At 73.5% G+C, this 43,080-nt stretch carries 16 protein-coding genes; 3 read left to right on the top strand and 13 right to left on the bottom strand.

Annotation, left to right across the window (positions count from 1 at the left end; genetic code table 11):
- Window positions 1–286: 286 nt before the first annotated feature.
- The 13 genes from ACFVX9_RS34725 to eccD all read right to left on the bottom strand — a co-directional run bounded on the left by ACFVX9_RS34725 (window position 287) and on the right by eccD (window position 32,281).
- Window positions 287–1,597, bottom strand: a complete 1,311-nt coding sequence (locus tag ACFVX9_RS34725) for a S8 family serine peptidase (protein WP_380369969.1) — start codon at window positions 1,595–1,597, stop codon at window positions 287–289.
- On the bottom strand, window positions 1,594–5,031 hold the full coding sequence (locus ACFVX9_RS34720) for a right-handed parallel beta-helix repeat-containing protein (RefSeq protein ID WP_380369972.1): 3,438 nt from the start codon (window positions 5,029–5,031) through the stop codon (window positions 1,594–1,596). The genes ACFVX9_RS34725 and ACFVX9_RS34720 overlap by 4 nt, the downstream gene beginning before the upstream one ends.
- A gap of 64 nt (window positions 5,032–5,095) precedes the next feature.
- Window positions 5,096–5,581: a hypothetical protein gene (locus ACFVX9_RS34715; protein ID WP_107452977.1), complete on the bottom strand. Its 486-nt coding sequence runs from the start codon at window positions 5,579–5,581 to the stop codon at window positions 5,096–5,098.
- A 126-nt stretch (window positions 5,582–5,707) separates the two neighbouring features.
- Complete coding sequence (locus tag ACFVX9_RS34710; protein WP_387985713.1) at window positions 5,708–6,490, bottom strand: hypothetical protein; 783 nt, start codon at window positions 6,488–6,490, stop codon at window positions 5,708–5,710.
- 207 nt (window positions 6,491–6,697) lie between these two features.
- Window positions 6,698–24,682 carry a hypothetical protein gene (locus ACFVX9_RS34705; RefSeq protein ID WP_387985710.1) on the bottom strand — a complete coding sequence of 5,995 codons (17,985 nt, stop codon included), beginning with the start codon at window positions 24,680–24,682 and terminating at the stop codon, window positions 6,698–6,700.
- Between the two features lie 82 nt (window positions 24,683–24,764).
- Entirely contained in the window at window positions 24,765–25,067 is a 303-nt protein-coding gene (locus ACFVX9_RS34700; RefSeq protein ID WP_380342655.1) for a hypothetical protein, read from the bottom strand.
- The gene (locus ACFVX9_RS34695) at window positions 25,060–25,524 is read right to left on the bottom strand and encodes a YbaB/EbfC family nucleoid-associated protein (protein WP_380342658.1); all 465 of its coding nucleotides are present in this window, start codon (window positions 25,522–25,524) and stop codon (window positions 25,060–25,062) included. Before ACFVX9_RS34695 ends, ACFVX9_RS34700 begins: the two co-directional genes overlap by 8 nt.
- Window positions 25,525–25,562: 38 nt before the next feature.
- The gene (locus ACFVX9_RS34690; RefSeq protein ID WP_387985706.1) at window positions 25,563–27,890 is read right to left on the bottom strand and encodes a hypothetical protein; all 2,328 of its coding nucleotides are present in this window, start codon (window positions 27,888–27,890) and stop codon (window positions 25,563–25,565) included.
- A 63-nt stretch (window positions 27,891–27,953) separates the two neighbouring features.
- The gene (locus tag ACFVX9_RS34685; protein ID WP_387985703.1) at window positions 27,954–28,373 is read right to left on the bottom strand and encodes a hypothetical protein; all 420 of its coding nucleotides are present in this window, start codon (window positions 28,371–28,373) and stop codon (window positions 27,954–27,956) included.
- A 123-nt stretch (window positions 28,374–28,496) separates the two neighbouring features.
- Complete coding sequence (locus tag ACFVX9_RS34680) at window positions 28,497–28,781, bottom strand: hypothetical protein (protein WP_063350546.1); 285 nt, start codon at window positions 28,779–28,781, stop codon at window positions 28,497–28,499.
- Window positions 28,782–28,854: 73 nt separating this feature from the next.
- Window positions 28,855–29,199, bottom strand: a complete 345-nt coding sequence (locus ACFVX9_RS34675) for a hypothetical protein (RefSeq protein WP_159398565.1) — start codon at window positions 29,197–29,199, stop codon at window positions 28,855–28,857.
- Between the two features lie 105 nt (window positions 29,200–29,304).
- Window positions 29,305–30,756, bottom strand: a complete 1,452-nt coding sequence (eccB, locus tag ACFVX9_RS34670; RefSeq protein ID WP_380342664.1) for a type VII secretion protein EccB — start codon at window positions 30,754–30,756, stop codon at window positions 29,305–29,307.
- Between the two features lie 133 nt (window positions 30,757–30,889).
- Entirely contained in the window at window positions 30,890–32,281 is a 1,392-nt protein-coding gene (gene eccD, locus ACFVX9_RS34665) for a type VII secretion integral membrane protein EccD (RefSeq protein ID WP_387985699.1), read from the bottom strand.
- Between the two features lie 326 nt (window positions 32,282–32,607).
- Between eccD and eccCa the strand changes: the two genes are divergently transcribed.
- From eccCa to ACFVX9_RS34650, 3 genes are all read left to right on the top strand, one after another.
- Entirely contained in the window at window positions 32,608–36,591 is a 3,984-nt protein-coding gene (gene eccCa / locus ACFVX9_RS34660; RefSeq protein ID WP_380369993.1) for a type VII secretion protein EccCa, read from the top strand.
- Between the two features lie 106 nt (window positions 36,592–36,697).
- A complete protein-coding gene (locus ACFVX9_RS34655) occupies window positions 36,698–39,475 on the top strand; it encodes a hypothetical protein (RefSeq protein ID WP_387985696.1) in 2,778 nt (925 codons plus the stop codon).
- A 299-nt stretch (window positions 39,476–39,774) separates the two neighbouring features.
- On the top strand, window positions 39,775–42,894 hold the full coding sequence (locus ACFVX9_RS34650; protein ID WP_387985693.1) for a phosphocholine-specific phospholipase C: 3,120 nt from the start codon (window positions 39,775–39,777) through the stop codon (window positions 42,892–42,894).
- The last annotated feature ends 186 nt before the right edge of the window (window positions 42,895–43,080 follow it).

Here is a 43,080-nt window from a genome sequence, read left to right as displayed (position 1 = left end):
TGGACGCCCCTGCGAGCATTCCAGTTATGTCCCGGTGAGGGGACGCTTCGCCGGCACGCCCAGCCGGGCGCCCAACACCGCGCGCTGATCCGCCGCGAATTGTCAGACACGCCCAAGCCCGGATCGAGCAGCCCGGCGCCTGCACGGCACGGGCGGCACCGCCGCCCGGTGGCGGGCAGCGTCCACCACCGGCCGGACAGGGCCTGAACGCCCCGCCCGTGTCGGTGGCACGGGCGGCCCCGCACCGCCCTGCCGGCCCAGGGCGCGGAGGGCTCCCGTCGGCCCGTCAGACCGACCAGCGGCCAGGGCGCCAGGCCCGGCGGCGGCCCGTCGCGCAGACCACGGCGGTGCCGACGACCAGGGTGACGCCGGCGATGATCCCGCCGGCGATCAGGGTGGCCTGCCGGGCGGCGGGGTCGGGGGGCGGGGACTGGACCAGGGACACCGCCAGGGCGGGCCCGGGGGTGGCCGGGGGCCCGTCCTGGAGGGGGGCGCTGAGGGCGGCCAGGGGGTCGACGGTCCCGTACCCGAGGTGCGGGTCGGGCAGGGCGGTGCCGGGGTGGTAGGCGGTGGCCCGGAGCCGGTCGGCGAGCCGGGCCGGGGTGAGGTCGGGCCGGTAGGCGAGGGCGAGGGCGGCGGTGCCGGCCGCCAGGGCGGTGGCGAAGCTGGGCCCGGCGGCGGTGAAGTAGCCCTTGCCGCCGGGGCCGACGCTCAGCACGGCGTCGCCCGGGGCGACCAGGTCGACCCGGACCGCGTCCGCCGCACCGCTGGGCGGGGCGCCGTTGGGCGCCAGGTCGGAGACCGCCAGGACGCCCGGGAGGGCGGCCGGGAAGGCCGCGACGGGGGGCGAGTTCGGGGAGGACTGGGAGCCGCCGCCGCCGTCGGGGGCGGCCGGAGCGATCACCAGGGCGCCCTTGCCGCCGGCGTAGCGGACGGCGTCGCCGAGTTCGGCCTCGCCCGTCGACAGCGCCAGGCCGACGGCGATGATCCGGGCGCCGCCGTCGGCCGCGTCCCGGATGCCCTTGGCCAGCAGGGCCGGGGTGGTGTTCCCCACGTCGTCGGTGACGGCCACGCCGAGGATCCGCGCCTCGGGGGCGAGACCGGCGAAGCCGATCCCGTCCTGGCGCCGGGCGGCGATCAGCCCGGCGAGGAAGGTGCCGTGGCCGACGCAGTCGCGGGTGGAGTCGCCGGGGCCGTACTCACGCGGCCCCGGCGTGAGGCGGCCCTCCAGGACCCCGGACGCCGGGTCGACCCCGGAGCCGACCACGGCGACGGTCACGCCGGCGCCGCGGCTGAGCTGCCAGGCGGCCTCGGGCCGCAGGTAGGTCTGCGCCCACGGGGTCCGGTCGGTGCCCTTGTCGGAGGGTTTGACGCAGCCGTCCGGCCGTCCGGCACCCCGGTTCTGGCCGATGACGGGCAGCGCGGCCGGATCGGCCGCGCCTGAGGTGGCGGCCGTGCCCGAGGTGGCGGCCGGCGTCGGGGCGGAGGTCGCGGCGGGCCTCGGGGCGGCCCAGGCGGGGGCGGCCGGGACCAGCAGGGCGCCGCAGCAGAGCGCGGCCGCGGCGGCCCGGGCCGGGCGGCCCGGTGCGCCGGTCACACCGCGCTCCCCTGCGGCAGCCCGGGGATGTCCTGGGGCAGCAGCAGGCTGAGCTCGGACAGGTCGCCGACGTCGAGCCGGGCGAGCCGCCCCGCCTGGCGGGTGACCATCGCCTCCAGCGTCTGCCGGGCGAAGCGGCCGTTGCCGAAGTTGCGGTCCCGGGGGACGGCCGCGCACAGCTCGCCGAGGAGGGCCAGGGTCTCCGGTGCGCAGACGTAGCCGGCCTCCTCCGCCTGGCGGCGCACGATGGTGACGAGTTCGTCCGCGCTGTAGTGGTCGAAGGCGATCTGCTGGGGGAACCGGGAGGCCAGACCGGGGTTGGAGCTCAGGAAGCCCTGCATCTCCTCCTGGTAGCCGGCCACGATCACCACGACCTCGTCGCGGTGGTCCTCCATCAGCTTCATCAGGGTGTCCACCGCCTCCTGGCCGAAGTCGCCGCTCGCGGCGCCGCCGCGCGGGGTGAGGGTGTAGGCCTCGTCGATGAACAGCACGCCGCCCCGGGCGCGTTCGAAGGCGTCCCGGGTGAGCTGGGCGGTGTGCCCGATGTAGCGGCCGACCAGGTCGGCCCGGGCGGTCTCGACCAGCTGGCCGCGCGGCAGCACGCCGAGTTCGGCGAGCAGCGCCCCGTAGAGCCGGGCGATGGTGGTCTTGCCGGTGCCGGGCGGGCCGGCGAAGACCAGGTGGTGGCTGATCCGGGCGGTGGGCAGGCCGGCCTCCTCCCGGCGGCGGGCCTGGGTGATCAGGTTGACCAGGTTCTCGACCTGCTCCTTGGCGGCGGTGAGGCCGACCATGGCGCGCAGCTGGTCGAGCAGGTCGCTGCCGCCTTCGGCGCCCGGTCCGCCGGCCGCGGCCGCGCGGGCCGCGTCGGAGTGCTCCTCGCCGAGGTCCTCGGGCAGCAGTCGGGCGAGGTCGGCGTCGGTGATGTCGGCCAGCTCGGCCAGCCGGGAGGCCTGACGGTCCACCATCTCCTCGAACACCTTGCGGGCGGCGCGGCCGTTGCCGAAGTCGGCGCCCTTGGGCATCCGCGTGAAGTGTGTGCCGAGCACCTCCCGGGTGGCGTCGGCGAGTTCGTAGCCGTGCCCGACCGCGGCCCGCTCGACGATGGTGACCAGTTCCTCCGCCGAGTAGTTGCGGAAGTCCACGGTGCGGCTGAACCGGGAGGCGAGGCCGGGGTTGGAGCCGAGGAAGGAGCGCATCTCGTCCGAGTACCCGGCGACGATCACCACCACGTCGTCGCGGTGGTCCTCCATCAGCTTGACCAGGGTGTCGATGGCCTCGCGGCCGAAGTCCGGCCCGGTGCCGCCGCCGGATCCGGCGGACAGCGTGTACGCCTCGTCGATGAACAGCACGCCGCCGAGCGCCGACTGGAACACCTCGGTGGTCTTGATCGCCGTACCACCGACGATGGACGCCACCAGGTCGGCCCGGGCGACCTCGGTGAGGTGGCCGCTGCGCAGCACGCCGAGTTCGGCGAGGATCGCCCCGTAGAGGCGGGCGACGGTGGTCTTGCCGGTGCCGGGCGGGCCCGCGAAGATCAGGTGCCGGCCCATCGGCAGGGCCGGCATCCCGGCCTGTTCGCGGCGCCGGGCCAGCTTGTTGAGGTTGACCAGGGTGGCGACCTGCTCCTTGACCCCCTCCAGGCCGACCAGCGCCTGGAGGGCCGCCTGCGGACCCTCGGGCTCGGGCGGCGGCAGGTCGTCGGCCGGGCGCTCGGCCTCGGCCTCGGCGCCGTCGGCCTCGGGCACGCCGACCGGGCGGGCGGCGGCCGGGTGGTCGTCGGCGCCGGCGGTCGCGGTGCCGTGGCTGTCGGCCCGCCCGTTGTCCCGGCTGGTCAGGTTCTCCACCGAGAGCCGCTCGCTGGGCCTGGTCTGGCACAGGCCCGAGCCGCGGTTGCCGGTGACGGTGCAGCCGGTGATCCGGATCGGTTCCTCGGACTCGGCGCGCAGCCCGTCCCGGGTGTTGCCCACCAGCTCGCAGCCGGTCAGGGCGGCCCGGCTGCCGGCGGCCAGCAGCACGCCGTGCCGGCGGTTGCCGTGCACCCGGGAACGGGCCATGGTCAGCTCGCCGCCGTCCTCGACCACGATCCCGTCGCCGGTGCACTCGGCCACGTCGCAGTCGCGGAGCGAGGCGACGCCGCCCGGACCGACCTCGATCCCCGGGGTCCCTGCGGTCTTGGCCGTCCCCGGCGCGCCGGTCGCGGCGGTACCGCGGACCGTGGTGCCACCGACCTGGGTGTTGCCGCCGTCGGCCACCAGCAGCGCGGCCCGGCCGGTCGCACCCAGCACGCAGGACTCCAGCCGCCCGCGGCCCTCCCGCAGCACCTCGACGCCGTGGCCGCGCACGTCGGCGATGTCCAGTCGGCGCAGCAGCGGGTTGGCACCGTCCCGCACGCTCACCCCGGCGCCTCCCGCGCCGCGCACCTCCAGCCGGTCGAACTCGGCGGCGCTCTCGCCGACCAGTTCCACCCCCGCCTCGCCGCTGTCGCCGACCGCCGTCCGGGTCAGCGACGGGCTGGAGGACTCGTCCACCACGATCCCGGCCGCCTCCGCGCCGGCCACCTCGCACTCCTCGAAGGTGCCCCGGGAGCGGCCGGTGACGTGGATGCCGTGGCCCTTCGTGCGCATCGTGCGGCAGCGCCGCACCACCGGGTCGGTGCCGCCGGTGAGGACCAGGCCGTGGCCCCGGGTGGCGCTGACCGTGCAGTCCTCCAGCAGCACCTGGGCGGTCGAACTCAGGTAGATGCCGATCGAGGCGTCCCGGACGGTGGTGCGCAGCACCCTGGTCGTGCTGTTCTCCTCCAGCGCGATGCCGGGCTTGTCGGTGGCGGAGATCTCGCAGTCCTCGATCGAGCCGCGGCCCTCGCCGTTGGCGCACACCCCGTTGCCCCGGGCGTCGCGCAGCACGCAGCCCCGGATCACGGGGTTGGCCCGCTCGCCGATCACCACGGCGGAGCTGCCGAGGTGCTCGACCACGCAGTCCTCGATCACGCTGGAGCCGGTGGAGGTCTCCACGATGCCGGCCCCGGCCGGGTTGACGACCCGGCAGCCGCGCATCGCCAGGGCGCCCTGCTGACGGGTGAGCACGGCCGTCCAGGAGTTGCCCGCCACCTCGCAGTCCTCCAGGGCGGCCTGGCCGCGCGGGACGTCGACGGTGGGCAGCTCCTCGTCCTGGCCCTGGAGCACCAGCCCGGTCAGCTGGACGGCCTCGGCCACCACCTGCACCACCGCGCCCCGCCGCGGCGAGATCCGGACGCTGCCCCGGGCCTCCTCGGCGGTGATGGTCACCATCTTGGTGATCACCAGGTTCTCCTCGTAGCGGCCCGGGCGGACGCTGATCACCGTGCCGCTGCGGGCCGCCTCCAGCGCGGCGCCGATCGTGCGGTAGCCACCGCCGTCGCGCTGCTCCGCACTGACCGTCAGCACATGGCGGGTCATGGTGCGTTCTCCTCCGTCGTTCTTGGCTGTCGTGCCGGTGCTGCCGTACGTCGGTGCAGCGGGGTCACCCGGTGCAGTTGGCCCGGATCGCGGACGCGGCGTGGTGGGCGAAGGTCTGCTTGTCGCTGCCCTGCCAGTCCTGGCCGCGGTCGTGCAGCGTCACGGCGAGCTTGCCGCCGTTGAGCTGGAAGGGGCCGACCGTGACCCACTGGCCCCGGTTGCCGACCTGGTTGACGTTGAACGAGCCCGACCCCGAACCGCTCTGCACCGTGTAGAGGGACGACGTTCCGCCGACCGCCTTGACGTCCCCGCTGTTCGGCACGTACACCGCCAGCTTGCAGGTGCCGGTGGTGACCGACCCCGTGGAGAACGTCCAGACCACCGAGTTGTCGTGGTCCTTGTTGGCGTCACCCGACATCGGCATCGAGTAGTAGCCGCCGTTGCAGCCGTCCCCCGAGTAGCCGCCGGAGTTGTTCCGCCAGCCCTCCTGGCCCTTGTCGTACCAGCCGCGCGCCTGCGCGCCCCCGCCGCTGCACCCCGGGCCCGCCACCGCGGCGAAGCTCGGCGCCGGCGGCGGGGCCGGCTGCGCGGGCTTGGCCGGGGGCTGGGCGGGCGCGGACGGCGCCGGCTGCTGGGCGGCGGCGGGCGGCGGCCGGGGCTGGTTCTGCGTCTGGGGCTAGGTCTGCGGGGCTCCGCCCCCGCCCCCCGCCTCGGTGCCACCGCCACCACCGCCACCGCCGCCACCGCCCTGGTTGGCCGGTGCACCGCCGCCCGCGTTCTTGCCCGCGTCCGGCTTCCCGCTGGTCGACGGCGCACCGCCGCCCGCCGGGACCCGACCCGCGAACGGTACGGCCTGGCCGCCGCCCTGGTCCGGCACGGCACCGCCGGCCGCGGCGGCCGCCCCACCGGCCGCCGCCGCGCCGGCGTCACCGGGCGGCGGGCCCTCGACCGGCTGAGCGACCTGCACGGGCTGCTCGCCCACCGGGTTCCCCGGAGCGTCGGCACCCGGGACGAACCCGTTACCGCCGTCCTGCTGCGTGTACCCGGCCGGCGGCGGACCGTCCGCACCGGACGGACCGGGGTCGTCCCCGCCGAACTTCGCGATGCCCAGCGGCACCCCGACCAGTACCAGGCCCGCGATCACGGCCGCGGCCACCATCGGCCGCGAGATCCGGCGCGGCCCGACGCCCTCCTCCTCGGCCGGGGACGGGCCGGGGACGGCGGTCACACCGGCGGGCGCCTCGGCGGCCGCGGCAGCAGCGCCCGTGGCAGGCTTCGCGGCCTCGACGGCGGGCACGGCGCCGGCGGCGGGCACCGCCGCGGGCTCGACCTCGGCAGGCTCCGCCTTCGCGGGCTCGGCCTTGGCGGGCTCCGCCTTCGCGGACGCGGCGCTCGCGGACGCAGTGCTCGCGGACGATGCCGGGCGGGCCTCCAACTCCTCGGGCACGACCCATGCCACAGCGGGTAGCTGGATCCCGCCGCCCTCCGCCCCTTCCGTCCGACTCCCCCGGCCGCTCCGGTCCTTGCCCACCCTGGCCCCCTGGCCCTCGATGACGATGCTCGGCAGGGACGGCCGCCGGTCGGCCCCGGTCGAGGCGGCCGAACGGCACGTCCACCCGTCTTGACGGACGCGAGGTGCCCGGAGGTTCAGCTGCGGACGAACTCGTCAGCCGTTCGGCTTCCGGTCCTTGCTCTGGCCACGGCCTTTTCGGGGGCCTCCCCGGCCCCGGCCGTGCCCGGACCCCTGGTTGCTCCCGCCGGCCGGGGTCGACCCGGATCCGCCGGTGGGCTGCGGGGGCGTGGTCGTTTGCGGGGCAGTGCTCGGCTGCGGGGCGGTGGAGGTTTGCGGAGTGGTGGTGGTTGGCGGAGTGGTGGTGGACTGCCCGGAGGCCGTCCCCTTGGTGTCCTTCGGGGCCGAGCTCGACGACTCGTCGGCGTCCTCGAATTCGGAACCCGTATCGGTGTCGGCGGCGGGGTCGGAGTCGGAGATGTACGGCTCGTCATGACTGCCCATTCCGGGCGAGAAGCCCTGGGGGGCGACGATCACACCGTCGACGAAGTCGAGCTTCGCCGTGCCGCCCTTGATGGGCACATCGGTCCCGGTGATCTTCGCCGTCAGGTCGGCCATCGCCTCCTTGTGCTGCGTGATGCAGTTCGGTGCCGCCCAGCCGCCGAAGATCTTTCCGTGGGTACCACCCGTCACCACGACGAAGCCGAGGTCCTTCGCGATGTGCTTGTTGAAGATGGCATGGCCCCAGTGGCACGCCATGCAGTCGCGCTTCCTGCCACCGATCGGCCACGGCGTGAGCCCCAGCTGGTCGGCCCTTCCCTTGCCCTTCTCCTCGGCCGTCGGCCCACTCCCGCGGCTGGGCGCGTCGCCGTCCGAGTCCTCGCTGTCAGAGTCCTCGCCGTCCGTCTTCTCGTCGTCCGTCTTCTCGGCGTCGGAGTCCTCGCCGTCCTTCGCCTCGCCGTCCTTCTTCTGCCCCTCCTCCGTCGCGTCGTCCTTCGCCTCGGCTTCCTGCGTCCCCTCGCTCGCCGCCTTCGCCTTCTCGGCCTCCTCCGTCTCCTTCTTCTTGGCCTCTTCCGCCGCCTTCGCCTCTTCCGCCGCCTTCGCCGCCTTCGCGGCCTCGAACTTCGCCCGCATCCGCGTCTCGACCTCGTTCAGGAGGTCCATCTCACCGTGGAGGCATCCCGTGCCCTTGTCCCTCTCGTTGGGGTGCCACACGATCTTGTTCGGGTTCTTCAGCGCCTCGCGGACCGCATCGAATCCTCCACCGTGGTCGTCGAAGCCCAGGAAGTCCTTGTCCCGGTACTTCCCGTCCCGAATCTCGCGGAGCTTCCCCAGGTCGTGGTTCCTGCCGTCCTGGCCCTCCGGCGTGTCGAGGCTCCTCAGACGGTTGGTCGCATCCGCCCTCTTGCGCGCGTCCATTCCGGAGTTACCCGCGACATGGACCGCGCCGTCAATGACGGTCAGGGCGAGGTGCGGCGTGCCGATGACCTTGAAATTCTCGCCACTGCCGTACCGGTCGACGTCCATCATGACTCGCGCCATCCGGTCCAGGGAGCGGCCGAAGGCTCCGCGCAGCGAGTCGGTCTCCTGTCCCAGGGGTGCGTCAAGGCTGGGCGCGCGCAGGTCGAGAGGCTGCTCGGAGCCGGCTTCGCCGGGCGTTCCCTTGACGATGTAGAGCTGCCCGTCCCTTTCGACCACGCGCGCGATCTGGCTGCCCGACTGCGAGGTCGAGCGGGGCCCCCTGTTCCCTCCCGTCGCCACGGTTCCACGCCCACGACCGGCCCCGGGCACCGCAGCAGCATCGGCGCTAGCCGCACGAGCACGCCCACGACCAGCCCCGGGCGGCACAGCATCGGTGTTGGTCCCACGACCACGCCCACGACCAGCCCCGGGCGGCACCGCATCGGTATTGGTCCCACGACCACGCCCACGACCAGCCCCGGGCGGCACCGCAGCAGCATCGGTGTTGGCCCCACGACCACGCCCGGCCTGGGTTCCGCCGCCGGAGCCGTTCCCGCCCCCCGCTCCGTTGTTCGGCCCCCGCGACTTCGGCGGGGCCGCAGCAGCCGAACTGCTGCCGGCTCCGGCGGGGTTGAGGATCTGCTGGATCAGGTCGGCCGCGGACGGCGGCTGCGGCGGTGCGGGCGGCTCAAGGTCCTCGACGTCCCCCTCGCCGTCGACGGCGTGCAGGAACTCGCGGAAACCCTCCAGCATCCCGTTGTCCGCGCGGGTCGCGTGGACCGGGTTGACCGGGCCTGCCTGGGCGGTGTCCGGCTCCTCTCCGAAGAGCCGCTCCAGGATCGGCAGCAGTTCGGGCTGGTGCTCGCGCACCCACCCGGCACCGTTGTTGCGGGGCAGACGGGTGTCCGGGTCGTTGCCGCGGTTGGTCCCGAGGTACACGTTGGCCAGCTGGGCGAAGAACTCCCGCTCGTCCGAGGACGAGTAGTTGCCGACCAGGTTGCCCTTCTCGTCGTACACCGAGCCGTCGGGCCAGGCCGCGGTCGACCTGGTGTCGAACAGTTGGCTCAGGGTGTCGGCCATGTGGCTGCCCAGGAACACGTCCCGTACGAGTTCGCGCTCCTCGTCGGTCAGGCTGAACTCGTGCAGGGCGTGGGCGAGTTCGTGGGTGGTGGAGGAGTAACCGTCCGCAAGGCCCGACACCTCGCCGGTGTCGGTGTCGGTGTCGGTGTCCTCACCGATGCTGGTCTCCTCGCCGAGCAGGTTCTCCTCGGTCACCGCGATGCGCTCGCGCTCGGCCGCGCCACGGACGGTCTCCCAACGGCGGCCGCCCTCGCCGACGGTGGTGCCGGCCAGGTGGTGGAAGCCCTCGACCTCGGTCATCGCGACGTCGCGCGGCACGACCACCACGCGTACCTCCCGCAGCAGCAGGCCGGCGGCGACCTCCGGATTCTGGAGGACCAGCTCCAGCTCGGCGTGCGCCTTCTGCCGCGCCGATACCGGCCGGTGAACCCGGTGGTCGACATCCACCAGCAAGCGGGCGGCCACCGTCGCGAACTCCGCCGAGGACAGCCCGTCCCGCAGAGGCCCGACGAAGTCGGTGTCCGCCGCGAGGGAGCGACGGGTCTCGGGCGAGAGGGAGTCCAGGGTCAGGAGGCGGTCGTGCGGACTCAGCTCCAGGATGTCGGACGCCCTCGGCGGCCCGGCGGGCGGAGGCGGCGGAGGCGGCGTGGGCAGCGTGGGCGCGACCGGCTCCACGTGCTCAGACTCAGGCGCAGGCGCAGGCACCGGCACCGGCACCGGCACCGGAGCAGGCACCTGCTCCTGCTCGTGCTCCACACGCGGCGGAGGCGGCGGAGGCAGCGTGGGCACAACCGGCTCCACGTGCTCAGCCGCAGGCACCTGCTCCACGCGCGGCGGAGCGGTATCGGGTACTGGTACGGGTTGCACGCTCCAAGGGCCGGGGCCGAAATCGGCGCCGCCGGTGTAGAGGTCCGTCGCGCCGATCTCGATGACCCGGTTGACCTCGGCCTCGTCGTCCGTGGGGCTGACGCCGAAGCTCAGCAGCACCGGTACGCCGTTCTCGTCCGTCCGGCCGGTGGCGACGGCCACGTGGTTGCCCTGACCGTAGACCACGATGTCGCCCTCGCGGGGCAGCGGGGTGTCGTGGGCGGTCGAGTCGTAGCTGGTCCTGGTGTGCGGGAGCAGGCGGGAGATCAGGTTCTTCGTCCACTGCGGTCCGTCCAGACCGCTCGCGTACGTGTCGTGGATCCACTCCCAGGAGACCAGTCCCTGAGAGTGCGCGGTGAGCAGGACGGACTCCCAGCAGTTGAGCGTGCTGCCGGCCGCGAGCGGCGGCGGCTGGTCCGCCGGGCCGTCCAGTGCCCAGGTGGCGAAGTCCGTCTTCTCCAGGTCGAGCGCACCCGAGGCGCGCCATTCCAGGACGACCCCACGCCGGGCCAGGTCGCGCATGGCGTCCGCGACTTGGCGGCCGCCGTCCGGAACGGGCAGGTCGAACCGGCCGCCGAGGTGGTCGGCGCGCAGCGCGAGCAGGCCGTCGAGGAAGGCCTGCGGCGGCGGGCCCGCGGCGGCTCCGGAGGCGTGGGCTCCGGCGAGGGCGGCGAGCGCGGCGTCGTCGAGCAGCCCGAGCTCGTGCAGTCGGCGACCCGCCGCCAGCACGTCGTCCGGACGGTTCACCGCGCCGGGGCCGATGCTGTCGGTGAGTTCCAGGCCGAGCGTGCGGGCCTGCTCGGGCGACAGCGCCGAGCCCAGGTGCCCGGTCACCGCCCGCACCAGCGGCTCGACGGCCGCCTCGGGTACCGGGCTCTTCAACGGCGGCGCGTTGCGCAGCCTGACCCGGCGCTCCTCGATCTTTCGGAGCAGCGGCTCGGCCTGCTGCCGTACGGCCTCGGCGTCCACCGGCTCCAGGGCGCCCAGTTCCTCCAGCCGACGGGTCAACTGCAGGACGTCCGAGGGGGCGTTGTTGTGCCGGCCCTCGGCGCCGACGAAGGCTCCCGAGGCCATCCGCAAGCCCGTCCGGTTTCCGGGCACACCCCGGTTGGCCTGCGCCAGCAGGAACTGGGGCGGCTGCGGGGCGGGTTGTTCCTGCTGGTGCTGCGGCTCGGTGTCGGTGTCCTTCGGCGGTTCCGGGGCCTCGGGCTGCTTGGGCTGCTCCTCGGCCCGGTTCTCCAGCTCGGACTGCTCCTCGGCCTTGTCGTTCTGCTCGGACTGCTCCTCGGCCTTGTCGTTCTGCTCGGACTGCTCCTCGGCCCGGTTCTCCTGGTGGATCTCCGGCTCGGGCTCCTTGGGCTGTTCCTTGGGCTCTTCCGCGTCCTGTTCCTTGGGCTCTTCCTTGTCCTGCCCGGTGGGCTTCGGGGCGGGCGGCTTCAGCTGTCCGGAGGCGCCACCGAGCAGTTCGGCGACCTGCCCCGCGATGTCGTTCGACGCCGGGGCGGCAGGCTTCGGCTCCGCAGGCTTCGGCTCCTCGGGCTTCGGCTCCTCGGGCTTCGGCTCCTCGGGCTTGGGCTCCGCAGGCTTCGGCTCCTCCTCCGTGTCCGGCCGGAGGCTGTACGGGTCGGACGGCCGTCGGCCCGTGCGCCAGTTCTCCTTGGTGAAGTAGGTGTCGTCCGGCCCGGTGTACTCCCGCGTGATCGACTTCTTCGGGATGCCCACCACGACCGGGACGTCACCGGTCACCGTCCGCGGCCGCCACGACCAGGGGCCGGAGCGGTGCCCGAAGGAGATCGTGAACTTCACGTGTCCCTGGAAGCGCACCAGCGGCTCGGGGAACTTGGAGTTGGCCACGGCCCTTTCGGCGAGGGTGCGTTCACCGCCGGTGCGGCGGCCCGCGCCGCCGCCGAAGGTGATCCCGGCCATGATCTTGCCCTTGACCTTGGAGAACTCGACGCCGAGCTGGCCCATCAGCTGGGTCATCCGGGAGGACAGCGCCCGCTCGGTGAAGCGGGTCGCCAGTTCGGCGGACTGGGCGATCTCCGACTTCTTCTCCTCACGCCCCTGGCCGAGGCCGACCAGTTCGGCCTTGACCGTGACGCTGACCGTGTCGAGGACGCCCAGCCGGAGGGTCTTGACCCGCTCCCCTCCCGCCGTCAGGTCCGGGAGGGCGTCGATCAGGGGGCCCCGGTCGAACATCCGCCTGAGCTTGCGCATGGCGGCCGAGTTCTCGTTCAGCCGGAACTCGTTCCGGCCCAGGGTGGTGAGCAGGTTGCGCAGCGAGCCGACGTCGGGCAGGTCGACGACCAGGTCCTCGGAGCGGAGGCCCTCCCAGACCTCCCTGGGCGGCACGGGGTGGGTGATCTCGTTGGTTCCACGCTTCGGCTTGGCCGTCTCCCGACCGGGGCGCGGGGCCTGGTAGGAGGCCTCCTCCCGGGTGGTGACCGGCTGCGTGTCGGAGGTCTCCAGCAGGACCTCGAAACCCACCTCGACGGCGACGGTGGCCTGCCGGCGACCCCGCCCCCGCGTCGTCGGCGCGGCGGGCGTGCTCGGGCCGCCGGCGCCGTGCGGGGTGGCCGGGGCGGCGTTCTCCGCGTTGCCGTCCTTGGGAGCCTCCTCCTTCAGGGGCTCCTTTCCGGCCTCCTTCGCGGCCTCCTTCGCCGCCTCCTGGTCCCGCCAGGAGCGGGCCGACTCCTGGATCCGCCGGCCCTGCCGATCGAGTTCGTCTCCGAACGGCTTGGGCAGGGGCGCACCCTCAGGCAGCTTCTCGGTCTCGCGACGGAGCGCCTCCTGGCGAAGGCGCTCGGTCCGCGCCTCCTCGGGGAGCGTGCCGCGGACGGGCCGCGCCGACCCCTTGCGGCGCATCTCGACCTGGATCATCGCGGCGCCCTCGAAGACGCTGCCGGCGACCTTGGTCTTGGTCGCCACACCGGTCCGGCCGACGCCGTCGTGCTCCGCGGTCCGTTCCTGGCCCCGGACGTGGCTCAGAGTGCCGCCGGCCACGACGGCGACGGGCACCGCCCCGAGCGGGTCGGTGGTGCCCACCACCCGCGCGGTGAAGGTCTCGTCGGTGCCCCGGTTCTGGCCGGCCGTCCCGTCGGGGCCGCCGTGGGCGACGCCGCTGCTGCCGCCGGTCGCGAACTCGGTCTCGACCGTGTCGGCGGTGTGCCGCATCTCCCGGACCCCGGCCCAGCGGAGCACCACCGTGCCGCCGGGCACCTTCACGAAGAGCTCCTGGCCGGCCATCAGCGCCCGCAGCCGGGACTGCAGCGCTCCCGGCAGCAGGGCAGGCGCCAACCTCCGCCGGACCCGCCCCCAGCTCGCGCCGTACACCTCCCGTCCGCGGCCGTCGAGCTGGTCCAGCAACGAGGTACGGACGACCTGGCCGGCGCCCGTCGGCTGGGCGCCGACGGGGGGCTTCGGCGTCCCGTCCTCCTGGCCGGCCGCGCCGCCCTTGGGTTCCGGGGCCCAGACCCGCAGCACCACGTCGGAGCCGCTCAGCACGCCGGAGGAGACGATCCGCTCCGGCACCGAACGGAAGGTGCCGGGGGCCGGGGCGACGCCGGTCTTCGGGTCGATGGGCAGTTCACGGACCGGGAACACGAAGTCCGCCGCGGTGACGGCGCTCGTCCCGCCCGAGGCGTGGGCGAGATTCCGCCGGTCCGACCGGTCGAGCAGCGCCTTCGGCAGCGTCGACTTCGCCACGATCTCGATGTCGAAGGCCACGTCACCGGTGAACCGGGCCGCGCGCTCGACCGTCTTCTCCTTCTCGGACCGGCCGGTCACGGCGTCCCGCGTCGCGCCCACCGTCTCCTGCACGGCGGACGACTGGCCGAGCGTCACCGCGACGTACGGGAACTTCCCCTCGATCGCCGCCGCCACGCTGACTCCGCTGCGCACGTCGCGAAGCGCCCCGGTGGACGACACCGTCTCACCGCCGCGCTCGAACTCGCACTTCTCGATCAGTTCCTGGTAATCCCGCATGGTCACCTTGGCCCGGGCGACCCGGACCTCGACGGTGAACCCTTGATGCGACACCGAGACGCTCAGGCTGCCTCCGGTGGTGAGGGCCGACAGCCGGGGGCGCAGCGCCGTCTCGTCGAGGCGGGGGGCGAGGGCGGCCTCGACCCAGGCCCAGTGACGGCCGAACAGCGGCTTCAGCTTGGCGCCCACGGCGTCGAGGACGGCCCGCGCGTCCTGCAGTCCCAGCACGGGGTCGGACGGTCCGAGTTCGCCGGTCCGGGACACCCGGGACGGCGGCTGCACGCTGGGCGTCCGGTCCGGCGCGAGGATCGGCTTGGGGGCCTTCGGGAGGAGCGGGATGTTCTCGACGCCCGGCGTCTCCTCGACGACCGGGGCCTCCTCCACCTGCGCGGCCTCGTCGGCGTGCTGGACCTCCTGGCGGTCGAACACCAGGCGGGCCGGGCGAAGACCCTCGCCCTCCGGCGTGCGGTGCGGTGCGGTCAGGGACTGCGGGACGGCCAACAGCGTCCGGACCAGGGCCCGTTCGGGCGCGGTCGAGCCGTCCCCGCCGTTCTCGACGACCTTGAGGTCGAGCTCGACGGTGGCCAGGTAGACGACCATCTTCTCGGCGAACTTCGCGTTGGCGGTACCGCTGACGGAGTCCGCCGCCCGGTCGCCGCTGCGCCACCGGGTGGTACGGCCGGCTCCGCCGGAGGCCGCCATGACGGTGTTGGGGGCCCTGAACTCGGGCCCGCCCTGGAACTGGCCGCCCGCCGCGTGGAAGGAGTTCTCCCGGACGCCGCCGGCATCCGCCCACTCGTTCACGACGTTCAGCTCGGCGTCCTTCTCGAACTCCCGAACGTACTCCAGCTTCTGGACCTTGGCTCCGGCCAGCACCAGGGCGTCCCGCTCGCCGGTCCTGACCAGCAGCGGCGACTGGAGGTCGATGCCGTGGGTCATCCCCGTCAGCAGGGCCCCGAGCCGCTCGCTGCGGAAGGCCCCGCGCACCAACGGGCCGAGCTCGTTCCAGCCCTGAGCACCGAAGGTGCGGCGCCCCAGCGTCTCCAGGACCTCCCTGAGCGGCCCGACGGGCTCGGTGGTGCTCCCGGGAACGTGCGGGACGACATCGAGCACGACCGTGCCCGGCGGCAGTCCGGTCTTGCCCTTCGCCGGGTCGGAACCCCACAGCTCGGGCTTGGGCTCCCGCGCGGGGGAGCCGGGGTCCAGCTCCGGCCCCTGGAGCGGTCCGGGTTCGGCGTCGGGACGGAACGTGCTTTCCGTGCCGCCTGCTTGGCATTCCGCGGTGTCGAAGAGCACCCGGAAGGCCAGCCGTGTCGTCGCCCGCTCCGGGGAGACGACTCCCTCCGGGTCCCAGTGCGTCAGGGCGAGTTCGGCGGTGCCGTCGAAGAGCGTGCCCTTGATCTTGGCCTTGAGGGCGGTTCCGGTCCGCTGGGAGCTCTGACCGATGATGTTCCGGTCGCTGCCGCGCTGCCCGTTCACGCCCCCCGTACCGGCGCCCCCGAGGAAGTCCTTTCCGCCGCTCGACTGCTTGGCCGAGATGGCCAGTGCCAACGCCCGGGCCTTGGCGTCGGACTCGGTGACGGCGCTGGTGACGTCGGTGCCGGTGTTGAACTCGCCCGCATCGGTGTTGCGCAGGTACGTCAGGTCCAGCACCTTCGCCGACACCAGGATGCTGCCCCGGCCGTCGGACAGCGGGATCTCCAACGGCTCGCCGGCCGTCATCGACCTCAGCTGGGTCTGCAGGCTGGGCAGGTCCAGCTGGGCGAGGATCTCGGCCCGCACCGAACTCCAGGCGTCGCCGAACCTCTGCCGCCCGAAGGCCTCCAGCCCGGAGGGCTCGCCGGCCGCTCCGAACAGCGCCGTGTCACCCGCGGCGGCGTTCCCGCGCCCGTGCAGCGTGTCGACGTTCTTGACCACGTCCATCCCGCCCAGCGCCGCCGTCCGCAGCACCCGGGGCGGCGGGGCGTGGCGGATCTCGTCGGGCGCAGACCCGACGGAAGCAGCCTCGGCGGCCGGCGTGACGATCCGCACCGGCAACGGGACCCGCACCGGCTCCGGACGCTGCTCCGCGCCGGTCCGCCCGGTGTTCACCACCAGGGTCCGGGAGAACGGCGGCAGGAGCGTCCGCACGCCCGGGACCCCGGAGAAGTCGAGGTCCAGCCGGACCGTCGCGTCCACCCACAGCACCGGCTCGGCGGTCTTCCTGCGGTGGGTCATCCGGCCGGTCGCGGTGACCGTCACCGCCTTGCTCCGGTCCATCATCGCGCTCACCGGCCCGGACAACCCGGTGTTCGACGCCGGCTTGCCGCTCACCACCAGACCCCCGCCCCACCGGGACCGGCTCTCACGCAGGGTGCCCGCTCCGGCGGACGAGTCGCCGCCGTCCTCGAACTCGAACTTCTCCGTCCGATGCTTCGTGACGGGAGTCTCCAGCGTGGCGCTGATCCGCAGCGTCCCGGAGCCGCCACCGAGGTCCAGGGGCACCAGCAGATCGTCGCCCCGGGTCATCCGCGACAGGTTGGGCTCCAGCATCCCGACGTCGAGCTGCTCGGCGAGCCGCTGCCGGATCTCCTCCCGCCGGCTCGCCGAGACACTTGCGGGCAGCTGTCCGAGTACGGCCGCCACGACCTGGTCGTCCTCCCCGTCGACCAGCACCACCCGGTCGCCCGCGCTGATCCGGCCCTGCTCCGTCATCCGGCCCGGCGGGGCGGGCAGGGGCGGCGCCTTGGGCGGCTCCGGTGCCTTGGGCAGGTCCTCCTGCTTGGGCGGCTCCTGCTGCTGCGGCAGGTCCTCCTGCTTGGGCAGTTCCTGCTGCTGCGGCAGCTGCTGTTCCTTCGGCTGCTCCTGCTCCTTGGGCAGCTCCTGCTCCTTGGGAGGCTCCTGCTGCTGCGGCAGTTCCTCCTGCTGCGGCTCCTTCTGCCCCTCGTGATCCTGCTTCGGCGTAGGTGCAGGCGTAGGCGTAGGCGTCCGCTCAGGCTCCTTCAGCGGCGGCGGAGTCGGCTTGGTCTGCGACTCGGTGACCACAGGCACGTCGGCCGGACGCGGCGTGGTGGGCCGAGGGGTCGTCGGCTGCATCGCGCTGTAGTGGGTGACGCGAATGTCCTCCTCGTTCGAGCGGAGGATGTGGACGATCCGCTCCGACCCCTCGTTCAACAGACGGGGCACGGAGGCCTCGTCGTACACCCTCAGCTGGATGCCGAAGGCGTGGGCGGCCACCACCGCGATCTCGTCGTAGAACGGGGTGCTCCACAGCACCCGGTTGCGCACCGCCATGTCCACGAATCGGCTGAGCGGCAGATCGGTCAGGTCGGACAGCGTCAGGTGCCGGGGGTCCCTGTCCCCCGCCTGCACCCACACCAGCTCCCTGAGTGCCGGCATCCGGTCGAGCACGCGGTCCCAGGTCGCCGTCCGCTGCGGCCCGTCCTCGCCCAACACCGCGAGGAGGTGCTCCAGCACGTCTCCTCTGCTCAGTCCCAGGTTCTCCGCGCCGGCGATCGCCGTCAACTGCTCACGGTTGAAACCGTCATCGGAGAGCAGGAACCGAAGGGGACTCATCCCCAGGGCGTCGAGGTCCGTCCGCTGCCTGGTGCCTTCCTGCCCCCGGAACCACTGCGAGACGGCCGCGCGTGCGCCCCTGACGTCCAGGTGCCCGTGGCCCCAGGAGTCCAGTTGCCGGGGCGCGCTGGCCAGGATCGACGTGAACAGGCAGTTGCCGTCGCCCGGGACCCGCAGGACGTCGAAGTGCGACCCGTCGCCCACCGACCTCTGCCCCGTCACCGGCCACTCCCGCGTGGCGGGCGTCGGCGGGGCCGCCGGCGGGACGCCGCCCTGCCCGGTCTCGCCGAGTGCCCCGAGGCGCCTGTCCTTCGACTTCGCCGTGTCGTCCTTCTTCTTCTTTTTCGGGTCCACCGGCTTCGCCGGCGGGTGCGAACCCTGCTCGGTGTCCGGTTCCGTACCCGGCACGAACTTGACCCAACGGCCTCGGGTGCCGTGCTCGTCACTGAGGAGGCCGAGCGGGGCGTAGCGCTGACCGGCGGCCACGTTGACCGAGGTCGTGGCCGCCCAGACGACCCTGCCGGTGGCGTTGGCGAACTGCTGCGCCACCACCTGGCCGTTGTCCCCGCGGGCACCCGCCTGGCAGGCGAACAGCACGATCTGGGCGTCGGCGGGCATGCGCCGGAAACTGGGCCGCCTGCGGATGACCTGGCCGAACGCGTCGCCCGAGAGGTGGACCTTCCTGGTCCCGTCCGTCTGCTTCGACAGCGTGGGCAGGAGCGTCGCGAGGTGCGTGGCGTGCGTCATGGCCGCGTAGATCGGGGCCGCGACGTTCCAGGGGACGAGGCCGATCGTGCTGAGGTCGGGGTTGTCCGAGGCCCCGGCGGCCTCAATGTCGTCCTGGTCGTAGAAGTCGGACGGCAGGTACTCGAAGTGCGGGTTGGTCGGATCGAACCCGTCCCGCACCTTCTCCCAGTTCCGGGTGAGCGAGTCGTCCCGGAAGAGCCGGCCTCCCGACTGCCCGCCGAGCGGGAACAGGATGGGCTGGCTGTCGAGGTCCGTCGCGTCGATCGGGTAGGTCGAGTTCGAGTCGACCAAGCGGCCGTTGTCCTTGTGGACCTTCCTGACCTGGACGGTGTGGGAACCCTGCTCCTCCACGAGGGCCGGGTCCGGCGGAACCTCCTTGATCCAGAACCCCCGCTCCACCTTCGCGCCCGGCTTGTCCGCCAGTGCGGAGCGCAGTCTGCCCTTCACCCTGATGACACCGCCGGACATCGAGGTCGCCACGGAGTTGGTCCACACGGTCCGCCCCGTCGCCTTGGCCAGAGCACGGGGGAACGCCAGGTCCGCCCCCAGGCTCGCAGGGCCGACGAGCACCAGCGGGGTTTCCGGGGTGATGCGGTCGAGCGGCAGGTCGGACGCCACGCCCTCGGCGAGCTTCTCGGGGTCGAGGTCGTCGAGCTTCTTGGGCATCAGCACCAGGAACGGTTCGGGCCCGGTGACGTCGGTCAGGCTGTAGTGCTTGCTCGTCTCCGGCGCATCGGCGCCGGGCTCGGTCCCAGGCTGTGGGACGGGTTCGGGGCCGCCGTCGGACGCCTTCTTGGGATCGTTCCAGTAGTAGACGTTGCGCGCGGTCTCCAGCAGCTCCGGCGGCGGCTCCGACCAGCTTTCTCCCCGTACCTCCAGCGCGACCACGGCTCCACCGGGCGTGGTCACCAGACGGGTCCGGTACTCCTCTTCGCGCGGCTCCTGCCCCTGCGGCACGGGTTCGACCTGGTCGGGGGCCGCGACGGGCTCCTCGTGCGGTGCGTCCACCGGCGGTGCGTCCACCGGCGGTGCGTCCGCCGCCAGCCGCTCCCGCAGGGCGGCCCGGAGGGCGGCCCCGGTCAGCGCCGGGTCGACCAGCACGGCCGTGTCCACCAGCCTCCGCAGGTGCTCCGGCACCGGGCGCTGCCGGTCGGGCAGCGCGTGCAGTTCGTGGGCCATGCCGCCCAGCCAGCCGCCGGTCAGGAAGGGCACCCGCATCCGGTACTCGTCACGGGCGAGACGCTCCAGGCGCCGCAACGCCCGGACCCTTTCGAACTCGCGGGTGACCCCACCGGGGGGCGCGTCCGGGTGGAAGAGGTCGTCGTGCAGCTTGAGCAACGCCCCCGCGGCCAGCTTCTCCCGCGAGGACGGCGCGGACGCCGAGGACACCTCGCCGGGCGGTACGGTCGTCGACCCGCCCGGTTCGTTGGCGAGTTCCCTGGCGGCGTGGTCCAGCGCCTCCCGGTCGACGGTGCCACCGGCGCCGTCGATACCTCGGGTCACGACGGACGCCGGCTGAGCGGCCTTCTTCGCGGACTTGGCGGTCTTGGGGGCGAGAGCGGTGTCGTCGCCGCCGAGTCGGTTCCGGTCGGACGCCGGCTCGATGTGCTCCGCCTTGGCCCCGGGTCCGCGCTCCCCCGATCCTCCCGGGAACTCGGGCATCAGGTCATGACGCCGCAACGACTCGACGTTGACGCCCAGTTCGGATGCCAGCCGATGCCAGGGGTCGGCCACCCCGTTGGAACGGTGTTCGGCGAGCAGCCTCCGCGCCTCGGCCAGGGAGACATCGCCGTGCACACCGCCGCCGCCACCCGACTTGTCCCGCAGGTCGGCCAACTGCTGCTGCCACTCGGCCTCCTCGGCGGCATCCCGGCGCGCCTGCCGCTCGGTTTCCCGCTGATCCTCCTCGGCCCGCAGACGCTGCCGCTCGGTCTCCCGCTGCTGCTCGCGGACCTCCTCCTCGGCGCGCAGCCGCTCCCGCTCCTTGAGGGCCTGCCGGTCGGCCTCGGCGCGGACGGCCGCGTCGGCCGCCCGCTGCTTCCGGCGCTCGGCCAGCTTCGTCTCCGCCTCCGCGGCCTCCTGTGCGCGCCGCGCGGCCTCCTGCTGGAAGGCCGGATCGTTCTTCTGCTCCTCCCGGCGCTGCTCGGCGGCGTCGCGGCGCTGGTCCCGCTGGCCGGACTCGGTGGCGCGCCCATCGCGGGTGGCGTCCTGGCCGCCCAGCTTCTCTCCCGAGCCGGGGAACTTCTCCGCCGGGGGCTTGCCCTCCGGCCCCGTCGTGCCCGAATCCTTCAGGTCGCCGAACCCGTGGATCCCGGACTTCGGAGCCGGCTGCTGCTGCTCACCACCGTCCGAGCCCTGCTTCTCCTCCTCCTTCGGCGGCGCCGCCGGCGGGTGCTCCTCCTGCGGGCCCGCCACGGTCTCGTCCGTCAGCAGGTGCCCCTCGCCGGGGAACTTCTCCGCCGGAGCCTTCTCCTTGCCCGGATCCTTCACATCACCAAGCCCGTGAACGCCCGTCTTCCGGACCGGAGGCACCGTCCCAGTACCACCGCCCGAACCCTCAACCACCCCATCCTTCGGCGGCACCGACGGCGGACCAGCAGCCGTCCGCCCCTGACCGGGGAACTTCTCCGCCGGAGCCTTACCCTTCCCCGAATCCTTCACATCACCAAGCCCGTGAACCCCGGACTTCCGATCCGGGCGCAGCTGCTCGCCACCACCCGAACCCTCAACCACCCCATCCTTCGGCGGCACCGACGGCGGACCAGCAGCCGTCCGCCCCTGACCGGGGAACTTCTCCGCCGGAGCCTTACCCTTCCCCGAATCCTTCAGGTCACCGAGCCCATGAACCCCGGACTTCCGATCCGGAGACTGCTTCTCGCCACCACCCGAACCCTCCGCCCCGTCCTTCGGCGGCACCGGCGGAGCATCATCCGTCAGCAAGTGCCCCTGACCGGGGAACTTCTCCGCCGGAGCCTTACCCTTCCCCGAATCCTTCAGGTCACCGAACCCGTGAACCCCGGACTTCCGATCCGGACCTTGCTGCTCGCCACCACCCGGGCCCTCGGAGTCGGCGGGGGCCGGCTCCACCTGGGTCTGACTGCCCTCGGACCGTCCTCGGTCCTGCACTCCGCTGCCGGCGGGGCCGGGCCCGCCCTCGGGCCGCCCGTCCGAGCCGGAGTGCGGCGCGACGGCACCGGAGCCGTCGCTCTCCTTCTTGGCGTTCAGATCGTCGATCGTGCGGAATTTGAGCTCCCGTGTCGAACGCGGCCTCTTGGCGTCGGCCAGAGCCTTGGCCTCCTCACGCTCCACGAAGGACGGATCCGCCAGCGCCTTCGCCTTGCGATCCGCCTCGCCCTGCTCACGCAGCTGCCGGTGCAACTCGGCCTGCGTCAAGTACGCGGGATCGGGCAGCGGCTCCTTCTCACCGTCGCCACCAGGCTCCTTGGGCGCCTCCTCATCCACCTTCGGCGGACCAGACGCCTCCTTCGCCTTACGAGCAGCCTCAGCAGCCGCCGCACGATCCTTCTCACCCTGCTCACGCAGCTGCCGGAACGCCTCAGCCTGCGACGAATACCCGGGGTCAGGTAGCGGCTCCTTCTCGCCATCACCCGGCTTCTTGGCCCCGTCACCGTCCGCCTGCGACGTATCCGACCCCTCCCTCGCCTGACGAGCCTTCTCAGCCTGCGCACGCAGCTCCCGCTGCAACTCACCCTGCGCACGCAGATCCCGGTGTATCTCACCCTGCGCCGTGTACATCGGGTCAGGCCTCGACTCCTCCTCACCGTCGCCACCCGGCTTCTTGGCCCCGTCACCGTCCGCCTGCGACGTATCCGACCCCTCCCTCGCCTGACGAGCCTTCTCAGCCTGCGCACGCAGCTCCCGCTGCAACTCACCCTGCGCACGCAGATCCCGGTGTATCTCACCCTGCGCCGTGTACATCGGGTCAGGCCGCGACTCCTCCTCACCGTCGCCACCCGGCTTCTTGGGCGCCTCCTCGTCCACCCGCGGCGGACCGGACGCCTCCTTCGCCTTACGAGCAGCCTCAGCAGCCGCCGCACGGTCCTTCTCGCCCTGAAGGCGTTGTTCCCGGAGGTGTTCGCGCTGGAGTTCGTACTCGGACTTGGGGGTGTCCTTGCGAGGGCCGTTCGGGTCGGGGTCCTTACTGCCTTCCGGCCCGCCCTCGGTCTTGGGAGGCCGTCCGTCGCCCTCCTTGGACGGCTTCGGGTCGGGCTTGTGGTCGGGCTTGGGGTCAGGGTTCGGGTCCCGCTTGGGGTCCGTCGTGCGGTCGGGGTTGTGGTCGGGCTTGTGGTCGGGGTTCGGAGGGTCGGGCGTGTGGTCGGGCTTGGGGTCCGGCTTCGGGTCCGGCTTCGGGTCCGGCTTCGGGTCCGGCTTCGGGTCCGGCTTCGGGTCCGGCTTCGGGTCCGGCTTCGGTGCAGGCCGCGGATCCGGCTTCGGGTCGCCGCCGCCCGCCGTCGCCGTGGTGCCACCCGTCTGCTTGCCCTGGTCGCCCCCGGACTCGGTGGGGCGGCGGGTGGCGGGGTCCGGCGTGGTCCGGCCACCGTTGCCGGTCTGCGAGCCGGGCTTGGAGGTCTTGTCCCCGCCCGGCGTCTCCGTGCCGACCGACGGCTTCGGGCCCGTCGCCTTGCCGCTCTCGGTGCCGGCCGCGTTCGACCCGCCGTCCGTCTTCGACCCGCCCTCGGTGCTGGGCCCGCCGTCGGTGCGGTGCGAACCGGACGGCGGGGTGAGCGAGGTGGTGCGGCCGCCGCCCTCGGTGCTGGTCAGGTGCGGGCCGCCCTCGGTCGGGGCGGGGAGGCGCTCGCCGAGCCTGGGCACCGGGAACGGCGCGGCGTGGCCGGACAGGTTGGTGGCCACGGACAGCAGGGTGAGGGGGTGGAGCGGGTGGAAGTACTTGCTGCCGTCGTGGGGGATGTCGGCGTGCTGGAGGTCCCGGACGAAGTTGACGTACTTGGTCATCAGGGGCGAGGTGAGGCCGTGCATCAGGTGGCGCGCGCCGCCCATGAGGAAGCCGCTGAGGAAGCTCGCGCCGCTGGCCGAGAACTCGTGGTTCGGCTCGAAGATCAGGTTGTAGAAGCCCTCGGTCAGGTACTGGTTGAGACCGTTCTTGACCTGCTCGCCGAGCACGTGGCCGAGCACGAACATCGTGTTCATCTTGCCGACGCGGCCGGCGAGTTCGGGAAGCTTCTCGGCCAGGAGCTTGAGTTCTCCGGTGGCGACCTTGGAGTTGTTCGCGATCTCGCGCAGGGCGGCGGCCAGGCCCGCGCGGGCTTCCCCCGACTTGGCCCACTTCTGGGCGAACTCCTTGCCGAACGCTGTTCCCAGCTCGCGGGCGAGGTCCTTGCCGAGGGCGGGGCCGAGGTGCTTCTCGAAGGACTTCGCCATGTTCTCCGCGAACTGGGCCCCGGCCTTGGCGCCGGTCTTGCCGCCGGCCGCGAAGCCCTTGGAGAGGAAGGCGGAGTTCTCCCGCAGGAGCTTTTCGAGGCTGTTGGCGAACTTGTTCGCCGCCTCGTCCCCGATCGCCCGGCCGGCGCCGGCCCCGGCTTCCTTCGCCCCGGCCTTCCCGAGCCCCTTGGCCCCGGCGTTGCCGAGCTCCTTGGCCCCGACATTGCCGAGCTCCTTGGCGCCGAGGTTCGCGAACTCCTTGGTCCCGCCCTTGGCGATCCCGGCGGCCAGGTTCTTCAGCGAGGCGCTCAGTTCCTTCGAGACGAAGAGCTTCCCGAACATCTTGCCGAAGAGCTTGCCCAGGCCCATGCCCAGCAGGTGCAGCGGGCCGGCGATGATGCCGCTGATCGCGCCGAAGATCGCGGCCTGCTTGGTCAGGTCCTTGTCCCACTCGTGCCGGTTGCCCTGCCCGAACTGGATGCCCTGGATGATCCCGTCCATCACCAGGCCGCCCACCACACCGAAGAAGGTGTGCATCAGGATCACCTGGAGGAGCTTCTTCAGCAGGTTGATGATGATCGTCTTGACGACCTGCTTGACGGGCTCGACCGCGAGGAGCGAGGTGCCGGCGGTGAACGGGGACCAGAAGATGGCCAGCGCGATCTCGATCAGCAGCTGGACGATCTGGCCGATGATCATCCACTTCGTGTACTCGACGGTGTTCGCGACCTTGCCCGCGAACTCGCTGAGCTGCTTGCAGAGTTCGGTCGCCGTGGCGATGTAGTTGGTGCCCTCCTTCCCCTGGCCGACGAACCGCCCCATGTCCTGTTCGAAGGCCTCGGCGGTCTGCCCCTCGAACTGCTGCCGGCACTTGGCCACCAGGTCCACGATGTAGGCCTCGAGCTGCGGCAGTTCCTCGGAGAGCGTCTTGTACTCGTCCCGGACGTCTCGCAGCAATCCCTCGTTGGACTCCGGCCACGGCATCCCGGTGAGGATGTGGAAGAAGGTCGCCACGCCGGGCGAGACCTGGATCGAGGAGTGGGCCATGGCGGGGAGCCTCCGGCTGCGAAGCCTGCTGGTGCTGTGCGGTGCGGGTGGGGAACGGGCGCCGTCCGGCGCTATCGGCGGGTCACTTCACCAACCCGGCATTGTGCTCGTCGGTCGAGTCGAACAGGTCGGCCACGTTCATGCCGTTCTTCGCGACGCGCGCCAGCTTGTCCCTGATGCCGCCGACCAGTTCGAGCAGATTGGTGGTCGGCTCGTCCACCTTCTCGTGGTACTGCTTGCCGATCTCGTCGGATCCGGCCGCCGTGCGGTTCACCTTGTTGACGTGGTCGATCTGGCCGTAGACCTTGTCGACCAGCTCGGACATCTTGTCGAAGTCGCCGAACGCCGCCTTCAGGTCCTCAAGTTTCACCAACTGCTTAGCCATTGAACTCCTCCTGCTTGTGGGTCTTGGTCTGGTCGGCTCCCGGCCGCATCGCGGTGAGCGGCTCCAGCAGCGCGTCCAGGTCCAGGCCTCCCAGCATCGACAGCAGGGGGTCCTCCTCCTGGTCGCCGGTGACCGCCAGGCGCAGCGACTCGCCGACCCCGTCGAAGGCGCGCATCGACCGGGTGATCTGCTCGCCCATCCGGGCCTTGGCCTCGTTCAACACGTCCTTGAGGACGGCGGCCAGGTGCGCGGGGGCCATCTCCTGGTAGGCGGTGGTGTGGAAGGTCAGCGCGAGCACCTCGCCCTGCGCGCCCACCTTCACGGTGAGCATCCGGTCCTTGGTCGTCACCGAGGCCGTCGCCGCCTGCAGTTGCCGGGTCATCTCGGCCATCTTGACCTGCTGCTCCTCCAGGGCGGCCATCGCCTGGGCGAGCTGCTCCTCGAACGAGAACGTCATCTCCGTGTTCCTTTCCACTCCCGTGACGCGGCGCCGACTCAGCGGCCGATCACTCCGCTGACCGCACCGGTGTCGGTGCCCCAGACCTCTTCGTCCTCGGCCAGCCAGGTGGTCCGCTGCCGGCCCTTCTCGCCCTGGCCGCCGCCCATTCCGCCGCCCATCGGCGGGACCATGGGCATCCCGCCGCCGCTGGTGTTCACCGAGCGGCCCCGCATCGCGGCGGCCTCCTCGGCGGCGAGCGCGGAGGCCTTCTGGCTCATCGTGGCCTTCTCGGCGGCGGCTGCTCCGGCGCCGGCGACCTTGGCCGCGGGCGGCGGTCCGCCGTTCTCCGCCACCCGGGGGCCGACTCCGCTGCTGGTGTTGAGGATCCGGGGGGCCTGGCCGCCGCCGGAGGTGCCGAGGCCCTCGTACGTTCCCCCACCGGCGCCGCTGAACATCCCCGGGTAGGTGCCGACCGCGCCGAAGCCGTCGTTCTGGTCGAGGCTGCTGCCCCCCGACCCCAGGTTCAGGGTCCAGGGCGTGCCCCCACCGGTGGACGGCGGGCGCGCACCGCTGATGTCGCCCCAGGTGATGGTTCCGCCACCACCACTGCCGCTGCCACTGCCACTGCCACTGCCACTGCCGCCCACCGAGGCCCAGGCGTGCTGGAGGTCGCGCGAGCGCTGGATGTAGTCGGAGATCGGCTTCTTCTGGGGGTCCAGCAGGGTGCCGTCGTCGGCGATCGAGGAGCCCTTCTCGACCACGATCGGGTTGCCGTTGGCGTCCAGGATCTCCTTGCCGTTGGGATCGACCACCGTGCCGTCCTCGCGGATGGTCGATCCCTTCGGCACCTTGGCGTTGGGGCCGTACACGCCTCCGCCGGTGCCGGCCGGCACGTTGGCGCCGGGGGGCACCACGATCGGCTTGCCGTCCTTGCCCAGCACCTCCTTGCCGGAGGAGTCGTAGACCTTGCCGCCCGAGATGTAGCCGCCGGGCGGCAGGAGGATCGGCTTCTTGTCCTTGTCCAGGAGCACGTTGCCGTCCTTGTCGCGGATCGGCGTCCCGGCGCCGAGGCCGCCACCGTTCCCGCCGGCGCCGTCACCGCCGATGATCGGCGGCGGGGGGATGTGGGTGTTCTTGTCCCCCTTGCCGCCGCCCCCGCTACCGCCGCTGCCGCCGGCGCCGTCGCCACCGATGATCGGCGGCGGGGGGATGTGGTTGTTCTTGTCCCCGCCGGCCCCGCCGTCCCCCCCGCCGGCTCCCCCGCTGCCGTCGCCGAGACCGGGCGGTGGAGGTGCGTCGGGGTTCTTGGGGTTGTTGGGGTCGTTGGGGTCCGGCATCTCCTTCGGCGGAAGCGTGATGCCGACCGGCATGAGGTCGAACCCGAGCTTGGTGATCAGCGGGTCGTACGCGCTCCCCAGTGCCGCCATCGCGTCGTCACCGGGCTTGTCCAGGTAGTCGGCGACCTTCTTCAGCCACCTCTCCTTGGCCTTCTGGTCGAGAGCGGCGTAGAAGGCGTCGTTGCGGGGGTCGCCCAGCGAGGAGGTGTCGTACTTCCAGGTGCTCTCCGCGGTCCAGTACATGGGGGCCTTGTGCATCTCCTCCCACAGGACCTCCTGGATGCACTGGTACGGGAACCCGGTGCTGTACCAGACCGATTGCGCCGTCCTGACCGCCTTGATGACGACGCCGATTCCGTACGCCGCGTACTCCAGCGAGGGCCCGTAGTTGGCCCCGACCAACTGGTTGCGCAGGTCGTCGAGTTCGACGGCGAACCGTTCGAGGAGCTTCTTGAACTCGCCCGCCGCGTCGCCCTCCCAGCTGTCGCCCGGGCCGTCGATCTGCTCCGCCCACTTGCGGAACGCTTCGGCCTGGGTCGACAACCACTTCGTGGTGTCCTCGATCGCCTTGGCCCCGGCCAGCAGGCTCTGCGGGTCGATCGTGTCGTTCCCGCGGGTACTGATCGGGAGCTTCTCCTTGGAGTCCGGAGCCACGTCGGTCGAGACGTCCGGCATGATCGGGTCGAGGATCAACTCGGCCTGGTGGTTGAACTTGGAGAGCACGCCGTTGGGGTCGTTCCCCCACTTGTCGTAGTCGATGTGGACGTTGATCTTGAAGTGGCGCGGGCCGCCCTTGTTGTTGTTCGCGGTGCCGTCGTAGAAGTTCATCGCCCACCAGACGTCCGGGTTGCCCAGCCCCGTGCCGTCCGTCAAGTACGTCTGGGTGGACGCGTCCTTGGGGTCGAAGTACCCGTTCTCGACGGACATGTTCCCGGACTTGATCCATCTCTCGGCCTTCGCTCCCGCGATCTTGTCCCGCGTGGTGATCTCCACCGGAGACTGCTTGGAGTTGAAGGCGGCGAGCGTCGTCTCCCAGAGCATGGGCACGGAGGTCTCCAGGTGGGTCGAGGGGTTCAGGGGTACAGGGAGCCGACCGGAAGGGGAAGAGCGCTACTTCCCGCCGCCGCCACCACCGCCACCGCCACCGCCACCGCCGCCGACGGCGATGACGTCCTGCAGGATCTGCATCACTTGCGCGGCCGTCAGAGCCTCGTCGTGAGCGGTGTCCATCAGGTTCAGGAAGCTCAGGACGTCGAGCCGGCCCTTCTCCATCTGGTTGTGGAAGGTCTTGAAATCACCCACCACGGTGCCGGCGAGGTGCGAGAACCCCTTCGCCAGGTTGGTGCCGCTCTCGAAGTTCCCGGCCAGCAGCGAGACGTAGTGGTGTTTCGTGGTCACCGTGCCCTGGCCGCTGAAGCCCAGCATGGCCGAGTAGCCCGGGTCGGTCTCCAGCTGGCTCAGGTACGACGGCAGGATCGAGTTCGCGAAGTACTCGAGGTCGTCGTGGTTGACGCTGAGCGTGTGGCTCATGTCCGGTGCCGGGGGCCCGGGCGCCGGCGGGGCTAGGGTCGGTGCGTCGGGCACCTTCGGAGGATCCGGCGGTTTAGTGGGCATCGCGCCCGTCCCTCCGGTCGAGCCGCTCCGCGGCCGTCATCAGATGCCCGCCGCGCCGCGCCGGTCCGCGTCGCGGAGCAGGCCGTGCATGGTGCGCAGGGTGTCGGCGCCCTGCTGGATGTCGGTGGTCATGGTGGCGTCCTGGCCGGCCAGCACCAGGTAGAAGGAGTGGGCCGCGGCGGCCAGGTCGCCCTTGAGCTGGTGCTCGGCGGTCTGGATGGCCTGGAGGCAGTCCTCCATCGCGGAGTGCATGCCGTTGCCGGCCTGGGTCAGGGCGTCCGCCGCCTCGTCGATGTTCGCGTGGTGGAGCTCGATGCTTGCCATGGCTGGTCCTTTCGGTCGGCTGGGGTCCGGCCCGGGCTGCCCGGGTCCGGCAGGTCTGTCGGCGCGGGCTGGATCAGAGGTTGAGGCCCTTGTAGACCTCGTCGCCCGCGCCGCCGCCCCAGCTGTTGGTGACGCCGTAGGCCTCGTCGTGGGCGGAGTTGATCTGGGTGTGCCCGGTGGAGAACCGGTCCTGGAAGGTGGCGTAGGCGCTCTTGAGCCGCTGGTACCGGGTCTGCCAGTCGTCGATCTTCCCCTGGTAGGCGGTGCTGCACGCGGCCTTGAAGTGGTTCTGGACTTCGAGGTTGACGTCCTCGACCTGCTGGCCGGCCCGCATCATGGCCTGGATGTGGGTGTCCAGGGTCGCCAGGACGGTCTTGACGGCCGCGTCGTCGGTCTGCAAGCCCGGAGGAGTGGTCATTGCGCTGCCTTTCGTCGGTACGGGTTCTCGGCTGCGGCGGATGCCGCCCGAGCGGGTCGGCCGACCCGGTCCATCTGCTTCAACGGACGCGTGCCGGGGGGTGGTTCACCTCGCGCAGGACGGTCCTGAGGGCCGCGGCGCGGGGCTCGCGGCGCCGGTCAGCGCGGCCGGGTCGAGGCTGGGGCCGGTCGGCAGCAGGGACAGCAGGGCCTCGGGGACGGCCGAGGGGACGACCTCGCCGTAGCCGAGCTGTTTGACCGCCGCGGCGGAGGCCAGCGGGTACTTCACCCCGGCGTCGGTGACCAGGTACAGGGTCGCGCCGACGCCCGCGCTGGACAGCGCCCGCACCAGGGCGCCGCCACCGGGCTTGACGGCGATGCTGTCGGCGCCGGCGCAGGCCGGGTCCACGCCCGGCTGGGCGGCCGGCGGCGGGCCCTCGACGGCGGCGGCGTCGACCAGGGTGACGGAGGTGGTCGGTGCCTGGTCGGTGAGCCGCAGGTCGGCGCAGACGCCCCGGTTCTGGGGGATCGTCACCAGCTCCGGCGGCGCGGCCGGCAGCCCGCCGGCGGCGGCGGACGGCTGGGCGGCCGGGGCGGTGTGCCCGGTGAGGTCGGCCGGGCCGAGCTGGACGGGGGCGACGACGTCGCCCCCGTAGGCGGCGCTCTGCGTGCGGGGGTCGTTGCGCAGCAGCTCGAAGGCCATCCGGCTGAGCGGGGTGAACCCCGCCGTGGTCAGCAGGTAGGGGTCGCCGCCGGGGCCGGTGAACAGCTGGCCGACCCGGGTGGGGTGGGCGCCGAGCTGCGGGCCGGCCTTGCCGCGCTCCCCCGGGTCGGGAGCGGCCAGGTCGGGGCCGGCGGCCAGCGCGTTGAGGAAGGCTGCCGTCACCGGGTAGGGGGCGACGGCGCTCTGGCCGAGGGCCTGGCGGGCGCCGTTGACGGTGTCCAGGCGCAGCCGGCGGCCGTGCCAGAGCAGGTACTCGGCGCCGTCCGGGGCGGCGACCAGCGCGCCCTGGCCGTCCGTCAGCCCGGTGCCGCGGCGGCCCGGGCCGACCGTCAGGGCCAGCTCCGCCAGGCGGCCGCCGGACGGGCCGGGCCGGCTGACGGCGCAGGCGAGCCAGGGCGCGTCGGCGAGCTGCTCGGCCCCGGGCAGGCCGTCGGGGGCGCCGAGGATGCCGATCGGGACGCCGCGCGGGGTGTCGGCCAGCGAGCGCACGCTGACCTGGTCGACCACCAGCTGGTCGCCGGCCAGCAGCCGGGCGCTGGCCTCGTTCAGCACGGGGTGCAGGCTGCCGTCCAGGAAGAGGTAGCGGGCGCCGCTCTCCTTCACCACCACCAGGGTGCCGGGCTTCTGCCAGCCGGTGGCGCCGCCGGGGACGATCACCCCGTACACGGCCGCCACCAGGCACACCACCACGGCGATGACCAGCCCGATGACGGTGCCCCGCGAGGTGCGCCCGGCCGGGGTGTCGGCCGCGTCGGGCTCGCCGCGCAGCATGCCGGTGGCGAGCCTGCCCATCACGAACAGGTGGGCCTGCACCTGGTCGCGCTTCGACTGCATCTCGTGGTTCTCCTCGGGGCGGCGGAAGGTGCGGGGCCGGGCGGCGCACGGCGCAAGGTGCCGGGCCGGGCGGCGGGAGGTGCGGGGCCGTCAGGGTCCGGCGGCGGGAGGTACGGGGCCGTCAGGGTCCGGCTCAGCCGGCCAGGGCCCGCAGCTCGTGGTAGACCCCGGCCACGGCCAGCGCCAGCGGGATCACGGCCATCCCCGCGGTGGTGTGCAGCAGGTCCGCGGCCCGGCCCCAGTAGGGCAGCAGCCGGCGCCCGGGGATCGTCCAGGAGACCACGGCGAGGGCGGCCGCCAGGGCGAGCAGGCCGACCAGCACCAGCAGGCGCCCGCCGCTCCGCTCGCCGACGGCCAGGTGGCCGAGCAGCAGCGCCAGGCCGTAGGCGCCGGGCAGGAGGACGGACAGCCGCTGCGGGATGCTGCCGATCGCCCGGGAGTGCAGCAGCAGCAGGACGGACAGGGTCACCGTCAGGGCCGTGGCCGCCCAGCCGGATTCGCCGGCCACCAGGGTCAGGCATCCCGTGAGGACCGTGCCGAGCGCCAGGTGGAAGGCCGTCAGGAAGCCGTCGGCGACATCGCTGCGGCTGCGGACGGTGGCGCTCGGGACGGGCGCGATGCCCTCCTGGAGCTCCTCGGCGTTGCGCGGCAGCGCGGGCAGCCGCAGTCCGGACAGGCGGAAGCAGATCCCGGGGACGAACGCCCCGAGGATCACCGCGAGCACCGCCAGCACGGCCGCCACCTGCGGGCCGTCCTCCCCGCCCAGCGTCAGCCCGCCCGCCACCATGACGTACAGGGCGAACAGCACCGCGCCGAGGAACAGCGGCGCCGAGCAGCCGACGGCGGCCAGCGCCAGCACCGCCGCGCCGGCGGCCGCGCAGCCGCCCGCCAGCATCCGGGCGCCGACCGCGCCGGCCCCGCCGCCGGCCGGCAGCAGGGCCCCGGCCATCGCGAGGTAGGGCACCGCCATGGCACCGAGCGCGGTGCCCGCGCCGGCGTCGCCGACCGCCCGGGAGGCGCTCAGCGCACCCAGCAGCAGGAGCAGGCCGGTGACGGCGGCAGCAAGGGCACGGGTCTGCTCCGGGCCGGGGAGCAGCAGCACGGCGAGCCCGCCGGCCAGGACGGCCACGGCCAGCCCGAGCGCCACGTGGTGGGTGAGCGCCGGGCGCCAGGTGTCGGAGCGGGCCCGCATGCCGGTGGCGACGCCGTCGGCCAGGTCGTCGTAGTGCACCTCGGGCAGGGCGTCGCGGCGCGGGCGCAGGTACAGCTCGTCGCCGTCGTGCAGGTCGAGCGCTTCGGCGCCCAGCTCTTCGTCCAGCGGCGGGCCGCCGAGGCGCTGCAGGACCCAGCCGTCGTGCTCGACGCCCTGTTCCTCCAGCTCGGGGCCGGCGTGCGCGAGGACGGCCGGCAGCAGGTCGGCCAGCGGTACGTCGGCGGGGACGGCGAGTTCCAGGACCGCCTCGGGCGTTCGGAACCTCAGTCGGCACAGTCCGGCGACGGCGGTCCCGTTCGCGCTCCCGTTCACACTTCTCCCTTTTGCCCTGGCCTCCGAACGGCATGGCGAGGTGACGGCCCGGGGGCGCCTGGGGGATGGACGAGCCCGGGCGTCACCTCACCAGGAGGCACGGACGGCGGGGCCCGCAGGGTTCACCGCCTGCCGGAATCCGTTTCGCTGCGGCCGTTCGCGGGCGTTCACAGCCGTTCACGGCCGTCCTCGGCGTCGGCGCCGCGCCCGCCCCGCCGAACCGGGTGAACCCGGCCGGGCCCGCCGCCCGTCGTCCCGGGTGGACGGTGCGCGTCCCGGGCCGCCGACGCAGCGAGCGGCCGTTCCCCTGCGCGAGGAGCCCTTCGTTGAGTGTGGTGCTGGTCAACCGTCCGCCGCGGCGCCCTGGCCCGGCGATGCCCGACGGCGAGATCCAGTTGCAGGAGCCGCCCGTCCTCCCCGAGGCACAGAGCGGCATGTCGAACATGATCGCCATGGCGCCGATGGCGCTCAGCTCGCTCTCGATGGTGTTCATCTTCCTGCGCCCCGGCGACAGCGGCGGCATCCTGACCTACGTCGCGATCGGCATGATGGCGCTGTCCGCCGTCGGCATGCTGGTCACCCAGCTGATCCGAGGCGCCAGCGACCGCAAGCGGGAACTGCGCGCCGAACGCCGGGACTACCTGCGCTACCTCTCCCAGGTCCGCCGCCAGGTGCGCGGCCACATCGCCCGCCAGCAGGAGGCGCTGGCCTGGCGCCACCCCGCCCCCGACGCGCTCGGCTCGCTCGCCCGCACTTCCCGGCTGTGGGAGCGGCGCAGCACCCACCCCGACTTCGGCGACGTCCGGATCGGCCTCGGCCACCAGCGGCTCGCGGTGCGGCTGGCGCCGCTGTCCACCAAACCGGTGGAGGACCTGGAGCCGCTGTGCGCGCACGCGCTGCGCCGCTTCATCAACGCCTACGGCACCGTCGCCGACCAGCCCATCGCCGTCTACCTGCGCGGGTACGCGCAGGTCCTGCTGCGCGGCGACGACCGGGCCGCGACCCGCGCCCTGGCCCGCGCCATGCTGGCGCAGCTGGCGCTCTTCCACGCCCCCGACGAACTGCGGATCGCCGTCGTCACGGACGCCGAGCACCAGGCCGAGTGGGAGTGGACCAAGTGGCTGCCGCACGCCCTGCACCCGGAGGACACCGACGGCGTCGGTCCGGTGCGGCTGGTGGCCGGATCCGTGGTGGAGGTCGAGCAGCTGCTCGGCGACGAGTTCGCCGGCCGGCCCCCGTTCGAGCCGGAGAGCCAGCCCGGCCGGGACGAGCCGTTCACCGTGATCGTGCTGGACGGCCCGCAGGCCGGGGCCACCAGCCGGGCCGCGCTGGCCGGCTGGCGCAACGCCGTCCTGCTCGACCTCGGCGACACCCTCGACTGGAAGCCGCTGCGCTTCCGGCTGCGGCTGCGGATCGAGGACGGCCGGCTCGCCATGATCGGCGCCGACCGCAACCACCGGGACGACGTCACCGACCTCGGCCGGCCCGACGCCCTGTCCGCGACGGTCGCCCGCCGGCTGGCCGCCCAGCTCGCCCCGTACCGGATCGGCGACTCGACGGAGGCCGGGGAACCGCTGGCCACCGACTACGACCTCGCCTCCCTGCTCGGCATCCGCGACCTGCACCGGCACGAGATCGCCCAGGGCTGGGCCGGGCGGGGCGTCCGCGACCGGCTGCGGGTGCCGCTCGGCGTCTCCGGCGACGGCACGCCGGTCGAACTGGACATCAAGGAGTCCGCCCAGGGCGGCATGGGCCCGCACGGCATGCTGATCGGCGCGACCGGCTCCGGCAAGTCCGAGCTGCTGCGCACCCTGGTGCTGTCGCTGGCCCTCACCCACTCCTCCGAAGTGCTCAACTTCGTCCTGGTCGACTTCAAGGGCGGCGCGACCTTCCTCGGCCTCGACCGGCTGCCGCACACCTCGGCGGTGATCACCAACCTCGCCGACGAAGCCGCCCTGGTCGACCGGATGCGCGACGCCCTGCACGGCGAGCTCGTCCGCCGCCAGGAACTGCTGCGCTCCGCCGGCAACTACAGCTCGCTGCTCGACTACGAGACCGCCCGCGCCGCCGGCACCCCGCTGGACCCACTGCCCACCCTGTTCGTCGTGGTCGACGAGTTCAGCGAACTGCTCGCCGCGCACCGCGACTTCATGGAGCTCTTCATCATGATCGGCCGCCTCGGCCGCTCCCTCGGCGTGCACCTGCTGCTGGCCTCCCAGCGCCTGGACGAAGGCCGGATGCACGCCCTGGAGTCGCACCTGTCCTACCGGATCGGCCTGCGGACCTTCTCCGCGATGGAGAGCCGGGGCGTCCTCGGCGTCCCCGACGCCTACCAGCTGCCCTCCCAGCCCGGCAACGGCTTCCTCCGCAGCGACATCGCCACCCTGACCCGCTTCAAGGCCGCGTACGTCTCCGGCCCCTACCGGGCCCGGCGCCCCGCCACCGCCCGCCAGGAGGCCGCGGCCGGCCAGGTCGCCCGGTACGGCACCACCTACGTGGCGCCGCGTCAGCCCGTCGCCCTGCCGGCCGCCGAGGAGCCCGAGGAGACGCCGGAGCAGACCCACACCCTGCTCGACCTCGCCGCCGAGAAGCTCACCGACGCCGGCCCGCCCGCCTACCAGGTGTGGCTGCCGCCGCTGGGCGTCCCGCCCACCCTCGACCAACTGCTGCCGCCCCTCGCCCCGCACCCCGAGCACGGCCTCACCACCGAGAGCGACGCCGACCGCGGCACCCTGACCGTCCCCATCGGCGTCATCGACCGCCCCTTCCAGCAGATCCGCGACCTGCTCACCGCCGACCTCTCCGGCGCCGGCGGCCACGTCGGCATCGCCGGCGGCCCGCAGAGCGGCAAGAGCACGCTGCTGCGCACCCTGATCACCGCCCTCGCCCTCACCCACACCCCGGGCGAAGTGCAGTTCTACTGCCTGGACTTCGGCGGCGGCACGCTGTCCTCGCTGCGCGGCCTGCCGCACGTCGGCGGCATCACCGGGCGGCACGACCCCGAGCGGGTGCTGCGCACCATCGCCGAGGTCAACAGCATCCTGAACCAACGCGAGCAGCGCTTCGCCGAACACGGCATCGACTCCGTCTCCGCCTTCCGCCGGCGCCGCGCGGCCGGCGAACTGCCCGACGAGCCGTACGGCGACGTCTTCCTGGTCATCGACGGCTGGAACACGATCCGCCAGGAGTTCCCCGACCTCGCCCCCGCCCTCACCCTGATCGCCCAGCGCGGCCTCAACTACGGCATCCACCTGATCGTCGGCACCACCCGCTGGGGCGAGGTCACCAGCGCCCTGCGCGACCTCTTCGGCACCCGCTTCGAACTGCGCCTCGGCGACGCCGTCGACTCCGCCGTCAACATGCGGGCCGCCGCCACCGTCCCGAACATCCCCGGCCGGGGCCTCACCTCCGACCAGATGCACTTCCTCACCGCCCTGCCCCGGCTGGACGGCAGCGGCACCTCCGCCGACCTCGGCGAAGGCGTCGCCGACCTGGTCGACGCCGTCGCCGACCACTGGACCGGCCCGCGCGCACCCGAGATCCGGATGCTGCCGCTGCAACTGCCCGCCGCCGCCCTGCCCGCCCCCGAAGGCCGGCTGCGCATCCCGCTCGGTCTCCAGGACGTCTCGCTCACCCCGCTGTGGCACGACTTCGAGGAGACCCCGCACCTGCTGGTCGTCGGCGACAGCGAGGCCGGCAAGACCAACCTGCTGAAGCTCGTCGCCGCCGGCATCACCAGCGCGTACCGGCCCGACGAGGCCCGGATCATGCTCATCGACTACCGCCGGGTCCTCCAGGACGCGGTGCCCGAGGAGTACCGGCTCGGCCACGCCGTCAGCGTCGACGTGCTGCGCCAGATCGTCGACGGCGCCGCCCGCGCCATGGCCAACCGGTTGCCCGGCGCCGACATCGCCCCGGCCCGGCTGCGGCTGCGCGACTGGTGGCAGGGGCCCGAACTCTTCATCGTGGTCGACGACTACGAACTGGTCTCCGGCTCCCCCGGCGGCCTCAACGCCCACCCCTTCGCGCCGCTGCTCGACTACCTGGCGCAGGGCGCCGAGCTCGGCCTGCACCTGATCGTCGCCCGCAGCGCCAACGGCATCGGGCGGGCCTCCTCCGACCAGCTGCTGCGCAAGCTGGAGGAGGTCAACACCCCGGTGGTGCTGCTGTCCTGCCCGCCCAGCGAGGGCTTCCTGTTCGGCTCCACCAAGCCCCGCGCCTTCCCGGCCGGGCGCGGCCTGCACATCACCCGCCGGCGCACGGTCCAGGTGCAGACCGCCGTCATGGCAGAGGACGGGGACGAGGGGTGAGTCGGCCGAGTCGGGTGAGCCGGTGAACCCGGCGAGGCGAGGCGGCCGTAGAGCCTGGTGACACGTGCGGCAGACGCGGCCGCGCGGACGGAGGGCGGGCGGGACGATGAGCACATCAGCGCAGGCGGCAGGGGACGCGCCGGGCGCCGCCCCGGCGAAACGCCGACTGGCCTTCCGTCGAAACACCCCCGCCGCCGGGCCCGCCGCCCTGCACCAGGTGGGCCCGCACTTCGTCATCGCCCCCGGCGGCGCGGACGGCACCGGCCCGGCGGCCCTGCCCGCCGCGATGACCGCCGCACTGGGCCGGCTCACCGCCGTCACCCGGACCGTCACCGTCCTCGCGGCCGCCCCCGACGCACCGGCCGTCCTGTTCGGCCGGCTCGACGAGCTGACCCGCACCGCCACCGCCCGGGACGCCACCGCGCTCGTCCTCGCCGCCTCCGGCCTGGCCACCGCCCCGGACACCGGGCCCCGCCCCGCCGAACGGATCGCCGAACTGACCGGCATCGGCGTCGTCGCCCCGGACGGGCTGGTCACCCTCCGCCCCGACGGCACCCTGCTGACCAGCGGGTCGGCGGACGACGCGCCGTCCTCCTGGTGGCTCTGCACCCCGGCCGGACAGGTGCGCCGGCTCGGGCCGGTCTGGCCGCTGCCGACGGAGCCGGCCGCCGCACCGGCCGGCTCGACCGACTCGGCCGGCTCGGCTAGCTCGGCCGCGGAGACCGTGGTGATGAAGCGTCCGATGGCGGAGACCGCCGTGCTGGAGCTTCCGGTGGCCGCGCCCGTCGTGGCCTCGCCCGCGCGGGGCGTTCCGTTGGGCGCCGTGTCCGCACCCGGCCCCGCCGCAGCGGCCCCGGAGCCCGCCGCCCCCGCCCGGCGCGTCGAGGCCGCACCGCCCGCCGCGCCCACACCGCCCGCCGCGCCCGCCGACCCGCTGGTCACCGCGCTGCCGCACGGCTACTGGTTCCGCAGCGAGCCCGACCCCGACGGCCCGTCCGGCCCGCTCACCAGGGCCACCGCCGACGAGGGCACCGTCATCCTCGTCGTCGGCCACCCGGGCGCGCCCCTCCCCCCGGCCGCCGAGCTCGCCGCCCGGCTCCGCCGCCTGCTCCCCGGCCCCGAGGCCGACCTGCTGCTCAGCGCCCCCTGGGCCGCCACCGGCGCGCTCACCGCCCTCGCCACCGGGCTCGCCACCGAACTCGGCCACGACCTCCGGGCCGCCGTCGGCCTGCCCATGCGCACCACCAGCGGCTTCTCCTCCCGCGTGCTGGCCGCCGACGGCACCCCCGCCTGGGAACCGTGGCTGACCGAGCTGACCGCCTCCCCCACCAGGCGCCGCGTGGTCGCCTCCGCCTGGCGCACCACCCCCGGCGGCCCGGCCGCCTGCGGACCGGCCCTCTACGAATCCCCGGTCACCGGCTGGCGGTTGGAGGCCGTGCCGGCCGGCCTGTGGCTGCGCCCCGAGGAGCCGCCACAGGACCGCGGGCCCCGCCTGCGCGACCCCGACCCGGCCCACCCGCTGCTGATCGCGGGCGCGGACGGGCGAACGGTGCCGCCCGAGGTGCTCGCCGTCCTGGACGAGCTGCGCGCCGCGCTCACCACCCCCGGTGCGACCGCACCCGAGCTGCTGATCGACGGCGCACGCCGCGGAAGCTTCCTCCCCGCGGCGCAGCCCACCCAGCCCACCCAGCCCGCCCAGCCCGCCGTGCAGGCCACCGTGCAGGCCGCCGCGGTCGACCCGCAACGACCGGCCCCCGAAGGCGAGTTCGCCACCGCCGCCACCATCACCGCGGCCATCCCGCCGGCCTCGGCGGTCCGGACCCAGACCGCCGCCACGGCCGACCCCGACGCCCAAGTCCCCGCCCCGGACGAAGAGTTCACCACCGCTACCGCCACCCTCCCGGAGCCCCCGGCCCCGGCCCCGGTCCCGGCCCAGCCGCAGATCCCCGAACCGGCCGCACCGCCCGCCGCCGAAGCACCCACGCCCGAACCGGCCCCCGACCCCGAGCCCGCCCTCGAACCCGAGCCCGAGCCAGCCCCGGTCCCCGAACCCGAACCCGAACCGGCCCCCGCCCCCGCCCCCGAGCCCGAAGCCCCCACCCGCGCCCGCCTCCTCGCCCCCGACGGCACCGCCGTCTCCGGCCGCCCGAGCACGGCCGCCGAGCGGACCGCCTTCCGGGCGCTCCTGGGCGAGCACTTCCAGCGCTGCGCCAGCCGCGCCGAGCAGGTCGCCATGCGGCTCCCGGCGCTGCGCTCGCACTCCCGGGACGACCTCAAGAGCGACCTCGCGGCGGTCTACCTGCACCACGTCGACACGGGCGTCCCGGTCCTGCACACCGAGCTGGTCGTGGCGGCCCGCCGACCGGGCTCCGGGCCGCTGGACCCGTACCTGGCGTGCCTGGGATCCGGCCTGCGGCGGCTGCCGAACCACCGGGGCGCCGTGCTGCTGGGCGCCGACGCGGGCGAGGAGGAGCTGCGTCACTACGTGCCGGGGACGCTGCTGGTGGAGCCCGCGCCGGTGGTCGGGACGCCGGCGTTGGAGGTCGTACCGGGGACGCCGGTCGAGTTCCTGGTGTGGTCCGCGACCGGCCGCCGCACCTCGGTGATCGCCGAGGACGGCGAGCCCGAGGTGGTGTTCCCGCCCGGTTCGTGGTTCTCCGTCCTGGAGGTCATGCCGGGCGAGGACGGCGAGCCGACCCGCGTCCTGCTGCGCGAGGTCGGCCCGGGCGCCACGGCCGGGACGGCGGACGAGCGCGACCAGCAGGCCCTGGAGCGGCTGCTCGCCTGGCAGGCCCGCCGCGACCTGCTCGCCCCGGAGGACCTCCGCTCCCCGTCCCGCCCCGAGCGACTCCGCCTCACCCCGGGCGTCACCGCCGCCCGGTGACCGGCGTCGGCCGGAAGGGCTACGCCACTGACGCCGGGCCAGTTCAGGCCGGCCCTCGGACCTGACGGATCCGCCGCCACGTCCTGCACCAGATGCCGACACGGCTTCCCCGGAGCGGACTTGACGGTGGCTCCCGCACCGCCCGACAGGCCGACAAGTTGTCTGTACAGCTCCGGGCCCCTTGGCGGCCATCGGATCGTCATCGAACTCCCCGGCCCCGGTCACCTCGGTCGCTTAGAAACGTGACTGGTCCGGGTCGAACCGATGGTCCGGCGCCCGTCAGCAAGGAGCCCCACCCGATGAGTCCGATGCCCGAACTGTCGCGCCGCAGCCTGCTCGGCGGCGCGGCGGCGGCCGCCGTGCTGTCCGCCCTCCCGATCAGCGTCCAGCAGGCGCTCGCCGCGCCGGCCAAGCCCGGGCGGCTGGCGGACATCCAGCACGTCGTGGTGCTGATGCAGGAGAACCGCGCGTTCGACCACTACTTCGGCACCCTGGCGGGCGTCCGCGGCTTCGGCGACCGGACGGCGGTGCGCGGGGTCAACGGGCGCTCGGTGTTCCACCAGCCCGACCCGGGCCGCAAGGAGGGCCACCTGCTGCCCTTCCCGATGAACGCCGCGCACACCAGCGCCTACCAGCAGGGTGCGCCCGCCTTCGGCTTCGTGGACTCGATGAAGGCCTGGAACGACGGCCTCGCCGACGGCTCGGTCACCCGCCGCTCCGGCGGCTGGCTCGGCCAGGGCTACTACGAGAGCGCCGACATGCCCTTCTACCACGCGCTCGCCTCGGTGTTCACCACCTGTGACGCCTACTACGCGTCCGTCCAGTGCAACACCAACACCAACCGCGACCACCTGATGACCGGGACCAGCGGCGGCACCGTACGGGACACCCCGGTGACCGACAACACCGAGATCCCCGGCGGCTACGAGTGGACCACCTACGCCGAGCGCCTGGAGCGGGCCGGCGTCAGCTGGAAGACCTACCAGGCGCTGGACAACTTCGACGACAACGCGCTCGCCTGGTTCGCCCCCTTCGTCAAGGCCAAGCCCGGCGAGCCGCTGTACGAGCGCGGCATGCGGGCCGTCGGCGACCCGGCGAAGAAGAACGACCCGTTCGCGATGGGCGACGCCCTGGTCGACGCCTTCGCCGCCGACGTCCAGGCCGACCAGCTGCCGCAGGTGTCCTGGATCGTCGCCCCGGCCGCGCTCTCCGAGCACGCCAACTACGCGCCGCCGAACGGCGAGCACCTCACCGCCCGGCTGCTCGCCGCCCTGGCGGCGAAGCCCGAGGTGTGGCAGAAGACCGTCTTCATCCTCAACTACGACGAGCACGGCGGCTTCTTCGACCACCAGCTGCCGCCCGTCCCGCCGCTGGCCACCGGGCGCGGCAAGTCGACCGTGCCGGTGGACGGCGAGGTCGTCGTCCGCGTCAGCAAGGGCTCCGCCACCTACCACCGGGTCGTCGGTCAGGACGGCAAGTACCGGGTCAAGGCCGCGGACGGCTCGCTCGCCTGGTCCGACACCCTGCCGGCCGGCGAGACCCTGGTCTCCGGCCCGTACCCGATGGGCCTGGGCGTGCGGGTGCCGATGGTCGTGGTCTCGCCGTGGACCCGCGGCGGGGTCGTCGACTCCACCGTCTACGACCACACCTCGGTGCTGCGCTTCCTGGAGCAGCGCTTCGGCGTCCAGGAGCCCAACATCAGCCCGTGGCGGCGCACCGTCTGCGGCGACCTCACCAACGTCTTCGACTTCTCCGGCCGCAACCCGGCCTGGCCGCAGCTGCCCGACACCAGCGGCAACCGGCAGAAGGTGGTCGACACCGGCAAGCTCCCCGCCCCCACCGTGCCCAGCCCGCAGGCCTTCCCGCAGCAGCAGCGCGGCACCCGCTCGGCCCGCCCGGCGCCCTACGACCTGCTGGTCAAGCCCCGGCTGAAGGGCGGCGAGCTCACCCTCGACCTGGTCAACCAGGGCCGCCAGGGCGCGGTGTTCGCCGTCTACCCGGCACCGGGCGGCGCGCCCCGGCACTACACCGTCGGCGCGAAGAGCCGGCTCTCCGACGTCTGGACGGTCGGCCCGGAGGGCTACGACCTGCGCGTCCACGGCCCCAACGGCGCGCTGTGGCACCTGCGCGGCGACGCCGCCGGCACGTACGAGGTGTCGCTGTCGGAGGAGCGCAACGGCAAGGTCCTCGAAGTCGACGTGATCAACCGCTCGCGCACCGCCCAGACCTTCCTGGTCGGCGACCTCGCCTACGGCGACGGGCTGCGCGAGGTGCGGGTCGCGGCCGGCGACGACCGGACCGTCAACCTCGCCGTCCGGCCCGAGGGCTGGTACGACGTCGCGGTGGCCGTCCGTGGGGACCTCACCTTCCGCCGCCGGATCGCCGGCCGCTTCCCCTGGGACGACCGGACGGTCACCGACCCGGCCCTGGGCCTGGCCGACCCGCTCGCCGTGGACGTCGCCCTCGGGGCCGCCTCCAGCACCATCGACGAACCCGTCCTGCTGCCCGGCCGCCCGGCCCGGGTCTCGGCCGTGCTCACCGCCACCGCCGCGCTCACCGCCGTCGAGGCGCAGCCCGTCGTCCCGCCGGGCTGGACGGTCACCGCCGTCACCGCGCCGCCCACCGCGCTCGCCGCCGGCGCCACCGCCACCGCCGTCTGGGAGGTCACCCCGCCCGCCCAGCTGCCGGACGGCGCCACCCACCGGATCCTGGTCACCGCCCGGGCGCTGGCCGGCGACCGCTTCGCGATCGCCGACGGCGAACTCGCCGCCCGCACCGCCCCCGTGATGGCCGGCCACCTGCTGGGCGAGGACTTCGAGTCGCTGGCCGGCGCGCTCCAGCCGCAGGACGGCGTGCTCGGCTGGACGGCCCGGGCGCCGCAGGGCTGGTCGGTGGTCAACGCCCCCGGCATGCCGCAGGGCACCGTCCGGCTCCAGGGCTGGACCTTCCACACCAAGCGGGAGTGGTCCACCCCGGCCGGGCAGGACCGCGGCAACTTCACCCGCGGCCTGGGCGTCCTCGCCGTCGCCGACCCGGACGACTGGGACGACACCGGCTCCCCCTCCCGCAAGGGCGTCTTCGACTCCACGCTCGTCTCCCCCGCCGTCCGCCTCCCGGTCGGCGCCGACACGCTGTACCTGGCCTTCGACTCCCACTACCGGCAGGAGGCCCCGCAGAAGGCGTCCGTCACCGCCGTGTTCGACAACGGCGCGGAGACCCGCCTGGTGTTCTACAGCGCCGACGCCACCGGCAACGACAACGCCGGCAAGGACGTCCAGAACACCCTCGTCACCCGCCGCCTCACCGTCCCGGCGGGGGCGCAGGCGGTGACGCTGAAGTTCCGGATGTACGACGCGGGCAACAACTGGTACTGGGCGGTCGACCACATCCGCCTGGACAGCCGGCCGATCACGGGCTGACCGGCCGGGAGCGGCCCGATCGGCCGCGGGGGGGGGGGGGGGGGTTTTGGAGGGGGGGGGTGTGGGGGGGTGGGGGGGAGGTTTGGGAGGGTTGGATATTGACGAGGTGACGGTGCTGGGGGAGTGGTCTTCCTATGATGGGCGAATGACGCCCGCGGACCGCTTCTCCGGGCCTGAACACCCCGA

This window comes from Kitasatospora sp. NPDC058243, assembly GCF_042882025.1.
Lineage (GTDB): Bacteria > Actinomycetota > Actinomycetes > Streptomycetales > Streptomycetaceae > Kitasatospora.
This window is presented reverse-complemented; position numbering and strand designations above follow the sequence as displayed.

Coding starts and splice junctions, on each gene's coding strand:
- ACFVX9_RS34705 (WP_387985710.1), bottom strand. CDS start 24,682: ATGGCCCACTCCTCGATCCAGGTCTCGCCCGGCGTGGCGACCTTCTTC.
- eccB (WP_380342664.1), bottom strand. CDS start 30,756: ATGCAGTCGAAGCGCGACCAGGTGCAGGCCCACCTGTTCGTGATGGGC.
- ACFVX9_RS34650 (WP_387985693.1), top strand. CDS start 39,775: ATGAGTCCGATGCCCGAACTGTCGCGCCGCAGCCTGCTCGGCGGCGCG.
- ACFVX9_RS34700 (WP_380342655.1), bottom strand. CDS start 25,067: ATGGCTAAGCAGTTGGTGAAACTTGAGGACCTGAAGGCGGCGTTCGGC.
- ACFVX9_RS34675 (WP_159398565.1), bottom strand. CDS start 29,199: ATGACCACTCCTCCGGGCTTGCAGACCGACGACGCGGCCGTCAAGACC.
- ACFVX9_RS34720 (WP_380369972.1), bottom strand. CDS start 5,031: ATGACCCGCCATGTGCTGACGGTCAGTGCGGAGCAGCGCGACGGCGGT.
- ACFVX9_RS34680 (WP_063350546.1), bottom strand. CDS start 28,781: ATGGCAAGCATCGAGCTCCACCACGCGAACATCGACGAGGCGGCGGAC.
- ACFVX9_RS34695 (WP_380342658.1), bottom strand. CDS start 25,524: ATGACGTTCTCGTTCGAGGAGCAGCTCGCCCAGGCGATGGCCGCCCTG.
- ACFVX9_RS34655 (WP_387985696.1), top strand. CDS start 36,698: ATGAGCACATCAGCGCAGGCGGCAGGGGACGCGCCGGGCGCCGCCCCG.
- ACFVX9_RS34685 (WP_387985703.1), bottom strand. CDS start 28,373: ATGAGCCACACGCTCAGCGTCAACCACGACGACCTCGAGTACTTCGCG.